The sequence below is a fragment of the Desulfomicrobium macestii genome, assembly GCF_014873765.1.
Taxonomy (GTDB): Bacteria; Desulfobacterota; Desulfovibrionia; order Desulfovibrionales; family Desulfomicrobiaceae; genus Desulfomicrobium; species Desulfomicrobium macestii.
The window spans coordinates 1-53306 of record NZ_JADBGG010000033.1 but is presented as its reverse complement, the minus strand read 5'-3'; the positions used below and the strand labels follow the sequence as shown (position 1 = coordinate 53306).

At 57.4% G+C, this 53306-nt stretch carries 48 protein-coding genes and 1 tRNA gene; 24 read left to right on the top strand and 25 right to left on the bottom strand.

What is annotated here, in order from left to right:
- Positions 1-59: 59 nt before the first annotated feature.
- The 4 genes from ltrA to H4684_RS17045 form a co-directional block, all read right to left on the bottom strand.
- A complete protein-coding gene (gene ltrA, locus H4684_RS17060) occupies positions 60-1343 on the bottom strand; it encodes a group II intron reverse transcriptase/maturase (RefSeq protein WP_225940510.1) in 1284 nt (427 codons plus the stop codon).
- A gap of 497 nt (positions 1344-1840) precedes the next feature.
- On the bottom strand, positions 1841-3184 hold the full coding sequence (locus H4684_RS17055; RefSeq protein ID WP_192624670.1) for an IS110 family RNA-guided transposase: 1344 nt from the start codon (positions 3182-3184) through the stop codon (positions 1841-1843).
- A 408-nt stretch (positions 3185-3592) separates the two neighbouring features.
- Positions 3593-4333, bottom strand: a complete 741-nt coding sequence (locus H4684_RS17050) for a Fic family protein (protein WP_225940509.1) — start codon at positions 4331-4333, stop codon at positions 3593-3595.
- 838 nt (positions 4334-5171) lie between these two features.
- Positions 5172-5248: transfer RNA gene (locus H4684_RS17045), tRNA-Arg, on the bottom strand.
- Between the two features lie 95 nt (positions 5249-5343).
- Between H4684_RS17045 and H4684_RS17040 the strand changes: the two genes are divergently transcribed.
- The 6 genes from H4684_RS17040 to ylqF all read left to right on the top strand — a co-directional run bounded on the left by H4684_RS17040 (position 5344) and on the right by ylqF (position 11532).
- Complete coding sequence (locus H4684_RS17040; RefSeq protein ID WP_192624669.1) at positions 5344-5910, top strand: UbiX family flavin prenyltransferase; 567 nt, start codon at positions 5344-5346, stop codon at positions 5908-5910.
- Positions 5911-5951: 41 nt separating this feature from the next.
- Complete coding sequence (locus H4684_RS17035) at positions 5952-6602, top strand: site-2 protease family protein (RefSeq protein WP_192624668.1); 651 nt, start codon at positions 5952-5954, stop codon at positions 6600-6602.
- 9 nt (positions 6603-6611) lie between these two features.
- The gene (locus tag H4684_RS17030) at positions 6612-7625 is read left to right on the top strand and encodes a tryptophan--tRNA ligase (protein WP_192624667.1); all 1014 of its coding nucleotides are present in this window, start codon (positions 6612-6614) and stop codon (positions 7623-7625) included.
- A 65-nt stretch (positions 7626-7690) separates the two neighbouring features.
- A complete protein-coding gene (locus H4684_RS17025) occupies positions 7691-8353 on the top strand; it encodes a hypothetical protein (RefSeq protein WP_192624666.1) in 663 nt (220 codons plus the stop codon).
- A gap of 257 nt (positions 8354-8610) precedes the next feature.
- On the top strand, positions 8611-10692 hold the full coding sequence (locus H4684_RS17020; protein WP_192624665.1) for a M3 family metallopeptidase: 2082 nt from the start codon (positions 8611-8613) through the stop codon (positions 10690-10692).
- Positions 10693-11532, top strand: a complete 840-nt coding sequence (gene ylqF / locus H4684_RS17015; protein WP_092194030.1) for a ribosome biogenesis GTPase YlqF — start codon at positions 10693-10695, stop codon at positions 11530-11532.
- 91 nt (positions 11533-11623) lie between these two features.
- On the opposite strand, the gene pspF is transcribed toward ylqF, so the two are convergent.
- Complete coding sequence (pspF, locus tag H4684_RS17010) at positions 11624-12625, bottom strand: phage shock protein operon transcriptional activator (protein ID WP_225940508.1); 1002 nt, start codon at positions 12623-12625, stop codon at positions 11624-11626.
- Between the two features lie 206 nt (positions 12626-12831).
- On the opposite strand from pspF, the gene pspA reads away from it, so the two are divergent.
- From pspA to H4684_RS16995, 3 genes are all read left to right on the top strand, one after another.
- Positions 12832-13491, top strand: a complete 660-nt coding sequence (gene pspA / locus H4684_RS17005; RefSeq protein WP_092194032.1) for a phage shock protein PspA — start codon at positions 12832-12834, stop codon at positions 13489-13491.
- A 74-nt stretch (positions 13492-13565) separates the two neighbouring features.
- Positions 13566-13796, top strand: a complete 231-nt coding sequence (locus H4684_RS17000; RefSeq protein ID WP_092194033.1) for an envelope stress response membrane protein PspB — start codon at positions 13566-13568, stop codon at positions 13794-13796.
- Complete coding sequence (locus H4684_RS16995; protein WP_192624663.1) at positions 13793-14233, top strand: PspC domain-containing protein; 441 nt, start codon at positions 13793-13795, stop codon at positions 14231-14233. Before H4684_RS17000 ends, H4684_RS16995 begins: the two co-directional genes overlap by 4 nt.
- A gap of 35 nt (positions 14234-14268) precedes the next feature.
- On the opposite strand, the gene H4684_RS16990 is transcribed toward H4684_RS16995, so the two are convergent.
- Positions 14269-15885 carry a bifunctional aminoglycoside phosphotransferase/ATP-binding protein gene (locus H4684_RS16990; protein ID WP_192624662.1) on the bottom strand — a complete coding sequence of 539 codons (1617 nt, stop codon included), beginning with the start codon at positions 15883-15885 and terminating at the stop codon, positions 14269-14271.
- Between the two features lie 219 nt (positions 15886-16104).
- On the opposite strand from H4684_RS16990, the gene H4684_RS16985 reads away from it, so the two are divergent.
- Positions 16105-19239 (top strand): MASE3 domain-containing protein, encoded by a 3135-nt coding sequence (locus tag H4684_RS16985; RefSeq protein WP_192624661.1) that lies wholly within the window; start codon positions 16105-16107, stop codon positions 19237-19239.
- 51 nt (positions 19240-19290) lie between these two features.
- On the opposite strand, the gene H4684_RS16980 is transcribed toward H4684_RS16985, so the two are convergent.
- Positions 19291-19716, bottom strand: coding sequence for an acyl-CoA thioesterase (locus H4684_RS16980; protein ID WP_192624660.1), 426 nt, complete (start codon positions 19714-19716; stop codon positions 19291-19293).
- Positions 19717-20037: 321 nt separating this feature from the next.
- Here H4684_RS16980 and H4684_RS16975 point away from each other — a divergent pair, with 321 nt between their 5' ends.
- A complete protein-coding gene (locus tag H4684_RS16975; RefSeq protein WP_192624659.1) occupies positions 20038-20598 on the top strand; it encodes a hypothetical protein in 561 nt (186 codons plus the stop codon).
- Positions 20599-20743: 145 nt separating this feature from the next.
- Here H4684_RS16975 and H4684_RS16970 read toward each other — a convergent pair whose 3' ends face one another.
- The 9 genes from H4684_RS16970 to H4684_RS16930 all read right to left on the bottom strand — a co-directional run bounded on the left by H4684_RS16970 (position 20744) and on the right by H4684_RS16930 (position 29616).
- Positions 20744-21457 (bottom strand): LutC/YkgG family protein, encoded by a 714-nt coding sequence (locus H4684_RS16970; protein WP_192624658.1) that lies wholly within the window; start codon positions 21455-21457, stop codon positions 20744-20746.
- Complete coding sequence (locus H4684_RS16965; RefSeq protein ID WP_192624657.1) at positions 21454-22899, bottom strand: LutB/LldF family L-lactate oxidation iron-sulfur protein; 1446 nt, start codon at positions 22897-22899, stop codon at positions 21454-21456. Before H4684_RS16965 ends, H4684_RS16970 begins: the two co-directional genes overlap by 4 nt.
- 1 nt (position 22900) lies before the next feature.
- Positions 22901-23635, bottom strand: a complete 735-nt coding sequence (locus tag H4684_RS16960; RefSeq protein WP_192624656.1) for a (Fe-S)-binding protein — start codon at positions 23633-23635, stop codon at positions 22901-22903.
- 204 nt (positions 23636-23839) lie between these two features.
- Positions 23840-24550 carry an ABC transporter ATP-binding protein gene (locus H4684_RS16955; RefSeq protein ID WP_092194049.1) on the bottom strand — a complete coding sequence of 237 codons (711 nt, stop codon included), beginning with the start codon at positions 24548-24550 and terminating at the stop codon, positions 23840-23842.
- Complete coding sequence (locus H4684_RS16950) at positions 24537-25313, bottom strand: ABC transporter ATP-binding protein (protein WP_192624655.1); 777 nt, start codon at positions 25311-25313, stop codon at positions 24537-24539. The genes H4684_RS16955 and H4684_RS16950 overlap by 14 nt, the downstream gene beginning before the upstream one ends.
- Entirely contained in the window at positions 25313-26203 is an 891-nt protein-coding gene (locus tag H4684_RS16945; protein WP_192624654.1) for a branched-chain amino acid ABC transporter permease, read from the bottom strand. The genes H4684_RS16950 and H4684_RS16945 overlap by 1 nt, the downstream gene beginning before the upstream one ends.
- 1 nt (position 26204) lies before the next feature.
- The gene (locus H4684_RS16940; protein ID WP_192624653.1) at positions 26205-27155 is read right to left on the bottom strand and encodes a branched-chain amino acid ABC transporter permease; all 951 of its coding nucleotides are present in this window, start codon (positions 27153-27155) and stop codon (positions 26205-26207) included.
- Positions 27156-27200: 45 nt separating this feature from the next.
- The gene (locus H4684_RS16935; protein WP_192624652.1) at positions 27201-28373 is read right to left on the bottom strand and encodes an ABC transporter substrate-binding protein; all 1173 of its coding nucleotides are present in this window, start codon (positions 28371-28373) and stop codon (positions 27201-27203) included.
- A 172-nt stretch (positions 28374-28545) separates the two neighbouring features.
- Complete coding sequence (locus H4684_RS16930) at positions 28546-29616, bottom strand: MBL fold metallo-hydrolase (RefSeq protein WP_225940507.1); 1071 nt, start codon at positions 29614-29616, stop codon at positions 28546-28548.
- 348 nt (positions 29617-29964) lie between these two features.
- Here H4684_RS16930 and H4684_RS16925 point away from each other — a divergent pair, with 348 nt between their 5' ends.
- Positions 29965-31713, top strand: a complete 1749-nt coding sequence (locus H4684_RS16925; protein ID WP_192624651.1) for a GNAT family N-acetyltransferase — start codon at positions 29965-29967, stop codon at positions 31711-31713.
- Positions 31714-31863: 150 nt separating this feature from the next.
- On the opposite strand, the gene H4684_RS16920 is transcribed toward H4684_RS16925, so the two are convergent.
- Complete coding sequence (locus tag H4684_RS16920) at positions 31864-33450, bottom strand: sensor domain-containing diguanylate cyclase (RefSeq protein WP_192624650.1); 1587 nt, start codon at positions 33448-33450, stop codon at positions 31864-31866.
- A 275-nt stretch (positions 33451-33725) separates the two neighbouring features.
- On the opposite strand from H4684_RS16920, the gene H4684_RS16915 reads away from it, so the two are divergent.
- Positions 33726-34067, top strand: coding sequence for a zinc ribbon domain-containing protein YjdM (locus H4684_RS16915; protein ID WP_092194063.1), 342 nt, complete (start codon positions 33726-33728; stop codon positions 34065-34067).
- Between the two features lie 132 nt (positions 34068-34199).
- Positions 34200-34919: an SDR family oxidoreductase gene (locus H4684_RS16910; RefSeq protein ID WP_192624649.1), complete on the top strand. Its 720-nt coding sequence runs from the start codon at positions 34200-34202 to the stop codon at positions 34917-34919.
- Between the two features lie 354 nt (positions 34920-35273).
- Here H4684_RS16910 and H4684_RS16905 read toward each other — a convergent pair whose 3' ends face one another.
- Positions 35274-36302 (bottom strand): NADH:flavin oxidoreductase/NADH oxidase, encoded by a 1029-nt coding sequence (locus H4684_RS16905; RefSeq protein ID WP_225940506.1) that lies wholly within the window; start codon positions 36300-36302, stop codon positions 35274-35276.
- 127 nt (positions 36303-36429) lie between these two features.
- Positions 36430-36810: a hypothetical protein gene (locus H4684_RS16900; RefSeq protein ID WP_192624648.1), complete on the bottom strand. Its 381-nt coding sequence runs from the start codon at positions 36808-36810 to the stop codon at positions 36430-36432.
- A gap of 716 nt (positions 36811-37526) precedes the next feature.
- Here H4684_RS16900 and H4684_RS16895 point away from each other — a divergent pair.
- The 4 genes from H4684_RS16895 to H4684_RS16880 all read left to right on the top strand — a co-directional run bounded on the left by H4684_RS16895 (position 37527) and on the right by H4684_RS16880 (position 41390).
- Positions 37527-38981, top strand: coding sequence for a methyl-accepting chemotaxis protein (locus tag H4684_RS16895; RefSeq protein WP_192624647.1), 1455 nt, complete (start codon positions 37527-37529; stop codon positions 38979-38981).
- Between the two features lie 311 nt (positions 38982-39292).
- Positions 39293-39757 carry a DinB family protein gene (locus H4684_RS16890; protein WP_192624646.1) on the top strand — a complete coding sequence of 155 codons (465 nt, stop codon included), beginning with the start codon at positions 39293-39295 and terminating at the stop codon, positions 39755-39757.
- Positions 39758-39890: 133 nt separating this feature from the next.
- Positions 39891-40502, top strand: coding sequence for a rhodanese-like domain-containing protein (locus H4684_RS16885; protein ID WP_192624645.1), 612 nt, complete (start codon positions 39891-39893; stop codon positions 40500-40502).
- Between the two features lie 18 nt (positions 40503-40520).
- The gene (locus H4684_RS16880; protein ID WP_192624644.1) at positions 40521-41390 is read left to right on the top strand and encodes an MBL fold metallo-hydrolase; all 870 of its coding nucleotides are present in this window, start codon (positions 40521-40523) and stop codon (positions 41388-41390) included.
- Between the two features lie 286 nt (positions 41391-41676).
- On the opposite strand, the gene H4684_RS16875 is transcribed toward H4684_RS16880, so the two are convergent.
- Positions 41677-42273 carry a DNA-binding protein gene (locus tag H4684_RS16875; RefSeq protein WP_192624643.1) on the bottom strand — a complete coding sequence of 199 codons (597 nt, stop codon included), beginning with the start codon at positions 42271-42273 and terminating at the stop codon, positions 41677-41679.
- A 7-nt stretch (positions 42274-42280) separates the two neighbouring features.
- Positions 42281-43447, bottom strand: coding sequence for an XRE family transcriptional regulator (locus H4684_RS20715; RefSeq protein ID WP_225940505.1), 1167 nt, complete (start codon positions 43445-43447; stop codon positions 42281-42283).
- Positions 43448-43579: 132 nt separating this feature from the next.
- On the opposite strand from H4684_RS20715, the gene H4684_RS16870 reads away from it, so the two are divergent.
- From H4684_RS16870 to H4684_RS21175, 3 genes are all read left to right on the top strand, one after another.
- Positions 43580-43876 (top strand): fatty acid desaturase, encoded by a 297-nt coding sequence (locus H4684_RS16870; protein WP_318779655.1) that lies wholly within the window; start codon positions 43580-43582, stop codon positions 43874-43876.
- A gap of 278 nt (positions 43877-44154) precedes the next feature.
- Positions 44155-44676 (top strand): type 1 glutamine amidotransferase domain-containing protein, encoded by a 522-nt coding sequence (locus H4684_RS16865; RefSeq protein WP_192624642.1) that lies wholly within the window; start codon positions 44155-44157, stop codon positions 44674-44676.
- A 59-nt stretch (positions 44677-44735) separates the two neighbouring features.
- Complete coding sequence (locus H4684_RS21175) at positions 44736-46268, top strand: sensor domain-containing diguanylate cyclase (protein ID WP_192624641.1); 1533 nt, start codon at positions 44736-44738, stop codon at positions 46266-46268.
- A 347-nt stretch (positions 46269-46615) separates the two neighbouring features.
- Here H4684_RS21175 and H4684_RS16855 read toward each other — a convergent pair whose 3' ends face one another.
- Positions 46616-47473 (bottom strand): alpha/beta fold hydrolase, encoded by an 858-nt coding sequence (locus tag H4684_RS16855; protein WP_192624640.1) that lies wholly within the window; start codon positions 47471-47473, stop codon positions 46616-46618.
- 75 nt (positions 47474-47548) lie between these two features.
- On the opposite strand from H4684_RS16855, the gene H4684_RS16850 reads away from it, so the two are divergent.
- Positions 47549-47794: a hypothetical protein gene (locus tag H4684_RS16850; RefSeq protein ID WP_192624639.1), complete on the top strand. Its 246-nt coding sequence runs from the start codon at positions 47549-47551 to the stop codon at positions 47792-47794.
- Between the two features lie 436 nt (positions 47795-48230).
- Here H4684_RS16850 and H4684_RS16845 read toward each other — a convergent pair whose 3' ends face one another.
- The gene (locus tag H4684_RS16845) at positions 48231-49340 is read right to left on the bottom strand and encodes a hypothetical protein (protein WP_192624638.1); all 1110 of its coding nucleotides are present in this window, start codon (positions 49338-49340) and stop codon (positions 48231-48233) included.
- A gap of 766 nt (positions 49341-50106) precedes the next feature.
- Between H4684_RS16845 and H4684_RS16840 the strand changes: the two genes are divergently transcribed.
- Both H4684_RS16840 and H4684_RS16835 read left to right on the top strand, forming a co-directional pair.
- On the top strand, positions 50107-50937 hold the full coding sequence (locus H4684_RS16840; RefSeq protein ID WP_192624637.1) for a C-GCAxxG-C-C family protein: 831 nt from the start codon (positions 50107-50109) through the stop codon (positions 50935-50937).
- Between the two features lie 222 nt (positions 50938-51159).
- Positions 51160-51834 carry a LysR family transcriptional regulator gene (locus tag H4684_RS16835; RefSeq protein ID WP_192624636.1) on the top strand — a complete coding sequence of 225 codons (675 nt, stop codon included), beginning with the start codon at positions 51160-51162 and terminating at the stop codon, positions 51832-51834.
- Between the two features lie 90 nt (positions 51835-51924).
- Here the strand turns inward: H4684_RS16835 and istB are convergent, their stop codons facing one another.
- Together istB and H4684_RS16825 are read right to left on the bottom strand one after the other, a co-directional pair.
- On the bottom strand, positions 51925-52668 hold the full coding sequence (gene istB / locus H4684_RS16830; protein ID WP_192624635.1) for an IS21-like element helper ATPase IstB: 744 nt from the start codon (positions 52666-52668) through the stop codon (positions 51925-51927).
- Positions 52662-53306 (bottom strand): transposase (locus tag H4684_RS16825; protein ID WP_192624634.1); only part of this gene is annotated, 645 nt, incomplete at its 5' end. The genes istB and H4684_RS16825, both read right to left, overlap by 7 nt.

Sequence of the window (53306 nt, the reverse complement as noted above, 5' to 3'; positions counted from 1 at the left end):
CAGAGAAGGCCCTCGATTGTTCAGAAGTATTTCCACGGACAACATGTTCGATACGCAGCCTAAAATGTTAACTGTTTAGGGCTCGGAGTAATAACACATTGAAGTTTACGGTAGTGATCAAGCAGCGACACAAGTCCTAAGTTATCGAAGTACTTCTTGGGTAGAGCCGCGTTCATATGCGAGGCCCCCGAGTTCCACCACGGCCCATGCCCATTGGTGGCTGACTTCCACGAACGCGCCTCACTCAAGCCTCTCTGCATCAGCTTCTTGGCCCGGGTATGCCACCTTTTCCACTGACGCCAAAGGATTAAGCGCAATCGACGCCGAATCCATCCGTCAAGTTCCTCGAATACGTTCTTCACTTCGGACAGCTTGAAGTAGTTCACCCAGCCCCGTCGCTTCAGCGAGAGCCCGTCGATCACCGTTTGCAGGGATCGACCGCGTCCCTTGCGACAAACCTCGCGCACCGAGTCTTTCAACCGCGCGACCACCGCAGGGGCCACCTTCAGCCGTGGCTGTTTGTGAGCCGTCATGCTGTAACCCAGGAACTTGCGGTTCCAGGGCCGGTCCACCGCACTCTTGGTGGCGTTCACCTGAAGCTTCAGCCGGGTTTGCAGATACCGGCTGACCGAGGCCATGACGCGCTCCCCCGAGCGGCGGGTGCGCACATAGATGTTGCAGTCATCCGCGTACCGGCAGAACGCACGACCTCGGCGTTCGAGTTCCTTGTCCAGATCATCCAGTAGGATGTTCGACAGCAGCGGAGAGAGAGGACCTCCTTGCGGAGAGCCCTCCGACCGCTGACTGCACATCCCGCCCGTCATCAGCCCCGCTTGCAGGAACCGGCGGATAAGGCCGAGCACCCGCTTGTCCCCGACCTTGCGCCTCACGCGTGCCATAAGCACGTCATGGTTCACGCGATCGAAGAACTTCTCCAGATCCATGTCCACCACGAATCGTTTGCCGGCGGCGACATGCTCCCGTGCCTTCTGCACGGCCTGATGCGCGCTTCTACCGGGACGGAACCCGTAGCTTGATTCGGAGAAGCCGGGATTGAAGATCGGCGTAAGCACTTGGTGCAGCGCCTGCTGAACCAGACGGTCCATGGCCGTGGGGATGCCCAGTTGCCGTGTACCGCCGCCGGGCTTGGGGATCTCGACCCCCAGAACCGGTTGCGGTTCGTAGCTTCCGTCCAGAAGTGACTTCTCGATATGAGGACCGTAATACCCCCAGACGTCTTCGACACGCATGCCGTCGACGCCGGGGACACCCTTGTTGCTGCGCACACGCTTTGCCGCGGCGCTCATGTTCTCGCGTTCGACCACCGCTTCCATCACGTCCATAGCCTTCGGCCAGGAGTGCCCCATCCTTCCCGTGACCCCATCCGCACCGCGCACCTGCTCTCGGGGATTCCGTCCCCTACCCTTGGTCATGGCGGCAGAATGTCTCTGCCCTTCTGCGTTACTGCTGGTCATCGAAATTCCGGCTCCTGCCCCATGTTACATGTTCGGTCCTTCAGTCCGGTCGAGGGACCTACTATGACCTCTGCTGACTTCTGGACGCTCATCCCCGCGCCTCTCGACGCGGGTAGCACATGGCAAACGCCCAGATCTCCCCGGGTAATGCACACCCACCTTCCCCCTTATGCCCGCCGCATTTACGTCCGCGCCTTCCGTACAGGTATTGGACTTTGAAGATATTTGCCTTCTCATCCAGCGCGGCCGCCTCATATGCGGTTTCTGTTCGTCGAGCCAGGGTTTTGCCTGCGGCTTCCTTCAGATTCCACCTCGCGATGGACACCCTTGCCGATCGGCTCTCAAGAAACACTCATCCATGTTTTCTAAGTCATTTGTTCTGTTGGTATGAGCTGCATGCCCATTTGCTTGGCACGCTGGGAAAGGTTGCGCAGGACTCGTTCACGATATCGTTCTTCAAAATATTCTTGGCCCTTGTCGGTGTACTCCTCACCCTTGGTCAACATGGCATATACCAACCGGGCAAGCTTGTGAGCGGCCGCGGTGACAGCCTTGGGCTTGTCCATACGTGAACACATACGCCGAAAATATGCTCCCAAAGCAGATTGGCTTGAACAAAGCGCGGCGGCAGCAAGGCGCAGGGCTTGCGCAGCTCGATTCGCGCATTTCTTCGTTTTGCCGCTCATGACCTTACCTCCGGTAATTTTAGTGCCCGGACACAAACCAAGCCATGATGCAAAATGCTTGTCGCTGGGAAAACGAGAAATATCAGCGCCTATCTCGGATATGACTGCCAACGCGGTCGTAACATCGATACCGTCAATACGCGTCAGGTCCACTCCACACATCTGATAAAGTCGACTGCGCAGGTCAAACTTAGGAGCATTACGGCTTCGGCTGTGCTTTTTGCCCTTGGTCGGTTCGCCTTCATGAGCATGAAGACGCTGGAGCTGATCTTCGATTTCGGCATCACACTCTGCGAGTTGAATACCGCAAAAATCAAATCCATCCAGAGCCTGCTTCAGGCTGAACAAATGTTCGGCACGCCAACTACCCTGCAAACTTTTAGCAATTTCATCCACGCTCGCCTGAATGCGCGAGTTCTTGAGTAACGCAAGCTTATGTCCGTTACGCTCTCCGGCATTGATGGCGCGTAAAATCTTCAAACCGCTTTCACCAACGATATCTGAAATTACATTGGCAAGTTGAATATTCATCTGGGTCAATGCCTTTTGCATGTGCTGCACGTGTCTGGCCTGTGAACGAAGTAACATCGCACGTTGCCGAGTCAGTGCACGAAGAACACAGACCTCATCAGCAGGACGAAAAGCTCCGCGCAGCAAACCGTAGCTCATGAGTTGTTGGAGCCATTGACAATCCAGAACATCGCTTTTGCGCCCGGAAACATTCTTCACATGTCTCGCATTGACCAGCAGCACGGTAAAGCCACGACGTTCCAAAAGCTCAAACAAAGGAATCCAATAGACCCCTGTGGATTCCATGGCCACGATATCGACGCCACACTCCTTAAGCCAAGACGCTAGCCGTTCAAGATCAACAGTGTAGCTCTTGAACTCGCGCACGGGATCATCGTCTCGGTCAGGAGGTACCGCGCAAAAATGCGAACCACTACCGATATCTATACCGGCGGCGTTAGGATGGGTTAGAGTTAGTCTTGTTTTTTTCGACGCTCGGGTGCTGCGTGCCATAACGTCCTCCCATTCCAGAAAGTTATTATGCCGCCGGATTGGGAACGTCGTCTTAATCACTCTCTCAAACGGGATATCAAAATGCGCATAATACCGCATCCTGATTCACCAATGTCGATGACGTAGCCCAGGACCACGCTAGCGCGCGGGCAATAAACACCATTGCCTAATCGGTCTTCTCCGGCGACACGCTTCAATATGCCAGAGCCCAAAACCATGCGCTATGTGTTTCTTCGGGACGATTTGCGGCAAAGGAAGGGCCGATTACTTCGCTAGCGCTTCCCCCTGTTGGGTGCGCAGAGGACTTTCACCTCCAAGTGGGTGCGCCCTGCCGGGCGCACAAATAAGAAAAGCCCCGGAGCTTGTGACTCCGGGACTTTTCGTTCGCTGTTGTGTTTAAAGGCTAGGCTAAGCCGAGCAGATACCAATAGGGCTCGAAACTCTGCTCGACCAGTTGACCAAGCTGCTGGACGAATGGACCGTAACCCGCGTCCTTCCCCGCCTTGTCCAGATTCTGGAAATACGCGAGCCGATCCTCCACCGGGACGATGGCGGTCGGAATCCTGCCCGCATGAGTTCCAGATTCATGGCGAGCTTGGAAGTTCTGCCGTTGCCGTCCCGAAAGGGATGAATGATGACCAGGTCGGCATGTACCCTGGCAGCCCTTTCCACAGGATGAAGGCTCTGTGCATCGCCACGGTACCAGTCGAAGAAGCGCTGCATGCGTTCGCCGACATGGAGATGATCAGGCGGCGTATGCCCTGCGCCAGAGATAATGACGTTGCAGCCGCGATAACGCCCGGCTTCGTTGTCGAGTCCTCGCAGGACAAGCTGATGAAGATCCTTGAGAACGCTCTCATCGAGCAGGACATTCTCCTTTGCGAGATTTTCCAGATGGGTGATGGCGTCGGCATGGTTGACGGCTTCGAGATGATGTCGCAGCAGTTTGCCGCCGATGGTTAGCCCATCCTCAAGCACTACCTTGGTCTCTGTGAGGGTCAGCGCGTTCCCCTCGATGGCGTTGGAATGGTATGTGTACCTCAGCACCATGTCCTTGCGCAGATTCCTTAAGAGGCCTGGAGCAAGCGGAAGATGGTCGTCGAGCGTGGACTTCAGGGCGACCAGAGTGGCGAAGGCGTCATGATGCATGGTATGTCCTTTTTTGGCTTTTGGGTTTGGTAAACGCCCTGCCCGTCCATGTCCAGCGAACCAAGCACGGCCCCGGTTTGGAATTACCCTCTTCACAGGAATGCCCGTATTCGGACAGACAATTTCGATTTAAGAGAGGGATCGTGTATACTGGCTTAGAAAAATTTCCAGATCCCTTCTGACCCCCCTGAACGACACGTTGGCCTTGAGATATCCTTCCTTGACCGGCACTCATGACCCGGCACGTTGACAAATTCCTTCCCCAAGCCTCCCCAAACCAAAGCCGCACAAAAAGTATAGACGCCTGCTTCTATCGCAGATCAGGCATGTCCTGGAAGATGCGAACGTCTGAGCGCTTACAGACATGCAAAAATTCCGACGGTGATAACAGGCGACCTTTTGACCTACTGAGTTACTCTAATGGTCGATTGAATCGCTCTTTTGACCTACTGAGTTGCTCTAAAGGTCTGCTGAATCGGTCTGACCTACGGAGTTGCTCTTAAGGATTACCCTCATTCCTTGAACAATCTTGTCGCTTGGCAGGATCAAACCAATGAAAATCGGCATACCCAAAATGAGCGGAGTTGGAGCACCCACAAATTTCAGAGCCAACGGCGGTGCGGGGAAGCGTGCGGGGAAAGGTGCGAAAAAAAGCCTACAGGGAATTTCCCCTGTGTCATTCGGGGCGCGGATTTGCGTTCGGGAAAGCGTTCGGAAAAAAAATGGCCAGCAGGCGAATTCTCCCTAAGCCGTGCGGGGAGCGGATTTGCGTGCGGGGAATGGTGCGGGGAAAGAAAAAGGGCTTACGAGTGGTTTACTCATAAGCCCTTGATTTCTTTGGTGCGCAATGCAAGAATCGAACTTGCGGCCTTTAGCTCCGGAGGCTAACGCTCTATCCAACTGAGCTAATTGCGCACGAGGAATGCTTACCTATGCAGACGTCCCTCGCTTGTCAAGCATTCGTGTCTGAGATAGCCGGTTGGGCCAAGCTTAAATTTTTGAGGTGATTCATGACAGTTACGCGACGCATCATTCTGGCCATTTCCGGGGCCAGCGGCATGGAGTATGCCCGGTTACTCGCCCGCGCCCTGCGCGAGGTTCCTGGGGTGGAGCTGCATGGGATCATCTCGGACGGGGCGCGGCAGGTCTTTCGATACGAACTCGGCTCCGATCCGCTCGAACTCGAATCCAGCTTTCATTTCCTGCATGACCCCGCCAATATCGCGGCCCCGCCTGCCAGCGGTTCCTGGACGCATGCGGGCATGATCGTCTGTCCGTGCTCCATGGCCAGCCTCGCCGCCATCGCAAGCGGGGTCGGCACCAATCTGCTGCATCGCGCCGCCGACGTGACCCTCAAGGAGCGTCGTCCCCTTATCCTGGTGCCGCGCGAAACGCCACTGAGCGAGATCCATCTCAAGAACATGCTCCGCGCCCACAGGGCCGGGGCCGTGATCATGCCGCCCTGCCCCGGCTTCTACCATCGCCCGGAATCCATCGAGCAACTGGTCAGCCAGTTTGTGGGCCGCATCCTCGAACAGCTCGGCATGCCCCACGAGCTCTACACCCGCTGGAGCTAAAAGAGTTGCCCGCCGGGGCGCTTGATGATAGCCGAAGCTCCATGTTCGACATCAGCCAGACACTTCATCACTTTTCCATAATCGCCCTGCCCTTTTTTCTTGGCATCACCTGCCACGAAGTCGCGCACGGGTATGTTTCCTACCTCATGGGCGATCCCACGGCCAAGCTGGCCGGAAGGCTGACCCTCAACCCGCTGAAGCATCTCGACCCCATGGGCACCCTGGTCCTGCTTCTGACCCAGCTCATCGGCTGGGCCAAACCCGTGCCCATCAACCCGGCCTATTACAAGGATTACCGGCGCGGCATCCTGTACGTGTCCCTGGCCGGGCCCATGGCCAACTTCGCGGTGATGGCCTTCTTCGCCGTGCTGCTCAAGATCCTCGTCATCTATTCCCAGAATCCGGGCGCCGCCGACTCCGCGTACATCCTGCGGCCCATGATCAACATTGCCGTGGCCGGCGTCTTCATCAACGCCATCCTCGGCACGTTCAACCTGCTGCCCATTCCCCCGCTTGACGGCAGCAAGATCCTGGCCTGCCTGCTGCCCGGCCCCATGGCCGCGCGGTTCATGCAGCTCGAACGCTACGGATTCATCATCCTGCTTCTGCTGGCTTTCACCGGAGGACTCGGCATGATCCTGTCCCCGGTCTCGGCCTTTGTGCAAAACATGATCATCAAACCACTCCTATAGGTTTCAAGCATGAAGAAAATGACCGTCCTGACCGGAATCACCACTTCCGGCACGCCGCACCTTGGCAATTACGTCGGCGCCATCCGCCCGGCCATCGAGGCCAGCCGTGATGAAAACGTCAACTCCTACTATTTTCTGGCCGATTTTCATTCGCTGATCAAATGCCACGATCCGGCCCGGATTCATCAGTCCCGCCTGGAAGTGGCCGCCACCTGGCTGGCCCTTGGCCTTGATACGAACAAGAGCGTCTTCTACTGCCAGTCCGATATCCCCGAAATTCCCGAGCTGACCTGGATACTGACCTGCATGACGGCCAAGGGCCTCATGAACCGGGCCCACGCCTACAAGGCCGCGGTGCAGGAGAACGAGGAAAACGGCAGCCAGGATCCGGACAAGGGCATCACCATGGGGCTCTACTCCTACCCCATCCTCATGGCCGCGGACATCCTCATGTTCAACGCCAACATCGTGCCCGTGGGCAAGGACCAGACCCAGCACCTGGAGATGACCCGCGACATCGCGCAGCGCTTCAACCATCATTTCGGCGAGCACTTCGTCCTGCCCGAGGCCCGCGTGGACGAGTCCACGGCCGTGCTGACCGGCCTTGACGGGCGCAAGATGAGCAAGAGCTACAACAATTACATTCCGCTCTTTGCCCCGGAAAAGAATCTGCGCAAGCTGATCATGAAGATCACCACCAACTCCCAGGCTCCCGAGGAGCCCAAGGAGACCGAAGGATGCGCGCTTTTCGAAATGTTCCGCGCCTTCGCAACGCCCGAGCAGGTGGCCGACATGCGCGCCCGTTTCGCGGCGGGCATCGGCTGGGGCTACGTCAAGCAGGACCTGTTCGAGGTCGTCAACGCCCAGCTCGCCGAGCCGCGCGATAAGTATGCGGAGTTGATGCAAAACCCCGAATATATCGAAAAGGTGCTGAAGGAAGGCGCTGAAAAGGCCCGCGCCTACAGCCGCCCCTTCCTGGATCGCATCCGCGCCTCCGTTGGGATCAAGACGCTGGGCGCCTAAGTACGGACTGGTCTTCGGACCGATTTTTGTTTACTGTTTTTTTTATTCGAGCGAGGGAGGATACGATGGGCGCCGCCAAGAAAGTCGTGCAACTGGAACGCAAGACCAAGAAGGACACCGATTCGGCCCGCAAGACCAAGAAGGTCGAGCTGACCGAAGTCGTCAAGGAAAAGAAACCGGAAGCAATTTCCTTTATGGATTATGCGAACCTGGCCCAGAGCCTGACCCGGGAAAAATCCCTCGGCCACGACGAGGTCGAAGCGGCTCTTGAATCGCCTGCAAAGGTCGAGATCCCCCAAGCCGCCCCGGCTCCCGAAACCGATAGCGCCGCCCCCGAGGCCATCCCCTCGGCTCAGCCCCCGCGCCGCGACATGAGCAAGATCGCGCTTTTCGCCTCTCTTGCGGCGGTGATCCTGCTGCTTGGCTTCTATTTCAACCTCAATCAGAACATCAAGCAGCTGACCATGCAGGTCCAGGACCTCGCCGTGATCAAGACCACCGTATCCAGCCTGGACACCAAGGTCGGAACCATGGAATCCAAGGTCGCGGAGCTTGAGACATTGCCCTCCAAGACGCGAGCGGCGCTCATGAGCTCGATCCTGCAGGAGATGACGCAAAAGACATCCTACATGTCCACGCAGCTGCAGTCGCCGGAACAGCAGGAAAAGCTGATGAAGGCCAAGGAGCTGATCCAGCAGGTGCAGACCGAGCTCAACGCCCAGAACTAGTCCGCCGGAGCAGCATCGCGGCCTTCGCGTAACGCCCGTCTCACAAGGCCTTTCCGCGCCTTGAATTTCGGGCTGTGCTTGCGTCTCGCCGCGATGTTTTTCGCGCACGGCACCGGCCCATGCAACCGTGCTTTCTCATCTCAAGACCGTAGCGAACCCCGGGGAGGCTTCCCTCCTTGTCCGCTCCTCCCGTTTTTTATACACCCAAGGCCATCACCCAAAGCCATCATTAGTAACGATCCATGCCAAGGACTGCCATGCACGAGCCAAATCCCCTGCTCAACTGGGAGCTTTTCCCCAATTTCCCCTCCATCACCGCCGATCATGTCGTGCCGGCCATGCAGGAAGTCATAGCCAGAAGTAGCGCCGAACTTGAAACCCTTGAACAAAGCGCGCCCCGAACCTGGCACGGGCTGCTCACCCCCCTGGAGCGTCTGACCGACAGGGTCGCGCGCGCATGGGGCGTGGCCACACACCTGCACAACGTCAGGAACTCCCCCGAGATGCGCGAGGCCTATGCGCAGACTCAGCCCCTGGTCGTGGAATTCCACAACCGCCTGGGTCAGAGCCGTCCCATCCATGACGCGCTTCTCGCCCTGCGCGAGAGCCCGGATTTCCCGACATTCAGCCAGGCCCTGCAGCGCACCATCAGCCTCCTGGTCCGCGACGCGATCCTGCAGGGCGTGGGGCTCGCCCCCGATGACCGCGAGCGCTTCAATGCCATAAGCCAGGAGCTGGCCGAACTGTCGACCCGCTTCACCAACAACGTCCTTGACGCCACCCAGGCCTATTCCCTGACCCTGACGCAAAAGGAAGAGGTTGCCGGGCTCCCCGAAGACTCCCTGCGCCTGGCCGCGAACATGGCCCGGGCACGCGGACAGGCCGAGGCCACGGCGGAAAACGGCCCCTGGTGCATCACCCTTGATCTGCCTTCGTTCCTGTCCTTCATGCAGCACGCCGCCAGACGCGATCTGCGCGAGGAGGTCTACCGGGCGTACATCACCCGCGCGGCCAGCGGGGACACCGACAACCTGCCCCATATCCGGCGCATATTGAAGCTGCGCGCCGAGCTGGCTGCGCTGCTCGGCTTTGAAAATTTCGCGGAAGTGAGCCTTGAGCGCAAGATGGCTCCGGGCGTGGCCAGCATCGAAACCCTGCTGCGCACGATCCAGGATGCGGCCACGGACCCGGCCCTGAACGACCTCATCGATCTTGGCGATCTGGCCCGCTCAAACGGGCAATCCGAGGATATTCAGCCATGGGACGTCATGTACTGGGCCGAAAGGCTCAAGGAGCGGCGCTTCGGCCTGCGCGACGAGCTGATCCGGCCCTATTTCCCGCTGCCGGCCATCCTGCAGGGGCTCTTCGAGCTGATCGAGAGCCTCTTCGGGGTCAGGATCGAAAGCGGTGACGAAGTGCCGACCTGGCATGCGGACGTGACCTATTACCGGGTCAAGGACAGCGACGGCCGGGAGATCGCGGGCTTTTATCTGGACCCTTACGCCCGCCCCGAGGAAAAACGCGGCGGCGCGTGGATGGACGAACTTCATGGGCGCAGCACCGTCTGCGCGCCTCGCGGTCATGCCGTGCGCCTGCCCGTCGCCTACGTGAACTGCAACCAGCGTCCGGCCTTGGACGACGCGCCATCGCTGATGAGCTTTCAGGAAGTGACCACGCTCTTCCACGAGTTCGGCCACGCCCTCCAGCACATGCTGACCACGGTGGAGCATGGCTTCGTGGCCGGAATCTCCAATATCGAGTGGGACGCCGTGGAACTGCCGAGCCAGTTCATGGAAAACTGGTGCTATCACCTCCCCACCCTGACCAAGCTGGCCCGCCACTACCGGACAGGCGAGCCCATGGCCGCCGAGCTTCTGGACAAGCTCCTTGAGACCCGCACCTTCCGCGCCGGTTCCAATGCCCTGCGCCAGGTCTCCTTTGCCCTGACGGACCTCGCCCTGCACACGGCCGATCCGGACCAGCTCGATCCCACGGAGACCGCCCAGCGCATCGCCCGTGAGATCCTGCCCCTGCCGCCGCTGCCGGAAGACCGTTTCCTGTGCTCCTTCTCGCACATCTTTGCCGGCGGTTACGCGGCCGGATATTACAGCTACAAGTGGGCCGAGGTCCTGAGCGCCGACGCTTTCGGCGTATTCGCGGACGCCGGTCCTGATCCGGTCCGTAGCGGAGATCTGGGCCGACGCTTCAGGAACACGATCCTGGCTCTGGGCGGCAGCCGCCACCCCATGGACATCTTTCGTCTCTTTCGCGGTCGCGAACCCGACCCAAGGGCCCTCCTGCTCCAGGAAGGCCTTTTGCCTGCAAACAAGGATAACTAGATGTCGATTCAATGGTTTCCCGGCCACATGCACCGGGCCAGAAAACAGATTGCCCTGGTCATGGCCAAGGTCGATGTGGTCATCGAAGTGCTCGATGCGCGCCTGCCCGGATACAGCGAAAATCCCCTCCTGCGCGAACTGCGCGGGCCAAGGCCGTGCCTGAAGGTCCTGAACAAGAGCGATCTGGCCGACCCGGCCGTGACCGCTTCCTGGATGGACTTCTTCCGCGAGTGCGGCACCGTGCCCATGGAAATCAGCGCCACCAGCCCCAAGGACGCCAAGCGCATTCTCGGGACTCTGCCGGGCATGGTCAAGGAGCGCAATTTTCTCATGCAGCCCGTCAACTGCCTCATCGTCGGCATCCCCAACGTGGGCAAATCCACGCTCATGAACACCCTGGTCGGCCGCAAGGTCGCCCGGGCCGCCAACCAGGCCGCCATCACCACCAAGCAGAAGCGGGTCCATGTCAACGACGAGCTGACCCTGTACGACACCCCCGGCGTGCTCTGGCCCAAGATCGAAAGCGTCACGGCCTCCTACATGCTGGCCGGCAGCGGCGCGGTGCGAGAAACGGCCATGGACAACGCCGAGGTCGCGGCCCGCGTCGGCGACTATCTCCTGCGCGAATATCCAGGACTGCTCAAGGAACGCTACAAGATCACCGATCTGCCCCAGAACGGGATCGATCTGCTGGAAGCGCTCGGCAGGAAGCGCGGGTGCCTGATCAAGGGCGGCGAGGTGGACGTGACCAAGGCGGCGGGCATCCTGCTGAACGAACTGCGCGCCGGACAGATCGGCCGCATCAGCCTGCAAAAGCCTCCGGCGCCCAAGGCGGCGTAAGCTCCACTTAAAAAAAAGCCAAAGGCCGGGCTCGTCCATCATGGGACGGGCCCGGCCTCTTGCATTTCAACCGGCGGACACGCGTCAGACGTCAGTCGTCCAGATCGGCGCGCAGCCTGCGATAAAGGCCGCGAAACTGATGGTAGGTGAGCCCAAGCAGGGCCGCCGCCTTTTTCTGGTTGTGGCGGCCCTGCTCCAGGGCCGCCGTCAGGTACGCCTCTTCCAGATCGCGCACGGCCGTGGCCAGCGGGACTGCAAGGTCAGGCTGCACGGAACGCGGACGGACATCTGGTGGCCGCGGAACCTCGGCAGCCGCTACCACCTGTTCCACTGGACGGTAAGGGGATGCAAACGGATCGAAGACCACCTCCCGGACCGTTCCCGATCCAGTCCGGTACACCGCGCGTTCGACCACATTCTTGAGTTCGCGCACATTGCCCGGCCAGTCGTGGGCCAGCAGCATGGACATGGCCCTTGCGGAGAATCCCGGCGCCTCGGCCAGTCCCATGCCGATGGCCATGCGCGCGGCAAAGTGCCGGGTCAACAGCTGCACATCCCCCTCGCGCATGCGCAGCGGAGGCACGGTCAGCACCTCGAAGCTCAGGCGATCCAGCAAATCCTCCTTGAACGCCCCGGCCCTGGCCCGCCGTGGCAGGTCCACGTTCGTCGCGCCCACGATGCGCACGTTGACCGTAACCGGCCGACTCCCGCCCACACGGTCGAACGATCCGTACTCGACCACGCGCAAAATCTTTTCCTGCGCCTCCGGCGACAGGTTCGCGATCTCGTCCAGGACAAGGGTGCCCGTATCCGCATTCTCGAACCGTCCCTTGCGACGGACGGTAGCTCCGGTGAAGGCCCCGACCTCGTGCCCGAAAAGCTCCGTATCCAGGAGCGAACCGGCCAGGGCCGCGCAGTTGACCGTGACCAGCGGGCCCTGCCAGCGCCGTGAAAGATAATGCAGGCGCGCGGCGGCCAATTCCTTGCCGGTGCCGCGCTCGCCGATGATCAGCACCGGCCTGTCGATGCGCGCCACACGCGAGAGGTGCTCCTGAAAAAGCAGAAATGCGTCGGACTGGCCGATGGCTTCCATGGACGATGTCGGGGAAGATGGCGGATATGTGGTTTCCATTGCCAATAAATAGCGAAATAGACCAAAGGATGCAACGACAGACCACACAGGCAAATAACGTTTTTCAAAAATCATTACATTTCGGCATGATACGAAACAACAAAGCGCTGGCACGATCTCTGCTCAAGTCAAGGCGATCAAGAACATCGTCACTCGTGGAGGAACTCATGGGCGTATTTACCAGATTCAAGGACATCATCAGCTCCAACATCAATTCCATGCTGGACAAGGCCGAGGAACCGGAAAAGATGATCCGCCTGATGATTCAGGAGATGGAGGAGACCTCGGTGGAGCTCAAGGCCGCCTGTGCCGGGCTCATGGCCGATCAGAAGCGCATCGCCAGGGAGCAGTCCCAGGCCCTGGCCCGTCTGGAACTGTGGGAAGACAGGGCCAAGCTTGCGCTGGACAAGGGACGCGAGGACCTGGCCCGAGAGGCGCTGCTGGAAAAACTGGCCGCGCAGCGACTGAGCGAAGGACTGGAACGGGAGCGGGATCGCTTTGCGGTCATGATCGAGCAGGCGCGCGAAGACATCGAGCAGCTCGACGTCAAGCTGGAGTCCGCCAAGGAACGCCAGCGCAGCCTGGCCAAGCGCCATGTGCGGGCCGACCAGCGCATCAAGGTCCGCTCCAATGTCTCGCGGGTTCAGTCGGCCGACGTCATGATGCGCTTTGACCAGTTCGAGCAGCGCATCGAACGCATGGAAGCCGAGGCCGAACTGGGCGCGCCGCGACAGAACCGGAACCTGGAACAGGAGTTCGCTCTGCTCGAAGGCGGAGACGAAGTGGAAGCACAACTCGCCTCCATGCGCTCCTCCTCTGACAAATAGCACAGGCTGAAAATTTGTTTGGCGGCCGCCAAAGCCTCGGCTATGCGCTTGTAAACACGCAAGGAGAAGATTGCATGGAACATTTTTTCGGTTTTATCTTCGTGCTCATGAGCGCCGGAATCCTGCTGGTCGGCGCGGTCATCTTCGGGTTCATCAAGATGTTCACCAAGTCCGGCGATGTGAACGTGGCCCGGGAAGCGCAGATGATTCAGGAGATCTATAACGGCATGTCCCGCATGGAAGAGCGCATCGAGGCACTGGAAACGATTCTTCTGGAAAAGGACGGCAAGGAGAAAAGATCGTGAGAGCTTTCGGACGCGGCAATGGCCGCATGCATGGCGGCGGAAGCCGCGGTTCGCGCTGGAGGAGGCCCGTGGAAGAGCAGCGTGGAATCTACCGCGCCCGCGACGGTGTATTTCTGGGCGTTTGCAAGGGACTGGCCCGATACTTCGATTTCTCCGTCGGAGCCTTGCGCGCCATCGTCATCCTCCTCTTTCTGGTCACGGGCATCTGGCCGGTGGGGCTCTTGTACCTCATCGCGGCCATGGTCATGAAGATGGAACCGGTCGTGCCCTTCGGCAGCCCCGCCGACCAGGAGTTCTACAACTCCTACACCAACTCCCGCGCCGGGGCCTTGGAGCGGATCAAGCGCAAGTTCGAGAATCTGGACCGGCGGCTGCGGCGCATGGAAGACGTGGTCACCAGCCGCGATTTCGAATGGGAGCGCCGCATGCGCAATTGACCAGGAGTCCCGAGCGGCCGCCTCATGCCGTGATGTCACTCCCGTGAATCCGTCTCCCCGTTCAATTCGCCGAGCAGACACTGGACCTGGGCATGCTTCAGGGCATGCCCTTTCGCCAGGATCTCGTAAAAAGACTCCTCCGGGGTCCGCTCGGTATCGACCCGCAGATAAACGTCCGGGACCTCGTGGCTGAATGGTTCGAAATTCTTGATCATGTCCTCGAAATGGACAAGCCGCGCATCAGACTCCCCGGCCTCATGCCCGCGCTGCGCCAGCCGGGCCCTTATGGTCCGGGGCTCGCAGACGCAATGCACGAAGACATGGCCCGCCTTGTGGTCCTGCGCCAGACGGATGGCCGACTCACGCCACTGCGCCTTGGAAAACGTGGCGTCCAGGATCACCGATCGCCCTTTTTTCAGTTCATCCTGGGCCAGATTGAAAAGCCGTGCGTAAACGCGACTGCGCAGCACGGGCCGGTACGCTCCCGCATTGTAATCATCCACCTTGACCACGGAAAAATCCCCCGCCTGCTTCCTGACCTTGTCGGAACCGAGCAACGGCATAAACAGCGCCTGGGCCACCCGGCGCGCCAGCGTCGATTTTCCCGAAGCCGGCAGACCAAAGAAAACCCACAGCACCGGCCGCCCAAAGGCCAAGGCGTATCCATAGGCCTGCCGCAGATACCGCTGGATCTCCTCCTGCAGGGGCTCCCTTGACTTTACATGCTCAAGGGAAAAACAGGCTACCTTGAGCCGCACAAAGGCGCGGTACGCCGCATAGAAATCCACCAGCGCATAAATATCCGGGTCGCGGGCCGCCGTTGCGTAGGCTTGCAGCAGTCGCCGGGCAGTGTCCGCATACCCCAAACGGTCCAGATCCATGATCAGGAAAGCCAGATCAAGGGCGCAGTCGCCGTATCTGAAACGTTCATTGAACTCGATGCAGTCGATGACCTGCACCCCGTGGTGAAAATAGACATGCTCGGCCCGCAGGTCTCCGTGCCCGTCGGTGATCCTGCCTTCCCGCACCCTGTGCATGAACAGATCGACATGATTGTCCGCGAACGAGCGGCAGACCTGCCGGGAAAAATCCCATTTCCGGGAGTCGAGAAGGGCCTGCGCGAAAGGAAGGAGCTGCGTGAAATTCTCCTCCATGTTGAATCGGATATGTTCGAGATCCCCGTATGTGTCGATGCCTTGCCCACGCTCAGCGCTTTTGTGAAAACCGGCCAGGGTTTCGCCCAGGCTTGAAATGTTCTCCTGCGTTGCCTTCCCAGCACGCAACATGGCCTCAAGGCTTGCCTCGTCCGGCAATCGCGCCATCTTCACGACATATTCCAGCGCTCCTTCCAAGGGACCAAGACACAGCCCTCTCTCGCCGTGGTGAATGCCCAGTACCTCCTGATACACGCCAAAGCTCAAGCGCTGGTTGAGCTTTACCTCCTGCAGGCAAAAATGCAGGCGCCTGGCGGGATCACGAAAATCAAGAAATCCCAAGTCTTTGTGTTTTTTGAGCTTATACACCCACTCTCCGGCCAGAAACACGACGGAGATGTGGGTCTCCCGGCGTTCGACACCGGATACGGAGTGCGGATAAAAAGCAGGTTCGGACATGGCCCGGCAAATGTCCTCGAATTGTACGGCGGAATTCATGATATGCGTTCTCCCGGCAAAGTTGTAATGCACTCTAGCAGATCCGCCGCCTCGTGTCATGTCGCGCCCGCAAGCACTTCCTCGCGAATGACAAGGCAAGAATTCTTCGGGGTGGTCTGTCCTGAAATTAGTTGATACTGATCCAAACATGCGACTATCCACATATCCCGTCGAACTGATACTACCGCATACGTGGACATTACGAAAAACGGAGCTCGAATGCTTTCAGACGACCAACCCGCCCCCAATGACATTTCGCGCACCCTGCGCCACGTCACCCTGTGGATCTTTCTGCTGGCCGTCCTTTTTTTCATCAGTCGCCATAATTTTCTTCTTTTCCACACCATGGCCGAACTCTTTGCCGTGGCCGTGGGCTGGAGCGTTTTTCTGCTGGTCTGGAACACGCGCGCCTTCCTGCGCAACGAAGCCCTCCTGTTCCTGGGCATTGCCTATTTCTTCATCGCCCTGATCGACCTGACCCACACCCTGACCTACAGTGGAATGAACATCATCGAGGCCGCGGATGACACAAACCCGGCCACACAGCTCTGGATAGCAGCCCGTGGGCTGGAAGCAGCCAGTCTCTTTGCCTACAGCCTGATACTGGGGCGCGGCTTTTCTCTTTGGGGGGTGCTCGTAGGTTTCTCCGGCGTCACAGCGACCTTGTTCCTGAGCATCTTCGCCTGGGAGATTTTTCCGGTCTGCCACGTCGAAGGGCAGGGACTGACGACGTTCAAGATCGTCGCGGAATATGCCATCTGCGCCGTGCTGGCGGTAGCCATGCTCAATCTTTGGCAAAAGCGTGACAGGCTCGAACCCGGAATCTTTCATCTGCTGATCATTTCCATGGCCCTCAGCATCATGGGCGAACTGGCTTTCACCCTGTACGTAAGCGTGTACGGCCTCTCCAATGTAGTGGGCCATTTTCTAAAAATAGTGTCCTTTTTCCTGATCTATCTGGCTCTGGTCCGTTTCGCCTTGAAACGCCCCTATCGTACCCTTTTCAGGCAACTTGCCCAGGAACGCGAAGCACTGGCGCGTTCGGAAAAAAAATGGCGCAACATTCTGCTCCACACGCCGCAAATCGGCATATCCCTCGACCCCGATGGACATATCATCTTTGCCAATGAATATTTTCTCAAACTTACCGGCTGGGAAAACAACGAGGTCCTGGGTCGGGACTGGTTTGAAATGTTCATTCCCGAGGAAATCCGCAAGCCGACCCGCGAATTTTTCGTTTCGGTCATGGCCGGCGGGCAGAACCTGGCCTACTCCACGCACGAAAATGAAATACTCGACAAGTTTGGTGCGCGCCATGCCATTGCCTGGGCCAACGCGCTGACCTTCGATTCGGCAGGGATGCCCACGGACGTGACCAGCCTCGGCGTCGATCTGACCGAACGAAAACACGCCCAGGAGGTGCTGGTCGAAAGCAGAAATCTGTACCAGTCCCTGGTGGACAACCTGCCGCTCTCGATCATGACTTTCGATCGGGAAGGAAAAATCAATTACGTCAACCAGTTTCATGTCGAAGGTTTCGCCAGGAATCTTCTGGATAAAGATTTTTTTCTGGGCCGGGCCCTGCATGAACTGCCCGGCCTGGTCTCCGCCGGGATCGGCCCCGACCTTGAAAATGTGCTTGGCGGTCGGCCGCTCAACCTGCCGAGCCTTTTCATCCCCCGCCTCGCCGCCGGCGGATCTGCCTGGCAAAGCGTCAAGGCCATCCCCCTGTTCAAGGACGGGGTCTTCTCCGGCGGCATCCTCATGCGCGAAGACATCACTGCCCACAAGATGGCCGAGGAAGCCATGCGCCAGAGCGAGGAACGGCTCGCCCTGGCCCTTGAAGTCACGAACGACGGAATCTGGGATTGGGACTGCGTATCGGGCAGCACATATTTCAGTCCACACTATTACGCCATGCTCGGCTATGAACCCGGAGAGTTCGAGGCGAGCTACAGTTCATGGCGCAGCCTCATTCATCCCGATGACGTCCAGGAGGTCGAAGATCAGGTAAGCCAACATGTCACCAGCGGACAGGTTTTCGAGATCGAATTCCGCATGAAATCCAAATCCGGGCATTGGTTGTGGATCATGGCGCGCGGCCGGGTGGTCGAACGAAACGAACAAGGGAGCGCCGTACGCATGGTGGGTACGCATGTGGATGTGACCGCGCGAAAGAACGCTGAATACGCCGCGCTGAACGCCAAGGAGGCCGCCGAAGCGGCAAACAAGGCCAAGAGCGAATTTCTGGCAAACATGAGTCACGAAATACGCACCCCGCTGAACGGCATCATGGGCATGCTGCAACTCCTGCAGACAACCAGCCTGAGTCAAGAGCAGCACGAATACAGCGCCATGGCCGTGCAATCGACTTCCCGCCTGACCAGCCTGCTTTCCGACATTCTCGACCTCTCCAGGGTCGAAGCGGGCAAGATGCCCATTCGGCCCGAAGTCTTCGACCTGCGTGAAAAATTGAATCAATCCGTCGATCTCTTCGCGCCCATCGCCCTGCAGTCCGGCATCGAGCTCAGACACCATTTCGACCACGCGCTGCCGCAAAACGTCATCGGCGATCCCATTCGTCTGCAACAGGTGCTTACGAACCTGATCGGCAACGCATTCAAGTTCACGCAGCATGGATTCGTCAGCGTGGAGGCCTATCCCCTGCCTGCCCGCAACGAAAATCAGCTGCGCATATTCTTCGAGATTTCGGACACAGGGTGCGGCATTCCCGATGAAGCGCTGGCCCAGCTCTTCGAACCCTTCAGCCAGGTGACCCAAGGCTACACCAGGCAATACCAGGGCGCGGGCCTCGGCCTGTCCATCTGCAAACGTCTGGTTGGACTCATGGGCGGCAACATGGCCATTTCAAGCGAGGTTGATGTAGGCACGAGCATATATTTCTGCGTCACCCTGGACAAGGCGCTGGAATTGCCGGCACGGGAGGCTCCGGACAAAACGAGAGTCGCGCTGCGGGAGAGAAAAATTCTTGTGGCCGAAGATGACGAGGTGAACCTTTTCGCCGTCCGCAACCTGCTGACCAAAAATGGTCACGAGGTCTTCATCGCCCATGACGGGCATGAGGTGCTGGACCGCATCCTGGAGCAGGATTTCGACCTCATCCTGATGGACATTCAGATGCCGGGCATGGACGGAATCGAGGCCACCAGACGCATCCGCGCCTCGGAGAGGGCAACAGGCAAAAAACCGGTGCCCATCATCGCCATGACCGCCTATGCCATGGATGGAGACAAGGAAAAGCTGCTGGACAAGGGCATGGACGGATACGTGGCCAAACCCTTCAGCATCAGGGAGCTGATGGAAGTGATAAAACAAAGCGTCAACAAAGACTGAAGCTCGGTCAAGGGCCCGGTCGGACAGCAGTCCTGCCGGGCCGGCGCAGCGTCATCTGGTGAAAAAACTCGGATTGTCGGGAACCCTGCGCGGTCGCCGCTTTTCATCCACGGCCACATAGCGGAACACCCCTTCGGTCACCAGCTGACGCTGGGCCTCGTATGCCCCGACGAGCTGCCTCGCCCAGACCTCAAGCTTGATGTCCATGGATGAATTGCCCACTCGCAGAAGCTCCGCATGCACGCAGATCGTGTCGCCCATGCGCACGGGCTTGTCGAAGCTCATCTTCTCGACGCTGACCGTGACGGTCCGTCCCATGGAAATTTCCGAGGCCATGAGCCCTCCGGCCACGTCCATCTGGGCCAGGATCCAGCCGCCGAAAATGTCGCCGCTGGGGTTGGTGTCCTTGGGCATGGCCAGGGTTCGAAGGACCAGCAATCCACGGGGCTGCCGTCCGGCGTTCTCATCCAACGTCATCGCATTCTCCTTTACGGGCCAGGCTTGCAGCGCGGTCGCCGCCGTGTTGGTGTCCCAACGGATTGCGACAGGACGACCGTCGTCCGCCATCGCTTCCCGGTTTTTCAAATCTTCGGACTGTCTTATGGACTGTCATGTATTTCGAGGTTATTTGCAACATGCCAAATCAGCCATGCACCTGCCCGTCAGGAGCCATGACAAAATGGCGCACCGCCCGAAAATCACGGACTCATCAAATCACGACAGCCTGCGCCCGTACGGGGCACGACAGCCTGGGGTACAGGCATCTCCGGTACAGGTTGTGTAAAAATGGAGATTTTCATGCAAAAATACCTGATCGCCATGCTTTTGGTCGTCGCCCTGGCATCCTGTGCGCCGACAAACAAAGGCGTGCACAAGAAAAAAGAGATTGCGTCCGAATATGGGCATCTGGAAACGAGAGAAAAATCAGTGAACGCAGCGGATAAAATCTTCATTGGAAAATCAGGAGCATCATTCTATTATGACAACAGATTGTGGTCCGTAAAAAATGAATCAGTTTCAAAAATTGATTTTTCTGCCAGAAGATTTACCAACGCGCATATATTTTTATATGACGAAAACATACAAATGACTGAAATTTACAAGAAACTTGTCGAACACTATAAAATGAAAGATGCGAAGCTGATTGAATCCGAATTCATAAACGTAAATAATTCCGTAGTGATATTCAATAAAATAGAAGGCATGATCAACAGGAGAGAAGTTTCGATCCTGAGCTATGGATTTTCCGAGAACATGCGCACGATAATAACGCACTGTTTCATCTATAAAAGCATGCTCAGAAGCGAAACGGAGCATGAGATCATCGAATTCTTGAACGGATTTGCCGCGGCAGGTTGATATGCTTTCCGTGGACTTACGTTAACGGAAGGCACTGCAAAAAAGCGAAGAATCTTGCCCCCGCGTTCCCCGTAAAAAAAGCGCCAAGCCGACACGAAGTCAGCTTGGCGCTCTCGCGTAAAAACACCCGCGGCACGCGCCGACGTCAGGACGCGACCACGAAAAGATGCATCTCGCGCGGGCCGTGCGCCCCGTGCACCAGGGTGGCCTCTATGTCGGCGGTCTTGCTCGGGCCGGTGATGATGTTCACGTTGGACGGCAAGGTCTGGCCGTTCAGACGGGAGAGCATCTGCCGGTAGGAGCCGAGCATGCGGCTCCCCGGCACCACCGCGACATGAATGGACGGCACCAGGGACACCGAGCGTGCTCGGCCCCGTCCGCCCAGGAGCACCAGCGAGGCCGTGTCGGCCAGCAGATAGTCGGCGGTGGTGATGCCGATATACGAAGCGATGACCTCGCGCCGAAACTCCGCGCGCTCGGATTCGCCAAAGGAGTCAGCCATGGGCACGGTCGTGACGGGGATGTCCTCACCCAGGCGCCCTTCAAGGCCCAGCTCGTCGAGGAGCGGGTCGCTCCAGCGCACGATCCGCTTCAAGGTGCCCCATTCAGGATCGCGCTCCCGGGCCAGGGCCGCGATGGCCTCGCCGCAGGCGTCCAGGTCCGGACACTCGTGCACCTGCAGATTGAGCGCCTGGGCCTCTCGGCGGATGCTTTCCATCCACCCGCCCCGCTCTTCGTCCGTGACAGTGGCGTGCGCGCAATTGATGAATTCCTCGCTCTTGGCGAAGACCAGCCTGTCCCGGCCGTCATTGGCCTGCACATTAAGCGCCTGCCTGACCCGTTCGATGATACGACTCATGCCCCCCTCCCTGTCTTGTCACGACGCGCCCAACGATCGGCGAAACTCTCCTGCGCCAGCGGCGGAAAATCACGGCCCCTGGTCCAGCCGCCCAGCGGCCCGGGCAGGCGTCTGATCCAGCCGTTCTTGCGGGGCAGCAGTCTCTGGCCGAATCTGGCCATTACACTCAGCGCGTCGTACATGCGCCGGTGCCTCATGATCACCGACCAGGCTCCGAAAACCAGCTTTGTCGGCAGGCTCTGACGGCGCACGTCCCAACGCCTGTCGCCGTCGGCCAGCTTGGAGCGCAGCAGCGAGAGCATGCGCGGCAGGTCGTTATCCACCGGGCAGACCTGCTTGCATGCACCGCACAGGGTTTCTCCCTGGCAGAGGTGATGGCAGGTGTTGATGCCCCGTGTCAGCGGCGTGAAGACCGCGCCGATGGGGCCGCAATACGGCGAGCCGTAACTGTGGCCGCCAATGGCCATGTAAACCGGGCAGACATTGAGGCATCCGCCGCAACGCACGCAGTGCAGCACCTCGCGAAAATCCGGATCGGCCAGAATGCGGCTGCGGCCGTTATCCACCAGGACCAGATGAAATTCCTCCGGGCCGTCCGGTTCATCGGGCAGGCGCGGCCCGCCCACATAGCTGACGTAGGTTGAGATCTTCTGCCCCGCCGCCGCGCGAGTCAGCATGCGCAGCAGGATGTCGTGATCCTCAAGGGTGGCCGCGATCTTCTCGATGCCCAGCAGCACCACATGAACCCGGGGCATGGTCGTGGCCATGCGGATGTTGCCTTCGTTGGAAACGATGGTCACGTGTCCGGTCTCGGCGCAGGCGGTGTTGCCGCCGGAGATGCCCATGTCGGCGGTGAGCATCTTTTCGCGCAGGGCCTTGCGCGCCATGGCGGTCAGGGTCGGCGGATCGTCGGTGTAGGGCTGGTCCAGTTTTTCGGCGAACAGTTCGCCGACCTGTTCGCGGGTGTAGTGGATGGCCGGAGCGATGATGTGCGACGGCGCCTCGCCCTTGAGCTGCACGATGTACTCGCCAAGATCCGTCTCCACGGTTTCGATGCCGGCGGCTTCGAGCGCATCGTTGAGGTGGATTTCCTCGCTGAGCATGGACTTGCCCTTGACCACGCGGGAGACCTCAAACCTCCTGGCAACACCCAGGCAGTATTCCACGGCGTCCTCTCCGGTCTCGGCCAGATGGACATGTCCGCCCCGGGCGCGGATGTTCGCGCTCAGGGTTTCGAGCACGACATCAAGATTGTCCACGATCTTACGGCGCACGGCCTTGGCGTCCTGACGCGGGTCATGCCCGGGCGAAAGCTGGTTGTAGAGGTTCACCGCGTTGCGTCCGACCTTGTCGCGCATCTTGGCGAGAGCCCTGTGCAGCTGCTTGTCCTCGACGGCCTTGGCGGCCAATTCCCTGTATTTCAGTGGGTCCTGGTTCAGCATTCTACTCCTCCCCGGCCAGGATTTCGGCGATGTGATGCACGCTGATGGGCAGCTCGCGCCGCCGGATCATGCCCTGCATGTGCATGAGGCAGCCCATGTCGCAGCCGACCACGGCGCCCGTGCCGGTGGCCTGGATGTTGGCCAGCTTGGTTTCGAGCAGGGCCTCGGAAATTTCCGGATATTTGGCCGAAAAGGTGCCCCCGAACCCGCAGCATTCATCGGAGCGGGTCATCTCCACAAGAGTCAGACCGCGCACCCCGGAAAGCAGTGCCCGAGGCTGATCCTTGACGCCAAGCCCGCGCAGGAGATGGCAGGAGTCGTGGTAGGTGACCTGTCCGTTCCAGGTTGCGCCGACATCGGTCACGCCCAGCACCTCGACCAGAAATTCGGTGAACTCGAAGGTCTTGGCCGCCACCCGCCTGGCCCGGTCCAGCTGGCGCGGGTCCTTGGCGAAAAGCTCCATGTAGTGGTGGCGGACCATGTGCACACACGACCCCGACGGACAGACGATGGCTTCGGCGTCCTCGAACACGTCCAGATAATGGCTCGCCAGCCGCGCCGCCTCGTCACGATATCCGGCGTTGAAGGCGGGCTGGCCGCAACACGTCTGGTTCGCGGGGTAGTCAAGGGCAAGCCCCTGGCGCTCAAGCACCTTGACCATGGCTTCGCCCACGGCGGGGAAACAGGAATCCACTATGCACTGGATGAACAGGGTCACCCTTTTTGGTTTGGTCATTCAAACACCTCAAAAGCGCTGCTGCGCCATTCATTAAATACAGATCGTTGGAGCTTCAGTAACAAACAAAAATAGCCACTACCGGGAAAAACGGAGCAAAAGCAGCGCAAAAGCTGCTGCGCAAGCCCCCCTGCACGGGTCAAGGGGCGAGCCCCTTGCGGGGTCCGGGGCAGCGCCCCGCCTCTTCTCTCTTCTCCCCCCGCGTCAGGCCCCCAGATACGCAGCCAGAACACGGTCGTCGTCAAGCAGCGCCCTGGCTTCACCGGTGGCTGCGATCTGTCCGGATTCGAGCACGTAGCCGCGATGGGAATGCGCCAGGGCCAGCCGCGCGTTCTGTTCCACAAGAAGGATGGTCATGCCCTGGGCGCTCAGGGAGTCGAGAATGGCGAAAATCTCCTCCACCACCAGCGGCGCGAGTCCCAGGGACGGTTCATCGAGCAGGAGCATGCGCGGCGAGCTCATGAGGGCGCGGGCGATGGCCAGCATCTGCTGTTCGCCGCCGGAAAGGGTTCCGGCAGGCTGGCGACGACGCTCCCGAAGACGCGGAAACATGGTGTAGGACTTTTCCAGATCACGGGCGATGCCGTCCTTGTCCTTGCGGATGTAGGCGCCAAGCAGGAGGTTGTCCTCGATGCTCTGCCTGGCCAGGACCTGGCGTCCTTCGGGGCAATGCGCCAGTCCGGCGCGGACAATGGCGTCCGGCCGGGTTTTGGCGATGTCGGTTCCCGAAAAACGCAGCGCGCCGGACGCGATGCGGGCCAGGCCGGAGACGGCGCGCAGGATGGTGCTCTTGCCCGCTCCGTTGGCGCCGATGAGAGTGACCACCTCGCCATGCTCGACGTAGAGGCTGACGTCTCGCACGGCCTTGACCGCGCCGTAGTTCACGCAGACCTGATCAAGTTCAAGCAACGGCATGGCTGTCTCCGAGGTAGGCGTCGATGACGCATTGATCGTTGCGCACTTCATCCGGCTTGCCCTGGCAGATGAGGCGGCCGAAGTTGAGCACGGCCAGGCGGTCGCAAAGGCCCATGACCAGCGGCACGTGGTGCTCGATGATGAGCACGGTCAGATCGAAGCGGGTGCGCAGATCGCGGATGAAGGCGCTCAATTCAGCCTTTTCGGCCAGATTCAGGCCCGCGGCCGGTTCGTCCAGCAGCAGCAGTTTGGGGCGCAGGGCCAGGGCGCGGGCGATCTCAAGACGCCTGCGCTCGCCGTAGGGCAGGGATGACGCCAAATCCCGGGCCTTGGATTCAAGCCCGACAAGCCCGAGCAGCTCCAGGGCCTTGTCCCGGATGCGCCTTTCCTGGGCGCGGCTGGCCGGAAGGCCGAGCAGGTCCGACAGAAGACCGGTCCGGGCAAAGGTCTGCATGGGCGCGCGCACATTGTCGAGCACGCTCATGCCGCTGAACAGACGGATGTTCTGGAAGGTTCTGGCCATGCCCATGCCGGCGACCTTGTGCGGCGCGATACCGAGGATGTCCTTGCCCAGAAAACTGATTCGGCCTGCCGAAACAGGCGTGAGTCCGGAAATCAGGTTGAAGAGCGTGGTCTTGCCCGCGCCGTTGGGACCGATCAGGCCGAAGATTTCACCGGGCTGTACTGAGAAGCCGACATCGCCGACGGCCATGAGTCCGCCGAATGAGCGCGATACGCCTTCCAGGCTCAAAATGGAGTTCATCAGGCCACCCCCGAAGCTTTGCGGCGCAGGGAAGCCAGCAGCCCGGCGATGCCCTGAGGCAGGTAGATGCAGGCCACGACCAGGACGATGCCGTTCATGATCAGGCGGGCGTCCTTGAGCGGACGCAGCACCTCGGGCAGCGCGACAAGCAGGATGGCGCCCAGGAGCGGCCCCCAGATGGACCGCGCGCCGCCGATGAGCACATAGGCCAGACAGGCCACGGAGGCGTCGAAGCTGCTCTGGCGGGCGTTCCAGGTATTGAGGAACGGCGCGCTCATGGCTCCGACGACACCGGCCAGTCCGCAACCGATGACAAAGGCGCGGACCTTCTCGAAGGTGGTGGAGATGCCCATGGCCTGTGCGGCCAGTTCGTCCTCGCGGATGGCCATGAAGGACCGCCCGGCCACGGTGCGGGTCAGCCGCCACGAAAAGATGAGCATGACGATCAGGAGCGGACCGAAGAACCACAGGTAGCCGATGCGCTTCTCGAAGGGCTGCGGGATGCCGAAAAGGCCCACCGCTCCGCCGGTCACGTCCAGGACCAGCACCACGACATTGAGCACCTGCACGAAGGCGATGGTCGCCAGGGCCAGATAGATGCCGCGCAAGCGCAGCGCCGGGATGCCGACCAGCAGCCCGAGCAGGCAGCTGGCCAGCATGGCGATGAGCCACTCCACCGGATAGAGGGCCGCGCCCAGGGTTTCACGCCAGGCTGCAAAGAGCGGGCTCGTACCCATGATGGCCGCGATGTAGCCGCCCAGGGAATAGAAGCCGATGCTGGCCAGGGAGAGCTGTCCGGCCATGAGCGGATACCACAGGCTCATCCCCAGGAGCGCCTGCTGGATGATGGCCACCATCAAAAAACCGTAGTTGTCGAGAAACATGCCCATCCTAAACCTTCTGGATGGTTTGCTGGCCCAGAAGCCCCTGGGGGCGGGCCAGAAGAATGACGAAAAGCATGACAAAGGCCACGGCCTCTTTCATGGACGAATAGTCCGGGGGCAGAAACGCCTCGCCCAGACCAATGACAAGTCCGCCGAGAACCGCCCCGGGAATGCTGCCGAGACCGCCCAGCACGATGACCGCCAGGCCCTTGAGGCCGTAGCTGACGCCGAAATACGGTCCGGCCAGGCCGAAGCTCGCCCCGATGAGCGTGCCCGCCAGGCCGCCCAGGGCGCCGGAGATGAAAAATGTGGACAGGATGTAGCGGTCGACGTTGATGCCGAGCAGGCTGGCGGTTTCGGGATTCTCGGCCGTGGCCTGCAGGGCCTTGCCCATGCGGGTCCGGTTCATGAACCAGGCCAGCACCAGCAGCATGGCCAGGCTGACGCCCAGGATGATGAGCTGCACGGTGCGCACGGCCAGGATCTTGCCGTCCATCTTGAAGATCATGGCCATGGGCAATGATCCGAAAATGTCGGACGGAAAGGAATAGATTTCCGCGCCGACAAGAAATTGCAGGCAATTGACCAGAATGAGCGCAACGCCAAGGCTGCTGACCAGCGCCAGGAGCGGATCGGCCCCTTTGGCCCGCAGCGGCCGGAAAGCCAGCCGCTCGACCAGAACGCCCACGCAACCGGCCATGATGGAGCCGCCCAGAAGCGCCAGGGGAAAAGGCAGGCTGAATGGCAGGCTCATGCCGGCCAGAAGTCCGTTCAGGCCGAAATCACCGACGGCCAGGGCGTAGGTGCAGTATGCACCAAGGGTGAAGACCGCACCGTGGGCGAAGTTGATGATCCCCAGAATGGAAAAGACCAGCGTGTAGCCAAGGGCGAAGATGGCGTAGACCGAGCCGATGGAAAGGCCGTTCAGGATGTTTTGCAGGAAATAGACGATGTTCATGATGTGCCAAAAGCCGGGGAAGGGCCGCTCCCCCGGCAGGATGCGTTATTCGGGCAAGAGCTCCATGATCCCGGTCTTGCCGTCTTCGGCGATCTTGATCTGGGATACATAGAACGTCTTCTGGGTGATCTCGCCATCGGCGTCGAGGACGATCTCGCCAAGAGGCGTTTCATAGGAACTGGAGATGATGGCCGCATTGAGGGCGGTGCGCAGTTCGGCCGTGTCCATGTCCGCGACCTTTTTGCCGGTGCTCTGCTCCACTTCGTTCAAGGCATCCACGACGACCTTCACGCTGGTGTAGGCCTGAGCCGAGAACTGGGCCGGATCCTTCTTGAACATTTCCTTGAACACGGGGACAAAGGCGTTGTTTTCGGCGTTGTCGGCCTTGGGGCTGTAAGCCTGGGCCACGATGACGCCGGTGCATTCCTTGCCGCAGACCGGGTACATGTTCGGAGAGTTGAAACCGTTGCCGCCCACGATAATTCCCCCGTAGCCGAACTGGCGCAGCTGCTTGACCATGTTGCCGCCGTCGGCCGCCAGGCAGCTCATGACCACCATGTCCACACCCGCGCCGAGGATGGCCGTGACCTGGGTGGTGAAGTCCGTGTCCTTGACGCTGGTCTTCTGGACGAGGGCGATGTTGAGGCCCATGTCCTTGATGGCTTCCTGGAAAATGCCGGTCTCGGAGACGTTGAACGCGTCATCCTGGGCATAGACCACGGCCACGTTCTTGATATTCGGGTTGACCGCGAGGGCGCGCTTCAGGGCGTTGGGGGCGACCAGGGTCATGGGGGCGGAAATGCGGGACACATATTCGCCGATCTGAGCCACGCCCTTGGCCGTGTTGGAGGGGCCGACAACGGGCACCTTGGCCTGGTTGGCGATGGGGTTGGCGGCAAAGGCCTGCTGAGACAGGGTCGGCCCGATGATGGCCACGACCTTGTCGCGGGAGATCAGGTTCTGGAAGGCGTTGATGGCCCCGGCTTCGTCTCCGCCGGTATCCTGGAACACGAGCTTTATGGGAGTTCCGCCCACGCCGCCCTTTTCGTTGATCATCCTTTCAGCCACCTTGGCGCCGTTGACCTGTTCCTCGCCGAACAGGGCCACATTGGTGGTCTGTCCCACGGCGATACCTACGGGAATGGGGCTGCCGACCGGCCCGGCAAAGGCGGCCTGGGCGAAAAGCAGACTTGCTGCAAGCAAAACGAATATGCGCATAAAATCCTCCGTAAGAATGCGATTTGCTGAAAGAAAATCGAGCCAATCGATTAAAGATCGATCGAATTATCAAGGAAGGTCAGTAGGTGCAAGCTGAAAATAACCTACAGAGAAATAAGTATGAAAAAAAGTTTCAAAATATAGCCGGTGAGCCCTCGCATGGTGCAAAATTTCAGCGCGGTGGGACCGTGAACCACTCCCCTACTTTTGGGAGCATGAAGAGCGATTCGTCCATGCCCCTGGACTGCAAGGCCTCCAAAATCTCCCGGCGAGGGGCCGCATAGGCTTCGTCAGCCATGGGAAAGACCTCGTGCTGGGTGCCCATGGCCCGCCCCTGCCCAAGGTCGAGGAAAGTCTGCACCGCTTCGTCGGGGTCCATGTGGGCATAGCGCATGAACCATTCCGGTTCGTACGCCCCGACCGGTAGCAGACTGAAACGCGGCGTGCCGTACTTTGCCATGAAATCCTCGGACAAGTGCCGTGCATAGCCAGCGTCGGCCAGAAAGTAGATGGCCCCGCCCGGTGCATCGATGACAAAAGCCCCCCACAGGGCGTCGAGGCGATCGAAAAGCCCCCGGGCCGACCAGTGCTGCATGGGCTCAAGCACGAATCGCATCTCCTTGCCGAACACGAAGTCCTGGCCCCAATCCAGGCTCGAAAGCCGCATGTCCGGGATGGCGGACCTTATGATGGCATCATTGCCAAGCGGGGTGAGCACGAGCGGATTAAAGGCCCGGTGCAGGCGTTCAAGGGTCGGCAGGTCCAGATGATCGTAGTGGTTGTGGCTGATCAGCACCAGGTCGATGGGCGGCAGGTCCTCAAACCTCACCCCGGGCGCGGCCACACGCCTTGGGCCCGCGAAGCCCAGCGGACTGGCCCGCTCGGACCAGATCGGATCGGTCAGGATGTTCACCCCCTGGGTCTGCAAGAGCACCGTGGCGTGGCCGACATAGGTCACCCGCAACTCCTCCCCCATGACCCGCGCAGGAGGCAGCGTCTGTTCAACCGGCACATGCTCCGGCCAGTAGCCACGCTCGGCGGTCAGGCGCCACTTCAGAAAATCCCCGAACCGGTTGGGCATCGGCTCCCAGGGATTGTCGAATTTGCTCCCGTCGAAATGCTCCGAAACCGGGCCGCGATAATACCCATTGCCGCAAGCGCACAGAAGCAGCACGGCAAGCAGGAGAAACATGTTGCGGCCATGACGCTGCGTGCGCGATGCGCTGCTTGCTGAAAAACTCATTTTTATCCTTAAAAAAGCATGAAGTTGGAACGCTGCAGGGACGCATCCCGATCCAGGGTTGTTCCGCCCATCTCTTCCCTCAGCCAACCAGTTCCGCTTAATATTTCCCAAAGCCATCCAGCAAGCACTATCCATGCGAAATTCTGGAGGGAAGGACACCGAAAAAACCGGCGAGCTTGCCTGAATTTCATTCCTGGCCCTATGATTGCGCGGAAGCTGAGATGCACTTATTTTTCGAAACGATCATTAAATGCGATTTACCATTCGCCCTCGCCGCCGTATTGTCCCGACCGGCAATAAAATTCCATTCGGATACAGGTCCCGGCATCAGCCGAAACGAGGCTCTTCATGTTCAGCATCCGCCCCATTTACGACACCACCGTGCCCGTCGACGCCCAGAGCGTCGAGCAGGTGCAGACCATCCTGGCCGAACGTTTTCCGCTCATCGCCGCCGAGGAGGTCGCGAATCTTCCCGCCACCCTCAAGAACCCCCTTGGCAAGGGATACCGGACCATCGTCTTCGTGGCCGAGGGACAACGCAGGTTGGTACAGGGATTCGCCCTGCTGTGCCACTTTTCGGACCTGCGCTTCTGCTATCTCGACTATCTCTCGGTCAGCCTGCGCCACGGCGGCCACGGGGTGGGCTCGGCCCTGTATGAACGGGTTCGCGAGGAGGCCAAGGCCCTTGGCGACACGGCCCTCTTCTTCGAATGCCTGCCCGACGATCCGGCCCTGTGCCAAGATCCGGAACTGCTGCGCGAGAACGTCGCCAGGCTGCGTTTCTACGAGCGCTATGGGGCGCGGCCCGTCATCAACACGGCCTACGAGACGCCCCTCTCCGCCGAGGACGACTGCGCGCCCTACCTGGTGGCCGATCCCCTGGACAAACCCTTGCGCCTCTCGCGTGAGCGGGTTCGCCACGTGGTGCGCGCCGTGCTGGAACGCAAATACAAGGAGAAATGCTCGCCGGAGTATGTGAAGATGGTCCTTGATTCCATCCCGGCCGGAAATCTGGCCCTGCGCGAGCCCCGCTATGTCAGGGAAACCGCGCCCCCAAGGGTTCCGGGCATCAGCGCCGACCGCAGGATCGCCCTGATCTGCAACGAGAACCACGCCATCCATCACATCCGCGAACGCGGCTATGTCGAATCTCCGGTGCGCATGAAGTCCATCCTGAAAGAAATCGAGAAGACGGGCCTCTTCCTGCGCAGGCAACCCCGGCATTTCGCCGAGCGGCACATCACCCAGGTCCACGACCGGCAGTTCGTGTCCTACCTCAGAACGGTCTGCGCGAACCTCCCCGAGAAAAAATCCGTCTATCCCTATGTCTTCCCCATCAGAAACGCCGCCCGCCCGCCCCGGGAACTGGCCGTGCGTGCGGGCTACTACTGCATCGACACCTTCACGCCCCTGAACGGCAACGCCTATGCAGCAGCGCGCGGGGCCGTGGACTGCGGGCTGACCGCGGCCGAGGAACTGCTGGCCGGACGCCGCCTGGCCTACGCCCTGGTCCGCCCTCCGGGACACCACGCCGAACGCCGGGCCTTCGGAGGGTTCTGCTATTTCAACACGTCGGCCGTGGTCGCCCACCGGCTCAGCGCTCACGGGCGTGTCGCCGTGCTCGACGTGGACTACCACCACGGCAACGGCACCCAGAACATCTTCTACGAACGCAGCGACGTGCTGACCCTGTCCATTCACGGCCATCCGAGATTCGCCTATCCGTATTTCAGCGGATTCGCGGAGGAGCGCGGGGAGGGAGCGGGTCTTGGATACAACCGCAACTACCCCCTCCCGGAAGAGGTCGACGGTGAGAGATACGCCGAAACCTTGCGCCAGGCGCTGAAGGTCATGGCCGATTTCGATCCGGCTTTCGTCATCGTGGGCCTCGGGCTCGACCCGGCCAAGGGAGACCCGACGGGCACGTGGCGTCTGCAGGCCAGGGATTTCTTCCGCAATGGACGGCTCATCGGCGCCCTGGGCAGGCATACGGTGGTGGTGCAGGAAGGCGGATACAGGATAAGATCGCTGGGCGTGAACGCGGCCAACTTCTTTCAGGGACTGTTCGAGGGGACGCAGATCGCGCGGAGGAATTGATAGTTCGTTTCTGAACGGTCTTCGATTTCAGTTGAGGGCAAGGGATGGGCTGGCCCCGGTTCTCCGGAATGATTTTTTCGGCAGCATGGGAAAAGTCTGAACCGGAGAGTAATTTTCAATAATCAAGCGACAACATGCAGATTCAAGGAACTATCTGTTCCAGAACTTGCACACATTTTTTCCCGCTTTTTTTGATTCGTAAAGAGCCATGTCCGCTTTTTTGAACAATTCACCAAAATTTTCAGCTTTTTCATCATCCATGGCAATGCCGATGCTGACCGAAATATTGGTATGGGGAAACTTGCAGGCGACTTTTTCTGCAAATCCCGCCAGAATTTGCTCAGCGCATTGTCTCGGCATATTGGAATCGTCCACATTGTGCAGAAGTATCGCGAATTCATCTCCACCGAGACGGAACAGGTTTTCAGCCGGAAAAATCTGCAGAAGCATGCCTGCAAAGGCTACAAGCACCTTATCCCCTTCTTCGTGTCCGTACAGATCGTTGACTTCCTTGAAGTTGTCCAGATCGGCGAGAAAGAGCGCCGTGTGCGGCTGAGGCGGTGTTTTCCTCATGAAATCCTGGAGGCTGCGCCTGTTGTTCAACTTGGTCAGATAATCTGTGTTTGCATCCGAAAGCAGCTTGTTTTTGTGATGATATTCAAGAGTGATATCCACAAAAAGGTAGATATGGCCAGCCAGCACGCCGAATATATCCAGAAGATTTTCATCGTGAACTTTGAGAATTCTGCTTTTGGAAATAAGCAATGTATCATCTTCGTCCTGCTCTATGATCCATCTTTTACTACGCGTATAATTTCCTGTTTCATTGAGAAATGAATCAACACTTTTTCCAATCAGCTCTGATCGATCCAGAACAAATATATCGATGAACTTTTGATTGACAATGGTAACTTTATTCTCCTTGTCTGTTACCATTATTGCAAAAGGAAGACTCTCGATCAAAATATTCAATTCAATCATCAGGTTCTGAAGATCAGTCACATCGTGCGCAAAACCCGTTGTGCCGATTACTTCTCCATCCGTATCAAAAATGGGAGACTTGTAGGTTTTGAACTTGCGCAGTTCGCCGCCGCATTTCACTGTTTCGTCAAAGAGGCAGGTTTCCTTCTTGTTGAGAACGATCTCTTCGGATTCCAGACAAATATATTCTCCCTGGGCATATTCATCAGGTTCAATGTCCCAGATATAATAATGCCCTCGGCCCTCAATTTGCTTCTTGGTTTTGTTCACAGTCCGGCAGAAACTGCTGTTGACCTTCAGGTGGGCGCCCCGGGCATCCTTGAACCAGATCAGTTCCGGCAGGCTGTCTATCAAGGTGTCCAGGTATTTCCGGTTCAGCAGCGCGTCCTCGCGCTCCTTGAGACGCCTTAGAATACCCGAAAACGAGGCCTGAATCCTATCTTCGCCAAAAGGCCTGGTCCAGACCTGATCGAAAAGGTGGTGCCACTCCGCAAGAACCGGAAAACTCCCGGCGTCAAAACAGCCGATCATCACGGCATGTTCATCCTTGGCGTCATGAATTCTTGCCACGCACTCAGACGCAACGACATCGAAATCGAGGATGATGACGGCGCAGCCCTTGATGTCGGCTTCAGCGATATCGGGTCTGCCGATAAACTGGTGGGAAAACCCTTCCTGTGGCGAAACACCCCTGAGAAATGTTTCCAACTGGGGATTTCGGGTTGCCATGAAGATGTTCAGTAACCGTTGGTACACGCTCGACTCCTCGAAGAAAATGAACGGACTTTTCGCCGCCCGGGAGGTGTTCGCACAGCGTCGGTCCCACGGCAAGGATTAAAGAAGCACATCCCATACCGGACAGTGCATTGCACCGGCCAGGCGTTGATATTGGCGGATTCCGGTTTTTATGTCCCCACCCTTCGAGTCCAGTATTTCGCATTGACCTTGGCAGCTTCAAGCGGCTAGCGGGTTCAGCTGTTTGCAATCACGGCGATTTCGCGCGCAACCCCAACCAGCCCGAGGATACCAAAATGAGCGATCTGCCCATATGCCCCAAGTGCGGCTCCGAATATACATACGATGACGGCATGGCTTACGTCTGCCCGGAATGCGGCCACGAGTGGTCCAAGGACGCCGCTGCCGGCGATGGAACCGATGACAGGATCATCAAGGATGCCAACGGCAAGCCGCTCCAGAACGGCGACACGGTCACGGTCATCAAGGACCTTAAGGTCAAGGGCTCGTCCGTCACGGTGAAAGTAGGCACGAAAGTCAAGAACATCAGGCTCGTGGACGGCGATCACGATATCGATTGCAGGATCGACGGCATCGGCGCCATGAAGCTCAAGTCCGAATTCGTCAAAAAAGTATAGCTCTGCCCTTTCACCACGCGACGCGCTCAAGGCCGGATGCATTGCGGTTGCAGCGCACCGGCAAATCATTCAGGATTCATGGCCATGTCCCCCCGCTCTTCGGGGATGAAAACAGAGCAAGGAGATCTTGTCATGATGAAACAGAAAGTCGCGGTGGTTACGGGCGGTGCGCAGGGCATCGGCAAGGCGATCTGTGACGCTTTCGCCGGGCAGGGAGTTGCCGTCTGCAATATCGATGTGCAGGATAACGACTATTTCGTCGGTGACATTGCCGATGAACAGGCCTTGCGAGCCTTTGCGTCAAAGGTAATCGCCCAGCATGGCGCCATCGACTATCTCATCAACAATGCGTGCCTGTCCCGGGGCGGCCTCAAGACCTGCTCCCATGAGGATTTCAATTACGTGTTGCGTGTCGGAATCTCGGCCCCGTTTCTTTTGACCCAATTGTTCATGGATCACTTCAACCCTTCGGCAAGCATCGTGAACATCTCATCGACCCGGCATCTGATGAGCCAGGCCGATACCGAAAGCTACACGGCGGCCAAGGGGGGCATCACCGCGCTGACCCATGCCATGGCCATCACCCTGGCAGGCAAGGCGCGGGTCAACTCAATCTCGCCGGGCTGGATCGACACTACCGGCACCCGCTTCGATGGCCCGGACGCGGAGCAGCACCCTGCCGGCCGTGTGGGCGTTCCTTCAGACATCGTCCATGCGGTCATGTTTTTGTGTGATGAGAAAAGCGGCTTCATTACGGGCCAGAACATCACGGTGGATGGCGGCATGACGAAGCTGATGGTGTATCACAACGATTTTGGATGGAAAAAACAGGAAGAAAATCCTGAATCGTGAGCGAAACGAATCGGTTCAAAACCCGGATGCACAAGGACTGATCCGACGTGCCACGGAAAGGCCGCAACCGACGACACTGCAAAAAGTCGCAAAAGAACCTGATCGTCATTCCCGCGAATGCATAAATCCATTCTTCTCAGATAGTTAAAAAGTCGCCATCCCCTTTCTCAAGAGGATGGCGACTTTTTGCAGTGACGCAATCACTTCGTCCCGAAAAACAACCCCGCCATCAGGGCCGCGAATTCTTCAAAAGGCAGGCGCGGATTCGCTGGCATCCCACCTGCGAGATCCAGGCAAAAAGAGCATCGACCCGCAGGACGTTGCCGACCTTTTCACGCGGCGTTGCCCGGATGGTCAGCTCTTCCTGAAGAGGTCCTTCACGCCGTGGGGCTCGCAGCGAAGATATTGTGGCGGCGCATCCACGCAGGCGCCCAGTTCAGCGGCCGCGTGCCAGGGCCAGCGAGGATTGTAGAGCATGCCCCGGCCCAGGGCCGTCAGGTCGGCCTGGCCGGAGGCGATGATCTCCTCGGCCTGCCTGGGCTGGGTGATCAGGCCCACCGCGATGGTGGTCATGCCGGTTTCGCGTTTGATATGCGCCGCAAAGGGCACCTGATAGCCAGGTCCCGGCTTGATTTTCTGCATGGGGGACAGGCCGCCGCTGGAGACGTGGATGTAGTCGCAACCAAGCTCCTTCAGACGCGCGGCAAAGACCGTGCTCTGCTCAAGGTCCCAGCCGCCCTCGACCCAGTCCGTCGCCGAGATGCGTACTCCGAGCGGAAAGCCCAGCGGCAGCGCGGCGCGGATTTCGCGGAAGACCTTGAGAGGCAGGCGCATCCTGTTTTCCAGGCTGCCGCCGTACTCGTCCAGGCGCTGGTTGGACAACGGGGACAGGAACTGGTGCATGAGGTAACCGTGGGCGCAGTGCAGTTCCACGCAGTCGAAGCCGCAGTTCAGGGCGCGCTCCGCCGCCCGGCGAAAGGCTTTGACCACCCGCGCGATGCCGTTTGCGTCCATCTCCACGGGCGGGGCGTCCTCGGGTTCGAAGGGCAGCGCCGAGGCCGAGGACGTAGTCCAGCCGCCGCGTCCGAACGATACGGACGCGCCCCCGTCCCAGGGCCGCGCCGTGGACCCCTTGCGACCGGCATGGGCCAGCTGGATGGCCACGGGCATGGAAGAATGGTCCCGCAGAGTCCTGCGCAGCGAAGTCAGGGCCGCCTCGGTCTCATCGGACCACAGCCCGAGATCCTGGGGCGAGATGCGCCCGGCCGGTTCGACGGCGGTGGCTTCGACGATCAGCAGTCCGGCCCCGGACAGGGCAAGCTGCCCAAGGTGAATCAGGTGCCAGTCGGTCGGCAGCCCGTCCTGTGCGGAATACTGGCACATGGGGGGCGATGACGATGCGGTTCCGCAAAGAGAGATTGCCAAGAGAAATGGGGGAAAAGAGTGCGCTCATGGTTGCTCCTGATGTTTGGCATCAAGGGCTACATGCGTCGGCGGGAGATGACAATCGTTATGGGATCTGAAAATTCTCGATCTTCCAGGTGTCAATCGGGAGTTTCTGAAACTCGATGATCGAATTCAGCCGAATCCAGAACTTCCTGTCCTCGATCCGTTCCAGAATCAGTACGACCCCTGCCCGCTTTCCGGTCTGCATGGAGTAATACAGGGCCTGGCCTATGGACTCCGCCCACTTGCGTCCGAAGTCGAACTCGATGGCATGAGTGCGGGTGATGCAATCGGCCCTGGTCCCATCGGCAAGGCGGATCTCGGCCTGCCCGCGTGCTTCGGCACACCAGTCTTGCTGGTATTCCTTCTCAAGTCGTTTGTGTTCGGCAAGTACTGATGAGGACCAAAAAGTAAGTAGTATTACTGAGAGAATTACGGTTCGCATGGGTAGAAACCACTAGCAAACCTCGACCCTTGTGTCCAGATAATTAAGTATATCAGAATATTATGACGCAGCCTGAACACACCCAATCCGTCAAAAAAAGCCTCGCGCGATTTTTCCAAGATCCTCTTTCGGGGCCGGGTCTCAGAATGGAAAATTCAGAAAACGACGACGATCCATCATACCCTCCCTGCCAACTTCATGATCCTTGAAGCCGACTGCAGCCATCAGATACGATGAAAACACGCGCCTTGCCAAACTCTTTCGCCGCGTACCACGAAGTGGCGCCATGCGTCGGGGCGTTCGATGCGCAAAGGCGTAGCCATGAGGGTCTCCCGGACGAAGGTGCGGATTTCAATCAAGGCGCGGCCCGGGCCTCATGCCCTGTCCGAAGAGGCACGCCCCCCATCGAACTGGAACGGGGCCACGGGGCGCCCGCCACCCTTGACGATCGCTCATCCTTTGCACTATCCCGCTCGGTCCGAAGCACGGGTACATCGCAAAACACCATAGGAGCCTGAATGTCTATAAAATTTAAAATGTATGGAATCGGTATTGTTTTTTTTCTGGCGATTGGATGCCTGACAGGCGTCAGTCTTTATGAAGTATTCGCCATAAAATCAATATACACCGATGTTGTACTTCGAGACACCGGCGGAAAAATCAATGTTCTGGAAATAAACCGGGATGTAAATTACGTAAGTCGCCTAACACGCAACATGATGCTCGGCAGCAACATTGAAAAGGACATTCTGAGTCTTGAGAAAGTCATAAAAAAAATCACAGACAGCTATGCTTCCCTCAAGTCGCACATCACGGATCATGAGGAGAAGGTGATCCTCGACAACGCCGAGCGCACGACAATGAGTTTTGTGAATCACGGGTATCAGTTTTGCCTGGATCTCAAGGATGTGCGACAGGACATGCGTGCCACGCATTTTTCGGACTACCAGAAACTGGCCACGCCCTTGGCGAATGAATCCAGGGAATACATGGCCGCCCTCATTGAATTGAAAGACAAGAAGCTTGCCGCCGCAACATTGCAGATGGAGTCAACCATCACCGAGATGTTTCGGATCATTTCCCTGATCGCACTGATCACGACTGCCGTGGCGCTGCTGATGGTCTTCAGTGTCGGACGCAGCGTGACGCGATCCATTCAGCAGGTTGTCGGTGTGGTGGAGACAATGGCCAACAACGATCTGACCTGCCAAGTCGCCGAAGGCGGCAGTGATGAGACCGGAAAAATGCTCCGGGCCACTCGGCGCATGCTGGACACTCTCAAGGAAACCCTGGGCAGCGTGATCGGGGGCGTTGGCGCGCTGGCCTCGTCCTCCAGTGAACTCGCCGTGGTCTCACGAAAAATTTTCGAGGGAGCGGCGGACATGCGCGAAAAATCTCACGGCGTGGCCGCTGCGGCCGAAGAAATGGGCGTTAACATTTCGTCGGTGGCTGCCGCCGCGGAGCAGTCTTCGACAAACATCGGAATGATCGCTTCCGCCGCGGAGGAGATGAACTCCACCATGAGCGAGATAGCCGCGAACACCGGCAAGACCAGGGAAACGAGCGCAAAAACCGTCTTCCGGGCCAAGCGGGCTTCCGACAACATGACCAACCTGAGTTCCGCCGCCGTTGAGATCGGAAAGATCGTCGAGACGATCAACGTCATCTCGGGACAGACAAATCTGCTGGCCCTGAACGCGACCATCGAGGCGGCCAGGGCCGGGGAAGCCGGAAGGGGTTTCGCGGTTGTCGCCAACGAAATCAAGGAACTTGCCCAGCAGACGGCCAGAGCGACCGAGGAGATCAAGAACAACGTCGGGTCGATCCAAACCCTCACGGTCGAGACTGTTGGAGAGATCAAGGAGATCACGGACGAGATCGGCAACGTCAGCGGGATGATCGACGGCGTTGCCGTGGCGGTGGACCAGCAGGCACTCGCGACCAGGGAGATTGCCGACAACGTGAACCAGGCGGCTGGCGGCTTGCAGGAAGTCACGAGGAATGTGAGTCAGAGTTCCCTGATGGCGAACGAAATCGCGCAGGAAATAGCAAAAATCAACGAGCGGATCAGCGAAGTCTCGCATGGCAGCGCCGAGGTGGACGCAAGTGCGGCCTCATTGCAGAATCTGTCGGAAAAACTGCAGAAATCGGTGAGCATTTTCAAGATCTGAGCATCTCGCGTTCCTGATCGTTTTGCGCAAGCATCCGATTTCGGGAACGCGAGCCATCAACGCCCCGGCCGCCCAAAACAGATTCCCTCCAAGCCCCCGAAGCCTGATTTTTTTCGAATCGCGAAGCACAAAACATCCCATCCAGATTCACGCATCAAATATTCCTCAATTCATGTTGGTTGATGACTCCTGGCGCAAGGAAGGAGCGCCATCCGGCGAAGGAACCCAGAACCAAGCCCCTGGCATTTCGCTTGTGTCCGCAGCTCATCAGGCGCTATGGGAACAATTCGCCACAACCTCAAGGAGAGACCATGAATATAGACTGCATCGACTGCAAAGCCCGCATTGAATCCTTCGAAACCCTCATGACCCGGAACGCAGACCTCGCAGACATCCGCCTGGCCCCGGACAAGTGGACCCTGAAGGAGATGATCGCCCACCTGATCGATTCCGCGTCCAACAACCACCAGCGATTTGTCCGCCTGCAACTTGAGCCGGTGCTTGTCTTCCCGAAATACGACGCCGAGGAATGGAAAAACGCGACCAGAATCGCTTCATTCGACTATTCCACCCTGGTCACCCTCTGGAAAACCTACAACGCCCTGCTCCTGCACCTGATCGAAAACTTGAATCCAGCCGCCCTGAATCACGTCTGGAGACGCGAAGACAAGGACATCTCCCTGGAAGCCCTGATCCACGATTATTTCGCGCACATGGACCTGCACCGGAAGATGTTCGAGGACCGGGTGGAAGAGATCGGCGCTAAAAAGTCCTGAAGCGGTGACAAATTGTCATCAGTTGAAAGTACGTATAGTTTCGTTCCATATTTTCATTCCTGATCACGCAGCGACCTGATGTTGCAGTGCGCGGCGCGCGGTGCTCAGGAGGAATATCCACAAAGGAGACGTTATGGGATTGCAGGAAATTTCGGCTCTCGCCGCTTCAAAGGCGGATGCCCAGCAAACAATCTTCATCGATGTGCGCACGTCGGCGGAATTTTCCAACAAACGCCCGGCCCGCTCGCTGGCCTTTGCGCCGCTGACGGATCTGGCGCCAGAGGATTTTGCGATGCGGCACGGCATTCTCCCGGACACCCCGCTCATCATTCTCTGCACCAGCGGCAGCAGGGCCCGAAAGGCGGCAGAGAAATTCATCAAAGCGGGCTTCAGTGATGTGCAGGTCCTGCAAGGCGGTATCGACGCCTGGGAACGCGAGGGCCTGCCCCTGGTCGGCGCAAACTCCGCGCCCGACATCGGCGGCCCCATCTCCCTGGACAGGCAGGTGCGCATAGCGGCCGGCAGCCTGGTGCTGCTGTTTGGTCTTTTGGGATATTTCGTGACCGCCAGCTTTGTCTGGGGAGCGATTTTCGTGGGCGGCGGGCTTGTCTTTGCCGGCATCACCAACACCTGCGGCATGGCCATGCTGCTGACGCGGGCACCGTGGAACAAGACCGGCTGCACGGGCGGCGTATGCCCAATCAGCGGCAAGCCCAAAGGCAGTTCCGGCGGCGGCTGCAAATAGACGACAAGGAGACAAGCCATGCAAAAGCCCACAGTACGAGCTTTTTTTGACGAGGACACGGCCACCTGGTCGTATGTGATCTGGTCCGAGACAGGTGCACAAAAGCGTTGCGCCATAATAGACAGCGTGCTGAATTTTGATCTTCCTTCCTGCACCTCCAGCACACGGTCCGCGGATATCATCATCGACTTCATCAAGGAAAAACAGCTTGCCGTGGAATGGATACTGGAAACGCATATCCATGCCGACCATCTTACCGCCGCCCATTATCTGAAAGAACGGCTGGGCGGAAAAATCGCCATCAGCAAACATATCCTGACCATCATCGCCACATGGGTGCCCATCTTCCAGACCCAGGACGATACAAGCCTGGACGGGTCCCAGTTCGACCATCTCTTTGACAACGACGAAAAGTTCACTGTGGGCGACATGCAGGCCCAAATTCTACATACGCCCGGGCATACCCCCGCGGACACGACCTATGTCATCGGCGACGCCGTCTTTGTCGGCGACACCATCTTTCTGCCGGACGTGGGCTCTGGAAGATGCGATTTTCCCGGTGGCAGCGCGGAGCATTCCTACGACTCCTCGCGCCGTCTTTTTGCCCTGCCCGACGACTACCGCGTTTACGTAGGGCACGACTACCCGCCGGAGAACAGGCGCGGTCCGCAGTGCATGTGCACCATCGGCGAACAGAAAAAGCTCAATGTGCGTCTGCATCTTGGCATCGGCAAGGAAGATTTTGTCCGGCAGAGGCAGCGTGAAGACACGGGCAAATCCGTACCCCCACTGCTCCTGCCCTCCATTCAGGCCAACCTGCGCAACGGGCAGTTCGGCCAGGAGATCGCAGGAACGCAGTTCGTGAAACTGCCAGTCAACAAACTCTAGCCCTCTCGCCGGGCAACAGGTGGAAGGCCATCCATAAATCCACCACGAAAACTGCAAACAGCAAGGGATTTCAGCTTTTAAACTGAAATCCCTTGTCTTGTTTTGGAGTGAACGGATCGGGTCATGAGGCGGGGGTTATCTGACGTCACTGCAAAAAGTCGCGAAAGAGCCTGAGTGTCATTCCCGCGAAGGCGGGAATCCATTCTTTTCAAATAGTTAAAAAGGCATGGATCCCCTTTTTCAAGGGGATGACGACTTTTTGCAGTGATATCTTATCTGATAAAATTCAAGATTCAAGATCTGACGCTGCTCCCCTTGTGTTGAATTTTGATTGCGGGAACATTCGGGCATAATCTTGGACATACCTGCGCCAAGGCAGGTCTTCCATGTATTCCATGTAGTTCACCAAAGCATCAATGTCTTTTTGCGACACATGATTGCAATCCAGCATTGCCTTCATAAGCTGCAGGCTGTTCCAGACTTCAATGCTGAACACGTTGGCGAGCAGAGTCATATCCCTGTCATCCGTGACAACGGGCACATCCAAGGCAAGGGCGTGGGCAAGAATGTCTATGTCGACGTCCTGAACGCCTAAAGACTGGGCCAGACTGTAGTCGGAAATATAGCCAATGGCCAGAGCTGCCTCATTTTGTTGAGAACTTGATATGTTGATTCGCTGAGATCTATTTTCGGAATACATGTCTTCATTCACCCAGCAAAACTTTTCCCTCAACCGAGGTTGCCTATCATATTCTCTTTGAAAGCAATGAGTTATATAGAGTGTGAATTCGTCAGGGCAAAAGGGACGAAAAAGAAGCGGGTGGATGGACTGCGCGAAACGCAAATATATATTCGTATCAACCAGAATCTTTGATTGCGCCATGTTGATATCAGTGGGTCAGATAATAATGCAGTTCTTTTGCTTCGACTGCTTGAATGTCAAAAAGAGATTGAAGAAATCCATCCCCCTTTGATGTTTCACCAAGAAATTTCTTCAGGGAATCAAAAATCGGCGTTTTAAAATAAGTCTCAGCCAAATACACATATTCTTCAGGAGAGAGAAACTCGTCGTATTTTCGCGCGAAGCTATGCACCGAATCATTTCGGAGTTTTTCAATCAATGTTGACTTATTTTCTACATATTTTTTAATCACAACATACGAACTGTTCAGCTTTTCCAATTGAGCCAATCCGTTTTCGACTGCATATGAATTTACGGATTTGTATATCGTATACGGGGAGATAAAAAGAGTTTCGGCGAGGGCAATCATTTCCACGACAAGCTGATTCGCATTGAGTCCAACAAGTTTTGTATATGTTTTTGCAGCCATCTCTTCTGGAAAAAGAAAAGATTGGGCGAAAAGTTCCGCGAAATTTTCGGAAAAAACTTCATCACAGGAGCATTTTGTAATGATGTGACCTATTTCATGAGCGACCCAAAACTTGAAGTCAAGAAGATAGGAGTCAAGATTGATGTATATCCACTCTTTTTTGCTCCGCGGTGATTCAATATGCAATCCATGGGCATCATTATCCCTGCAGGAAGTCACGCCCCAGAAAACCGGCACGGGAACAACGTCGTACGTATGTATAATTTCGACAAGATCGGAATAGTTGATCACATCCGTCAAGGACTTGCCAACCAGACCTCTGACCAGTGCCACCGCCTTTTGTATGTATGCATACTCCATTGACGGATTCTTGAGGACCGGCGGCACCTCAAGTGAACCTTCCGGCAGGTAGTCGGCAATCAAATCAAGGAGCATCGCCTTTTTCAGGGCATCCGCAAAATGCGTATCAGTCAGGGCCCTGCGTGACTTCTTGCGAAAGTTGACTACCGCCGCAAGAGGTGCGTCGTCCACGACAAGATCGGTATGCGGTAGTTTGAGCAACATTCCAAGGCGCACGAGTTTATCAGGCCTTGGAAACTTCTTCTCAGCCAGCCACTCCCCCACGATGGTCCGGGAAACGGCAAGCCTTTCGGAAACCTGGCTGTTGTTGAGCCCCAGAGAATCCATGACCTTCTTGATGAGTTCGATATTGAGACGCTTATTCATAACCGGGGCAAATACCAATCATGTCAACTTTTGTCAACTAAGCGTAAACTTTTATCCATTTCCCGAAAAATTTTACTCACTGATGAATTACGCAAAATTCAAGACCTCCTCCCTCTTCCGCACAGGGGCGCGGTGCATCAGTTCGAAGGGGTCTACTGGGCGCGCAGGAACGACTGGGACCCCGTACGCGCCGCCATGGAAGGCAGTTCCTTCTACGACCTGCCGCCGGTGCTGCGCTGGTTTTCCGGCAACATCGGCTACCACCACGTGCACCACCTGGGCCCCAGAATCCCGAATTACCGCCTGAAGGAGTGCTTCGAAGCCTTCCCCGCCCTGAAGTCCAGACAGCCCCTGACCTTGAGGGAAAGCCTGGCGTGCATCCGCCTCAAGCTCTGGGACGAGGAGCGTCAGGAACTGCTTGCCTTCTGACGCTCCGCCCGGGGCTCAGGCTGTTGAAAAACGGCGATCTGCCGCGTCAGTGAAACACAGTGTCTCTTGCCGGCAAAAAAGCCCAAGGCGAACGCGCCCCCCTTTTCCCCCTTCAAAACATTTTGACACAGGGAACGAATCCATACATGGGTGCCCTCTTTTCTTGTCGCGGGGTTCAACCCGAGTCACGACATGGACATACGGCTCAAGATTGGCATATGTGGACATTTGAATTGTCCCCTACAAGCCCATCATCCGTTAACAAACCGGAGTTCAAGATGAAATTGAAAGGCCAGAAAGTCCTGATGTTTGTGGATCACATCTTTGAAGACATGGAGCTTCTCTACCCATATTACCGCCTGATCGAAGAAGGCGCCGAAGTGGTCGTGGCCGGGCCCGAGGCGGGAATCGTCTACACAGGCAAAAACGGGTATCCCTTCAAATCCACAGCCGCCATCGCGGACCAACAGGCCAGGGACTTCGACCTGCTGATCGTTGCCGGCGGGTTCGCCCCCGACAAGCTCAGACGCGACCCAAAGGTCCTGGAGCTCACCCGCGAAATGCACGAAGCCGGAAAAATAGTCGCCCACATCTGCCACGGCGGATGGATTCCGATCTCCGCGGGGATCATGAAAGGCTTCACCTGCACGTCCACCCCCGGCATCAAGGATGACCTGATAAACGCCGGCGCTACGTGGGTAGACAAGGAAGTTGTCGTGGACCGGAATCAGATATCCGCGCGAAAGCCTGATGATCTGCCCGCATTTTGCCGGGCCATCATAGCGCAGGCCGCGAAATAGGCCTGTCGGTTGCCTATGCTTTCTCCATTTCCGCGAGCGCCCAGAGGAGGATGCTCTCCGTGAACGCAAACCTCGACAACCACGACTCCAAGGGACAGACCGTGCTGGTCTTACTGGCCGCAGGTTGTCTCACGCTGGGTGTAATCGTCTCGTCCGTCATCATGGCCGTGACCAACTACCACACGACCCTCACCCTGGCCCGCGAAAACACTCGTTTCATCTCCAGCCTGGTGGCCACCGAAATCGGCATGGTCCTGGTCGATCTTGAAGGACGCCTGAGAGAGATCGGCACCCTCATTCAGACTTTTTCCGACGTACGTCCTGGCGAAAAAAAACAGCAATGGGACAATCTCATCCACACCATCCGGGCACGCGAACCATACGCCCACGGCGTGGTGGTTACCGACGCCCAAGGGCGTGTCCTGGCATGGAACGGACCGGACGTTCCGCCAGCCATCCTGGACACGGACTACATCCGGGCTCACCAGAACGGCGGCGAGGAGATGTTCGTGGGTGCGCCGCAGCGCAACCCGCGGCAGTCCGACGAATGGAGCTTCGACATCAGTCTGGGGGCGCGCGACTACCGGGGCGAGCTGACACATGTCGTGGCCATCAAGGTCGCCCTGGAACACCTGCTGCGCATCTTCGACGATCTCGACATGCCGCAGGACACCAACATCATGATCACGAACCTGGACGGTCTGATCAATCTCATTGCCCCCGGCGCGGAGGAACTGATCGGCCACACCGTTACAGCGATCGCGCAAGACAAGGACTTGGAAAGCGGCGAACAAAGCGAAACATATGGCGACGTTTCAAACATGCGGGGACAGAAAATGGTGGCGGGCAGAACCCGGGTCAGCCATTTTCCCCTGCAGGCCTTTGCCGCCATCCCCATGGATACAGCCCTGACCTCTTGGTACCGCCATGCTCTGCTCTACGGCGGGGCGTCGGTTGCCATGGCGTTCGTCGTCTCGACCATGGGCGTGCTCCTCGTGCGCGGCCAGCTCAAGCTCAACCGGCAGGGGCGGGAACTGGCCCTGGCCGCAAGCACGGACATGCTCACAGGAGCCTTGAACCGCCGCGCCTTCACAGCGGCCGCCCATCGGGAATTCGCAAGAGAGAAGCGAAGCGGCGCCCCCCTTTCCTGCGTGATGATGGACCTGGATCATTTCAAGATGATCAACGACACTTACGGGCACACCGCCGGGGACATTACCCTCAATTCCGCAGCCCAGTTCATCATGTCCAGGCTTCGCGAATCGGATCTCTTCTGCCGCTACGGCGGGGAAGAGTTCCTCTTGCTCCTGCCGGACACGGATCAGGACGGAGCGGCCGTGGTGGCAGAGGAACTGCGCAAGGGTTTGGCGGGCCTGAGGCTGGAGAACGCCAATAAATCCTTCTCCATCACCGCGAGCTTCGGAGTTGCGGAGAAGCTGCCCGCCGACACCTCCGTGATAGAGGTGCTGATCCGCGCGGATCAGGCGTTGTACCGGGCCAAGGACGAAGGGCGCAACCGTGTCTGCCGATCTTCGAACTCATTGGCCACTCCGAAAGGCGACGAAGCGGCCAAGTGGTCCGCGGATTTCTAGCCTTTGCCTGCAAAGCCGTTCAAGCAGCCAACTGTCCGCCTCGATCGCTTCCGGCAGCATGCCCTTGGAGATGAAATCGTGGGCATTGCCGGTGAGCCGATGTCCAACACCGTGCAGCCGACGCCACCCGAAAGGCGCGGATAAAGACGAGATTGCTCGCAAAACCTTTATCGTACAATTTCCATCAGTATAAATTACCTGCTGACCTTTTGCGGTGTTTCCTGCTGTCTTGGCGACAGGAAGGCCAAAGGCAGGCCCCCTTTCCCGGACATTTTCATGACCCCGATTGCGTCCTGCGATCTTGGCGGTAGAACAGTCCAAAGCATACCCGCCCCGTTTCTTTCTATTCAGCCGTGCCTGCCGCACCATCTCTCGATGCTCTCGCGCATGCCCCGGGGCTGCTCCGTGGGAATCCAGTGCACGGAGTCGAGATGTTCAACCCGGCAGTCCGGAAGCTCGGCCAGGCATCTGACGGTGATCTCCGGGTCGCCGAACATGCCGCCGCTGGACAGCAGGGACAATGCCGGCGTGGTGATTTTCGACAGATCAGGCAGCGGGCCCGTCACGGCCAGAAGGTCCTGCACGTAGGCCACGGTGGGGAGGATTCGGAGCTCATGGAGGGGCGAGGCGTAGCGATCCGTGGGGAAGGAGCCGCCGGCCATGGAGGCGTAGGCGGCCTGATCGAGGGTTGCCAGATCCAGGGGCGGCAGGGTTTTCCGGTGAATGCCGGCGGACGCCAGGGCCATGAGGGACGGCGTCAGGGCGGCCAGCATGGGGCGCAGGTGCAGGATGTGTTTCATGCGGCCGGTGATGGCGGCGCGGAACATGGGTTCGATGAGCACCAGCCCGGAGACGAGGGCTGGTTCCAGCCGCGCGAACCACAGAGCCAGGTTGGCGCCCAGGCAGTGCCCGACAACCTCGGCCGGCCCGGCCCCCTCGGAACGCAGAATCCCGGCCAGGTCCGAGGACCACACCCCCATGCCGAGCCTCCCCCGCCACACGGAGCCGCCGTGCCCGCGCAGGTCCAAGCGCAGGATGTCCCAGCTATCGACCAGGCGCGTCTCGGCCAGAAACCTCCACCACCGGGTCATGTTGCTGGCCACGCCGTGCAGCAGAACCAGCGTTCGCCGCGCCTCCCCGGCCCTGGTCAGACCGTAGGCGATGCGCGCCCCGTCCGGTGCCACGTATACTTTGCGTACCTCCATGCATCCTCCTCGAAAGGTACATCATTCGGGAAAACGCGAGGAAAAGAAAGCCCCGTGTCGAACAGGAGGCATGGGGTGCAAGAAAAACTTTGGAAAATGGGACGGCGGGAACAGAGCGCGGACAAAGACGATATTGCGCGTCATACCTTTATCTTACATTTTTCGTCAGCAGAAAATTTCCACGAAGAAAAAAGGGACTGCGGCGCGCAAACTGAAATCCATTGTCTTGTTTTGTTTTGGAGTGAGCGGGTCTGGTCTGGAGGTGGGGAGTATTTGGTAAAATTCAAGATTCAAGATCTGAACCCGGTCACCGCTTTTTGATTGGTAGCCACCGCTTCCAGCTTTTCGGATGACAGTTGTGTGCGTCAAGTTCTGCAAATTCTTCCAGGGCATGAACCAGTAACTGGTTGGTTTGCAACCATGAGATCTGTAATAACACTTAGGACATGGCGTGGAATCGAAGAATATCTGGCCGTCGCAAGACGGTGGGGCTTCCCCGACAGCCTTGATCTTGATGGGTGACTGGTGCGGCGAAATACGCCGACAGCGTAAAATTGATATTTAGACAAAGGCATAAATCAAAGAAATTCGGAGTATTATCAAGTAGTTTTGTCCGAGGCGAGAAAACCTGATTTTCTGGCCTGAGGGAGTAATTTCTCTTGACCTCGGTCCTTTTGATGGGTGCCCCCTTTTTTCCCTCTATTCTTTCTTTCCTCATGTGCGGGCGTGTCGATAATGACACAAGTCGAGGGGTTTTCTATGAATCTGGAACACCCATCAACTTCGAAAGGGGGAGAGATGCGGCAGACTTCTTCTGAACCACCTTCTTCACACCGGCAAGTTCAGAGTAAGGAACATGGCCTGGTCGTGGAGTGTCTGCAAGTCCGACAACTGACAACGATTCAATGTCTTCGCCCTTTGTTTTGGCGGTGACGAGCAACCCAATTGTCGGGCATACCTTTTCAATATCTCCGCTCTTGAGCATGTCATGAATGGAGGACTTCTCGTGATCGCTGAGCATTTCCGTTGAAGCGCTTATCGCACGTTCGTTCTCTGCGAGAAAAGTGAGCCGATTATATTTAATATCTATGCCGGTTATAGTGTAAAAACCGTCGACGTAAACAGCGCTTCGCTCGGGCCTGTCCTTGCCAGAGAGCCTCAGATCGTCGCCGGAGACAGTGTTCCCATGCCGGGCCGCTGTTATAGTATCATCAGGGTCAAGAGCATTGCGTAAATACCGGAAGCTCTCGGCATTCTTGCTGGCCAGTTCGAGAGAGGCGCCTATCTGCCCTATCAGCAATTCCCGTGTGTTCGCGTCGTTCACTTCCCGGATTTTATCAAGCCTGATTTGTTCAAGCTGCACAACTTCTTCGGACTTGAGGCGCTCGATCGTTTCTTTTGCGTCGTAATGACGATTTGTGCAATTAATTATGATATTGCTGCCTGCATATAATACTGCAGCAGTTATGAAACCTGCTAAAATTTGTTTTGCTGTGACCCTTTCCATTACTTTATCAATAATTTTAGATATACTTTCATCAAGAATTTGACTTAATTTCGCCCTTATCTCTGTGCATCCATCATGTATTTTTACATCAATAAGCATTTGCCTGTCAACTTTTCGAAGACTTTTAATGCTCATTTTATCGCTAGGAAATAAGCTATTGTGAATTTTTATAATATCTTTTTGAAGCTGAACTATATATTTTGCGACGTAATAGTTGACACTTCCATTCCATCGCTCGCCATTTATCTTGATATGAATTTCAAAATCATCCGAAAATCTGATATCTTTTATTTCGATTTCATCATTCGCGACCATGACAAGACAGTCCATGACGTTTTCGTGTGTAATAACGAAGCTCATTTAGAACCCTTCTGTGAAATAGTTGTTCAAAATGTGTGAAATATGAATTTTCAGAAATATTGTATAAAAATCGACATGATCGAAATAAATATTACGAGTTGAATTTTAATTAACACTGCTCGAACACTTTCCTGCCCATTATTAAATTTCTCATCTTCATCAAACGGACACAGGAAGACAGTTCCAGCATTGACCTTCACATTCATCAAAGCATGCAATTTCTTTTCGCACATCCGCTACAAGAAAAGTTGCACCAACGGCAACTACTTCTTTTGTCATACATACTTATAAGGTCCCGGTCGGGCCATGCGTACGTAAACAAAAAAAACGCCCGTTACCGAATGACTTCATCCTGAATGGCCGGGTTCTGGCCGATGAAGCAAAAGCACAGCGCACCAAAAAATAAGGGATTTCAGCGTGCAAACTGAAATCCCTTGTCTTGATTTGGATTGAATTTGCCTGGCCATGAAGCGGAAAGTATCTGGTAAAATTCAAGATTCAAAATCTGCCCCGGCACCTCTCTGATCCGCCTCCTCTGCGCTCCTCTACATTTCTTGATTCATTGCTTGGCCTGTACAGCCTTATACTCCATGGACTTTTTTAGCATTTTCAGGACGGGCTTGATATCTACAATAAACAGAACAGCGGACAATCAGATAAGGACATTGAATTTGTTTATAACTCTATATGCTCATTAAAATTTTTAATTTGTATTACTTCGCGAACAAGCTAAAAAAATTAACATCATCCAAAAAAGGAGGACGATATGAACGCGATCACATCCAGAAGACAGTTCTTACGACAATCCTTCAAATACGGAACTGCAGCGGCGGCAGGTGCTGCCGTGGCTGCTACCGGACTGCAGGCGATAGCACCTCATAAGTTGTTTGCAGCAACCGCGCAGCCCCACGCATGGCCGTGGCCTTACGCCAAACTTGATCCGGAATTTTGCCGCAAACTCGGGCATGACAGCTACTGGAGCGGAAAGGGATGCTCATATGCCGGTTTTCATCCAATAATTACCGCGCTTCGAGCCGAAGTAGGCGAACCGTATTACAGCCTGCCGACGGAGTTGATGATCTACGGGCATGGAGGCGGCGTGGGATGGGGGATGCTGTGCGGCGCACTGAACGGTGCAGCAGCAGCCATTTCACTGGTCTGCGACAAGAAAACCGCGGATATGTTGGTTAACGAACTTTTTGCATGGTACTCCGACACAATGCTACCTACAGATTTAAGCAACCAATATGCTGTTGAAAAACTGTACGGAATCAACAAATGCGACCAGATTATCCCGCCATGCAAAAGTGGTTCACCTTTGTGTCATGTTTCTTCCACAAACTGGTGCATGAAAACCGGAGAACAAATCACCTGCACCGATCGCAAGGAACGCTGTGCTCGCTTGACTGGAGATTCGGTTGCCTATGCCATCCAGATATTGAACGACAACTACGATAAAAAATTCAAACCTCTGTATGCACAGTCGTCAGTCGCCACCAGCTGCAACTCTTGCCACGGAGAAAACGGGGAAAATGTGAATGTGCTTTCAAAAATGAACTGCGTACAATGCCACGGAGACCCTCATCAAGGCAAATAATCAAAGAGCCCACTTCTCCGCCGCAGGTTGTTTCGTAGCTATGGATTTTTATATGGACAGCCATCGACAAGTTTCCGATTTTAATACTCGGATACCCAAAAGCTACAGGTTTTATGTCAAAAATGTCTGGAAAAGTTGATTGAACATGATTTCTGGAGGGACACTGTAGACATACATTCTGATCTCTGTTAAAAAATAAAGATGGATTTAAGTCTATTCTCCATGAAAGTCTTTTTGAAGGTTGCAGAGGTCGAAAGCTTTACCAAGGCCGCAGAAGCACTATTTCTATCTCAACCGGCTGTCAGCCTCCAAATCCAGAAACTTGAACAGCTTTTCCAGACATCACTTTTCATACGCGCCCATTCTGACCGCATCCGGCTTACAGAATCCGGAGAAAATCTTTGCCAGCATGCCGAAGCATTGATGAGAGTTCAACAAACACTCATCCAGGATATGGAAAAATACAGCGCTGGCCATCTTAGAGAATTACATATTGGAGCCTGCTGCATTGCTGGTGAGCAACTTCTTCCAATCGGATTATCAGCCTTTAGAGATTGTTACCCTCAAGCCAAGCTAACTCTTTCCATCACCAAATGTGAAGAAGTGTTCAACGGACTTTTGGCAGGAAACTTTGACATCGGCGTGACTGGTCTTGAACCCAAACGCAGATTTTCGCGGGACCTGCACAAGCAAAAACTGATGGAAGTTCCACTAATATGGTTCGAATCAAGCAAAACATCGCCGCCTACTGAAATTATCAACTTGAAGCAACTGAGGAAGCACCGCCTCATACTGAGTGAAAAAGGCTCAGGATGCAGGACTGGATTCGAACAGTTTCTGGCTAATAACAAACATAAATTACAAGAGTTTGCGCATTCCGGACAAACTGACCAGTGATTCCACGGGAAACCGCCCACCCGTTCCGGCTGAAACTGACCAGAGAATCGGAGCGAAGCGATGCTGGTTTTGGGACGCTATGGGAACTGGTCAGTTGGGGTCAATGATGGATTTCATCTTCCGCATGGATTCTCCTTTGAGGTTGAGCTGGTAGGCGTTGTGTACAAGGCGGTCGAGGATAGCGTCAGCCACGGTCGCATCAGCGAGGTACTCGTGCCAGGCTGCCACTGGCAGTTGGCTGGTGACGATGGTCGAGTGCCTGCCGTGGCGGTCTTCGAGCAGTTCAAGCAGTTCCCTGCATGTGGCCGGAGTCATCGGGGTCAACCCCCAGTCATCGATCACGAGCAAAGGGGTTTTAGCAAAGGACCGCATGAGCTTTCCGTACCGGCCATCGGCCTTGGCGATCAGTAGATCCTCCATGAGCCGAGGCAAGCGCATGTACAAGGCGTCGAAGCCTTCCAGGCAGGCCTTGTGAGCCAGGGCGCAGGCCAGGAAGCTCTTCCCTACGCCCGTCGCCCCGGTGATGAGCACGTTGTATCCTTTGCCGACCCAGGAGCAGGAGCCCAGACTCATGACCAAGGTCTTGTCGAGCCCCCTTGGCGAGTGAAGGTCGATATCCTCGAAGCAGGCTGCGTGCCTGAGTTTTGCTTTCTTTAACCGGGTCGTAAGACGGCGGTTCATGCGGTGCAGTTTTTCGCGGTCGATGAGAAGCGCCAGGCGCTCTTCAAAGCACAGTTCTTCGATGCCCTGCATGGCCCGCTGTTCCTCCAGAGCCTTGGCCATGCCGCCAAGGCCGAGGGCATTGAGAGTCTGCGAGGTTGGATGGCTTAGCATGAGGCCTCCTTGCGGTAGTATTCCGGGCCACGCACGTTGTCGTGGGGTATGGAAGTCTGGTCGGCGTTGTGGAGCGGCAACGGCAGACGGTCCAGGCCGGTCTTGAGGATGGACTTGAGACTTTTCTGGGAAAGGGCACCCAAATGCAGTGCCCGCTCACAGGCCGCGTCCAGGCGTGCGGAACCGTGCTCCTTGGCCAGGCCGATGACGCCCAGGCAGGATCTGTAGCCCTGTACGGGGTGTTTGCGTGAACCCATGATGGCTTCCGTCAACGCAGAGACATTGGGGCCGAGCGTTAGCGCCCATTGCGCGAGGCGCTCCGGGGTCCAGCCCGCGTACTCTTGGTGACTTTTGGGCATGTGCTCCATGACGGTCGTATGCCGTCCTTTCTGCATGGACCGGGGATGAGCAGCCACACGTTGGCCCTTGTGGAAGCATTCAACGGTGGTGGCCGTGATCCGGACGTCGATACGTTTTTTGATGAGGCTGCACGGCACGGAGTAATAATGCCCGTCTACTTCGACATGGTAGTCGATGTTGACAGTGGCCTGCTTCCACTCGGCAAAGACGTAAGGGGCGCACGGCAGCGGCAGGAGTGCCGGCTTGTCCAGCGTTTCGAAAGCCTCTCTCCTGTTGCC

Coding starts and splice junctions, on each gene's coding strand:
- ltrA (WP_225940510.1), bottom strand. CDS start 1,343: ATGGACGTGATGGAAGCGGTGGTCGAACGCGAGAACATGAGCGCCGCG.
- H4684_RS17055 (WP_192624670.1), bottom strand. CDS start 3,184: ATGGCACGCAGCACCCGAGCGTCGAAAAAAACAAGACTAACTCTAACC.
- H4684_RS17050 (WP_225940509.1), bottom strand. CDS start 4,333: ATGCATCATGACGCCTTCGCCACTCTGGTCGCCCTGAAGTCCACGCTC.
- H4684_RS17040 (WP_192624669.1), top strand. CDS start 5,344: ATGACAGTTACGCGACGCATCATTCTGGCCATTTCCGGGGCCAGCGGC.
- H4684_RS17035 (WP_192624668.1), top strand. CDS start 5,952: ATGTTCGACATCAGCCAGACACTTCATCACTTTTCCATAATCGCCCTG.
- H4684_RS17030 (WP_192624667.1), top strand. CDS start 6,612: ATGAAGAAAATGACCGTCCTGACCGGAATCACCACTTCCGGCACGCCG.
- H4684_RS17025 (WP_192624666.1), top strand. CDS start 7,691: ATGGGCGCCGCCAAGAAAGTCGTGCAACTGGAACGCAAGACCAAGAAG.
- H4684_RS17020 (WP_192624665.1), top strand. CDS start 8,611: ATGCACGAGCCAAATCCCCTGCTCAACTGGGAGCTTTTCCCCAATTTC.
- ylqF (WP_092194030.1), top strand. CDS start 10,693: ATGTCGATTCAATGGTTTCCCGGCCACATGCACCGGGCCAGAAAACAG.
- pspF (WP_225940508.1), bottom strand. CDS start 12,625: ATGGAAGCCATCGGCCAGTCCGACGCATTTCTGCTTTTTCAGGAGCAC.
- pspA (WP_092194032.1), top strand. CDS start 12,832: ATGGGCGTATTTACCAGATTCAAGGACATCATCAGCTCCAACATCAAT.
- H4684_RS17000 (WP_092194033.1), top strand. CDS start 13,566: ATGGAACATTTTTTCGGTTTTATCTTCGTGCTCATGAGCGCCGGAATC.
- H4684_RS16990 (WP_192624662.1), bottom strand. CDS start 15,885: ATGAATTCCGCCGTACAATTCGAGGACATTTGCCGGGCCATGTCCGAA.
- H4684_RS16985 (WP_192624661.1), top strand. CDS start 16,105: ATGCTTTCAGACGACCAACCCGCCCCCAATGACATTTCGCGCACCCTG.
- H4684_RS16980 (WP_192624660.1), bottom strand. CDS start 19,716: ATGACGTTGGATGAGAACGCCGGACGGCAGCCCCGTGGATTGCTGGTC.
- H4684_RS16975 (WP_192624659.1), top strand. CDS start 20,038: ATGCAAAAATACCTGATCGCCATGCTTTTGGTCGTCGCCCTGGCATCC.
- H4684_RS16970 (WP_192624658.1), bottom strand. CDS start 21,457: ATGAGTCGTATCATCGAACGGGTCAGGCAGGCGCTTAATGTGCAGGCC.
- H4684_RS16965 (WP_192624657.1), bottom strand. CDS start 22,899: ATGCTGAACCAGGACCCACTGAAATACAGGGAATTGGCCGCCAAGGCC.
- H4684_RS16960 (WP_192624656.1), bottom strand. CDS start 23,635: ATGACCAAACCAAAAAGGGTGACCCTGTTCATCCAGTGCATAGTGGAT.
- H4684_RS16955 (WP_092194049.1), bottom strand. CDS start 24,550: ATGCCGTTGCTTGAACTTGATCAGGTCTGCGTGAACTACGGCGCGGTC.
- H4684_RS16950 (WP_192624655.1), bottom strand. CDS start 25,313: ATGAACTCCATTTTGAGCCTGGAAGGCGTATCGCGCTCATTCGGCGGA.
- H4684_RS16945 (WP_192624654.1), bottom strand. CDS start 26,203: ATGGGCATGTTTCTCGACAACTACGGTTTTTTGATGGTGGCCATCATC.
- H4684_RS16940 (WP_192624653.1), bottom strand. CDS start 27,155: ATGAACATCGTCTATTTCCTGCAAAACATCCTGAACGGCCTTTCCATC.
- H4684_RS16935 (WP_192624652.1), bottom strand. CDS start 28,373: ATGCGCATATTCGTTTTGCTTGCAGCAAGTCTGCTTTTCGCCCAGGCC.
- H4684_RS16930 (WP_225940507.1), bottom strand. CDS start 29,616: ATGAGTTTTTCAGCAAGCAGCGCATCGCGCACGCAGCGTCATGGCCGC.
- H4684_RS16925 (WP_192624651.1), top strand. CDS start 29,965: ATGTTCAGCATCCGCCCCATTTACGACACCACCGTGCCCGTCGACGCC.
- H4684_RS16915 (WP_092194063.1), top strand. CDS start 33,726: ATGAGCGATCTGCCCATATGCCCCAAGTGCGGCTCCGAATATACATAC.
- H4684_RS16910 (WP_192624649.1), top strand. CDS start 34,200: ATGATGAAACAGAAAGTCGCGGTGGTTACGGGCGGTGCGCAGGGCATC.
- H4684_RS16905 (WP_225940506.1), bottom strand. CDS start 36,302: ATGTGCCAGTATTCCGCACAGGACGGGCTGCCGACCGACTGGCACCTG.
- H4684_RS16900 (WP_192624648.1), bottom strand. CDS start 36,810: ATGCGAACCGTAATTCTCTCAGTAATACTACTTACTTTTTGGTCCTCA.
- H4684_RS16895 (WP_192624647.1), top strand. CDS start 37,527: ATGATGCTCGGCAGCAACATTGAAAAGGACATTCTGAGTCTTGAGAAA.
- H4684_RS16890 (WP_192624646.1), top strand. CDS start 39,293: ATGAATATAGACTGCATCGACTGCAAAGCCCGCATTGAATCCTTCGAA.
- H4684_RS16885 (WP_192624645.1), top strand. CDS start 39,891: ATGGGATTGCAGGAAATTTCGGCTCTCGCCGCTTCAAAGGCGGATGCC.
- H4684_RS16880 (WP_192624644.1), top strand. CDS start 40,521: ATGCAAAAGCCCACAGTACGAGCTTTTTTTGACGAGGACACGGCCACC.
- H4684_RS16875 (WP_192624643.1), bottom strand. CDS start 42,273: ATGGCGCAATCAAAGATTCTGGTTGATACGAATATATATTTGCGTTTC.
- H4684_RS20715 (WP_225940505.1), bottom strand. CDS start 43,447: ATGAATAAGCGTCTCAATATCGAACTCATCAAGAAGGTCATGGATTCT.
- H4684_RS16865 (WP_192624642.1), top strand. CDS start 44,155: ATGAAATTGAAAGGCCAGAAAGTCCTGATGTTTGTGGATCACATCTTT.
- H4684_RS16855 (WP_192624640.1), bottom strand. CDS start 47,473: ATGGAGGTACGCAAAGTATACGTGGCACCGGACGGGGCGCGCATCGCC.
- H4684_RS16845 (WP_192624638.1), bottom strand. CDS start 49,340: ATGAGCTTCGTTATTACACACGAAAACGTCATGGACTGTCTTGTCATG.
- H4684_RS16840 (WP_192624637.1), top strand. CDS start 50,107: ATGAACGCGATCACATCCAGAAGACAGTTCTTACGACAATCCTTCAAA.
- H4684_RS16835 (WP_192624636.1), top strand. CDS start 51,160: ATGAAAGTCTTTTTGAAGGTTGCAGAGGTCGAAAGCTTTACCAAGGCC.
- istB (WP_192624635.1), bottom strand. CDS start 52,668: ATGCTAAGCCATCCAACCTCGCAGACTCTCAATGCCCTCGGCCTTGGC.